The organism is Amycolatopsis ponsaeliensis (assembly GCF_030182635.1).
Taxonomy (GTDB): Bacteria; Actinomycetota; Actinomycetes; order Mycobacteriales; family Pseudonocardiaceae; genus Amycolatopsis; species Amycolatopsis ponsaeliensis.
On the sequence record NZ_JAPZLD010000017.1, the window covers coordinates 1 to 56,550 of the forward strand.

53 protein-coding genes and 1 pseudogene are annotated in these 56,550 nt (G+C 70.7%); 22 read left to right on the top strand and 32 right to left on the bottom strand.

Going from position 1 to position 56,550, the window contains the following annotated elements; genetic code table 11:
* Positions 1-357 precede the first annotated feature (357 nt).
* Complete coding sequence (locus tag QQ657_RS24755; protein WP_350310702.1) at positions 358-1,536, bottom strand: serine hydrolase domain-containing protein; 1,179 nt, start codon at positions 1,534-1,536, stop codon at positions 358-360.
* A gap of 137 nt (positions 1,537-1,673) precedes the next feature.
* Complete coding sequence (locus QQ657_RS24760) at positions 1,674-2,168, bottom strand: GNAT family N-acetyltransferase (protein WP_284744622.1); 495 nt, start codon at positions 2,166-2,168, stop codon at positions 1,674-1,676.
* Positions 2,169-2,360: 192 nt separating this feature from the next.
* Here QQ657_RS24760 and QQ657_RS24765 point away from each other — a divergent pair, with 192 nt between their 5' ends.
* Positions 2,361-5,177 (top strand): AfsR/SARP family transcriptional regulator, encoded by a 2,817-nt coding sequence (locus tag QQ657_RS24765; protein WP_350310705.1) that lies wholly within the window; start codon positions 2,361-2,363, stop codon positions 5,175-5,177.
* A 108-nt stretch (positions 5,178-5,285) separates the two neighbouring features.
* On the opposite strand, the gene QQ657_RS24770 is transcribed toward QQ657_RS24765, so the two are convergent.
* The 5 genes from QQ657_RS24770 to QQ657_RS24790 all read right to left on the bottom strand — a co-directional run bounded on the left by QQ657_RS24770 (position 5,286) and on the right by QQ657_RS24790 (position 9,829).
* Positions 5,286-5,852: an RNA polymerase sigma factor gene (locus tag QQ657_RS24770; RefSeq protein WP_284744624.1), complete on the bottom strand. Its 567-nt coding sequence runs from the start codon at positions 5,850-5,852 to the stop codon at positions 5,286-5,288.
* 345 nt (positions 5,853-6,197) lie between these two features.
* Positions 6,198-6,848: a response regulator gene (locus QQ657_RS24775; RefSeq protein ID WP_284744625.1), complete on the bottom strand. Its 651-nt coding sequence runs from the start codon at positions 6,846-6,848 to the stop codon at positions 6,198-6,200.
* The gene (locus QQ657_RS24780) at positions 6,836-8,083 is read right to left on the bottom strand and encodes a sensor histidine kinase (RefSeq protein WP_284744626.1); all 1,248 of its coding nucleotides are present in this window, start codon (positions 8,081-8,083) and stop codon (positions 6,836-6,838) included. The genes QQ657_RS24775 and QQ657_RS24780 overlap by 13 nt, the downstream gene beginning before the upstream one ends.
* A 296-nt stretch (positions 8,084-8,379) precedes the next feature.
* Entirely contained in the window at positions 8,380-9,447 is a 1,068-nt protein-coding gene (locus QQ657_RS24785; protein ID WP_284744798.1) for a class I SAM-dependent methyltransferase, read from the bottom strand.
* Positions 9,329-9,829 (bottom strand): GNAT family N-acetyltransferase, encoded by a 501-nt coding sequence (locus QQ657_RS24790; RefSeq protein WP_434056774.1) that lies wholly within the window; start codon positions 9,827-9,829, stop codon positions 9,329-9,331. The genes QQ657_RS24785 and QQ657_RS24790 overlap by 119 nt, the downstream gene beginning before the upstream one ends.
* A 341-nt stretch (positions 9,830-10,170) precedes the next feature.
* Between QQ657_RS24790 and QQ657_RS24795 the strand changes: the two genes are divergently transcribed.
* Positions 10,171-10,743: a TetR/AcrR family transcriptional regulator gene (locus QQ657_RS24795; RefSeq protein WP_284744627.1), complete on the top strand. Its 573-nt coding sequence runs from the start codon at positions 10,171-10,173 to the stop codon at positions 10,741-10,743.
* Positions 10,744-10,820: 77 nt separating this feature from the next.
* Positions 10,821-11,597, top strand: coding sequence for an SDR family NAD(P)-dependent oxidoreductase (locus QQ657_RS24800; RefSeq protein WP_284744628.1), 777 nt, complete (start codon positions 10,821-10,823; stop codon positions 11,595-11,597).
* 196 nt (positions 11,598-11,793) lie between these two features.
* On the opposite strand, the gene QQ657_RS24805 is transcribed toward QQ657_RS24800, so the two are convergent.
* From QQ657_RS24805 to QQ657_RS24835, 7 genes are all read right to left on the bottom strand, one after another.
* Positions 11,794-12,675 carry a CPBP family intramembrane glutamic endopeptidase gene (locus QQ657_RS24805; protein ID WP_284744629.1) on the bottom strand — a complete coding sequence of 294 codons (882 nt, stop codon included), beginning with the start codon at positions 12,673-12,675 and terminating at the stop codon, positions 11,794-11,796.
* A 201-nt stretch (positions 12,676-12,876) separates the two neighbouring features.
* Positions 12,877-13,356 carry a serine hydrolase domain-containing protein gene (locus tag QQ657_RS24810; protein WP_284744630.1) on the bottom strand — a complete coding sequence of 160 codons (480 nt, stop codon included), beginning with the start codon at positions 13,354-13,356 and terminating at the stop codon, positions 12,877-12,879.
* Positions 13,353-13,610, bottom strand: coding sequence for a hypothetical protein (locus tag QQ657_RS24815; RefSeq protein WP_284744631.1), 258 nt, complete (start codon positions 13,608-13,610; stop codon positions 13,353-13,355). The genes QQ657_RS24810 and QQ657_RS24815 overlap by 4 nt, the downstream gene beginning before the upstream one ends.
* A gap of 88 nt (positions 13,611-13,698) precedes the next feature.
* On the bottom strand, positions 13,699-14,196 hold the full coding sequence (locus tag QQ657_RS24820) for a GNAT family N-acetyltransferase (RefSeq protein ID WP_284744632.1): 498 nt from the start codon (positions 14,194-14,196) through the stop codon (positions 13,699-13,701).
* A gap of 50 nt (positions 14,197-14,246) precedes the next feature.
* Positions 14,247-14,993, bottom strand: coding sequence for an SAM-dependent methyltransferase (locus QQ657_RS24825; RefSeq protein ID WP_284744633.1), 747 nt, complete (start codon positions 14,991-14,993; stop codon positions 14,247-14,249).
* Between the two features lie 160 nt (positions 14,994-15,153).
* Positions 15,154-15,726 carry a transposase gene (locus QQ657_RS56745; protein ID WP_350310703.1) on the bottom strand — a complete coding sequence of 191 codons (573 nt, stop codon included), beginning with the start codon at positions 15,724-15,726 and terminating at the stop codon, positions 15,154-15,156.
* Between the two features lie 139 nt (positions 15,727-15,865).
* Complete coding sequence (locus QQ657_RS24835; RefSeq protein ID WP_284744635.1) at positions 15,866-17,302, bottom strand: FAD-dependent monooxygenase; 1,437 nt, start codon at positions 17,300-17,302, stop codon at positions 15,866-15,868.
* 57 nt (positions 17,303-17,359) lie between these two features.
* On the opposite strand from QQ657_RS24835, the gene QQ657_RS24840 reads away from it, so the two are divergent.
* From QQ657_RS24840 to QQ657_RS24850, 3 genes are all read left to right on the top strand, one after another.
* The gene (locus QQ657_RS24840; protein ID WP_284744636.1) at positions 17,360-17,980 is read left to right on the top strand and encodes a TetR/AcrR family transcriptional regulator; all 621 of its coding nucleotides are present in this window, start codon (positions 17,360-17,362) and stop codon (positions 17,978-17,980) included.
* Between the two features lie 68 nt (positions 17,981-18,048).
* On the top strand, positions 18,049-18,378 hold the full coding sequence (locus tag QQ657_RS24845) for a SulP family inorganic anion transporter (protein WP_284744799.1): 330 nt from the start codon (positions 18,049-18,051) through the stop codon (positions 18,376-18,378).
* Positions 18,379-18,915: 537 nt separating this feature from the next.
* Positions 18,916-19,746, top strand: coding sequence for a Shedu anti-phage system protein SduA domain-containing protein (locus QQ657_RS24850; RefSeq protein WP_284744637.1), 831 nt, complete (start codon positions 18,916-18,918; stop codon positions 19,744-19,746).
* A gap of 128 nt (positions 19,747-19,874) precedes the next feature.
* Here the strand turns inward: QQ657_RS24850 and QQ657_RS24855 are convergent, their stop codons facing one another.
* The 3 genes from QQ657_RS24855 to QQ657_RS24865 are packed head-to-tail and all read right to left on the bottom strand — an operon-like array spanning position 19,875 to position 23,571.
* Positions 19,875-22,094: a xanthine dehydrogenase family protein molybdopterin-binding subunit gene (locus QQ657_RS24855; protein WP_284744638.1), complete on the bottom strand. Its 2,220-nt coding sequence runs from the start codon at positions 22,092-22,094 to the stop codon at positions 19,875-19,877.
* Positions 22,091-23,086, bottom strand: coding sequence for an FAD binding domain-containing protein (locus tag QQ657_RS24860; RefSeq protein WP_284744639.1), 996 nt, complete (start codon positions 23,084-23,086; stop codon positions 22,091-22,093). The genes QQ657_RS24855 and QQ657_RS24860 overlap by 4 nt, the downstream gene beginning before the upstream one ends.
* Positions 23,083-23,571: a 2Fe-2S iron-sulfur cluster-binding protein gene (locus tag QQ657_RS24865; protein WP_284744640.1), complete on the bottom strand. Its 489-nt coding sequence runs from the start codon at positions 23,569-23,571 to the stop codon at positions 23,083-23,085. The genes QQ657_RS24860 and QQ657_RS24865 overlap by 4 nt, the downstream gene beginning before the upstream one ends.
* A 103-nt stretch (positions 23,572-23,674) precedes the next feature.
* Between QQ657_RS24865 and QQ657_RS24870 the strand changes: the two genes are divergently transcribed.
* On the top strand, positions 23,675-24,319 hold the full coding sequence (locus QQ657_RS24870; RefSeq protein WP_284744641.1) for a TetR/AcrR family transcriptional regulator: 645 nt from the start codon (positions 23,675-23,677) through the stop codon (positions 24,317-24,319).
* 282 nt (positions 24,320-24,601) lie between these two features.
* On the opposite strand, the gene QQ657_RS24875 is transcribed toward QQ657_RS24870, so the two are convergent.
* Positions 24,602-25,237 carry a TetR/AcrR family transcriptional regulator gene (locus QQ657_RS24875; protein WP_284744642.1) on the bottom strand — a complete coding sequence of 212 codons (636 nt, stop codon included), beginning with the start codon at positions 25,235-25,237 and terminating at the stop codon, positions 24,602-24,604.
* 85 nt (positions 25,238-25,322) lie between these two features.
* Here QQ657_RS24875 and QQ657_RS24880 point away from each other — a divergent pair, with 85 nt between their 5' ends.
* On the top strand, positions 25,323-25,742 hold the full coding sequence (locus QQ657_RS24880; RefSeq protein WP_284744643.1) for a nuclear transport factor 2 family protein: 420 nt from the start codon (positions 25,323-25,325) through the stop codon (positions 25,740-25,742).
* Between the two features lie 15 nt (positions 25,743-25,757).
* On the opposite strand, the gene QQ657_RS24885 is transcribed toward QQ657_RS24880, so the two are convergent.
* The 8 genes and pseudogenes from QQ657_RS24885 to QQ657_RS24920 all read right to left on the bottom strand — a co-directional run bounded on the left by QQ657_RS24885 (position 25,758) and on the right by QQ657_RS24920 (position 36,799).
* On the bottom strand, positions 25,758-26,657 hold the full coding sequence (locus QQ657_RS24885; RefSeq protein WP_284744644.1) for a GNAT family N-acetyltransferase: 900 nt from the start codon (positions 26,655-26,657) through the stop codon (positions 25,758-25,760).
* 154 nt (positions 26,658-26,811) lie between these two features.
* Positions 26,812-27,528 (bottom strand): annotated as a pseudogene (locus tag QQ657_RS24890) (ABC transporter ATP-binding protein); the annotation flags it as partial.
* Complete coding sequence (locus QQ657_RS24895; RefSeq protein ID WP_284744645.1) at positions 27,525-29,459, bottom strand: dipeptide/oligopeptide/nickel ABC transporter permease/ATP-binding protein; 1,935 nt, start codon at positions 29,457-29,459, stop codon at positions 27,525-27,527. The pseudogene QQ657_RS24890 and the gene QQ657_RS24895, both read right to left, overlap by 4 nt.
* Positions 29,460-29,463: 4 nt before the next feature.
* Positions 29,464-30,459 (bottom strand): ABC transporter permease, encoded by a 996-nt coding sequence (locus QQ657_RS24900; RefSeq protein WP_284744646.1) that lies wholly within the window; start codon positions 30,457-30,459, stop codon positions 29,464-29,466.
* 14 nt (positions 30,460-30,473) lie between these two features.
* The gene (locus QQ657_RS24905; RefSeq protein WP_284744647.1) at positions 30,474-32,066 is read right to left on the bottom strand and encodes an ABC transporter substrate-binding protein; all 1,593 of its coding nucleotides are present in this window, start codon (positions 32,064-32,066) and stop codon (positions 30,474-30,476) included.
* Positions 32,067-32,101: 35 nt separating this feature from the next.
* On the bottom strand, positions 32,102-33,490 hold the full coding sequence (locus tag QQ657_RS24910; RefSeq protein ID WP_284744648.1) for a serine hydrolase domain-containing protein: 1,389 nt from the start codon (positions 33,488-33,490) through the stop codon (positions 32,102-32,104).
* A 228-nt stretch (positions 33,491-33,718) separates the two neighbouring features.
* Positions 33,719-35,554: an RICIN domain-containing protein gene (locus QQ657_RS24915; RefSeq protein WP_284744649.1), complete on the bottom strand. Its 1,836-nt coding sequence runs from the start codon at positions 35,552-35,554 to the stop codon at positions 33,719-33,721.
* A 234-nt stretch (positions 35,555-35,788) separates the two neighbouring features.
* Positions 35,789-36,799 (bottom strand): LacI family DNA-binding transcriptional regulator, encoded by a 1,011-nt coding sequence (locus QQ657_RS24920; protein ID WP_284744650.1) that lies wholly within the window; start codon positions 36,797-36,799, stop codon positions 35,789-35,791.
* 158 nt (positions 36,800-36,957) lie between these two features.
* On the opposite strand from QQ657_RS24920, the gene QQ657_RS24925 reads away from it, so the two are divergent.
* From QQ657_RS24925 to QQ657_RS24940, 4 genes are read left to right on the top strand one after another with little or no spacing between them, the layout of a single operon-like run.
* Positions 36,958-38,190, top strand: coding sequence for a sugar ABC transporter substrate-binding protein (locus QQ657_RS24925; RefSeq protein WP_284744651.1), 1,233 nt, complete (start codon positions 36,958-36,960; stop codon positions 38,188-38,190).
* Between the two features lie 6 nt (positions 38,191-38,196).
* Entirely contained in the window at positions 38,197-39,090 is an 894-nt protein-coding gene (locus QQ657_RS24930; RefSeq protein ID WP_284744652.1) for a carbohydrate ABC transporter permease, read from the top strand.
* A complete protein-coding gene (locus QQ657_RS24935; protein ID WP_284744653.1) occupies positions 39,087-39,899 on the top strand; it encodes a carbohydrate ABC transporter permease in 813 nt (270 codons plus the stop codon). Before QQ657_RS24930 ends, QQ657_RS24935 begins: the two co-directional genes overlap by 4 nt.
* A 13-nt stretch (positions 39,900-39,912) precedes the next feature.
* Positions 39,913-41,598 (top strand): amylo-alpha-1,6-glucosidase, encoded by a 1,686-nt coding sequence (locus tag QQ657_RS24940; RefSeq protein WP_284744654.1) that lies wholly within the window; start codon positions 39,913-39,915, stop codon positions 41,596-41,598.
* Positions 41,599-41,694: 96 nt separating this feature from the next.
* On the opposite strand, the gene QQ657_RS24945 is transcribed toward QQ657_RS24940, so the two are convergent.
* Positions 41,695-42,051 (bottom strand): MerR family transcriptional regulator, encoded by a 357-nt coding sequence (locus QQ657_RS24945; RefSeq protein WP_284744655.1) that lies wholly within the window; start codon positions 42,049-42,051, stop codon positions 41,695-41,697.
* 695 nt (positions 42,052-42,746) lie between these two features.
* Here QQ657_RS24945 and QQ657_RS24950 point away from each other — a divergent pair.
* Both QQ657_RS24950 and QQ657_RS24955 read left to right on the top strand, forming a co-directional pair.
* Positions 42,747-43,007, top strand: coding sequence for a hypothetical protein (locus tag QQ657_RS24950; protein ID WP_284744656.1), 261 nt, complete (start codon positions 42,747-42,749; stop codon positions 43,005-43,007).
* A gap of 67 nt (positions 43,008-43,074) precedes the next feature.
* Positions 43,075-43,629 (top strand): hypothetical protein, encoded by a 555-nt coding sequence (locus QQ657_RS24955; protein ID WP_284744657.1) that lies wholly within the window; start codon positions 43,075-43,077, stop codon positions 43,627-43,629.
* A 32-nt stretch (positions 43,630-43,661) separates the two neighbouring features.
* Here the strand turns inward: QQ657_RS24955 and QQ657_RS24960 are convergent, their stop codons facing one another.
* Positions 43,662-44,459, bottom strand: coding sequence for a substrate-binding domain-containing protein (locus QQ657_RS24960; protein WP_284744658.1), 798 nt, complete (start codon positions 44,457-44,459; stop codon positions 43,662-43,664).
* 687 nt (positions 44,460-45,146) lie between these two features.
* On the opposite strand from QQ657_RS24960, the gene QQ657_RS24965 reads away from it, so the two are divergent.
* The 5 genes from QQ657_RS24965 to QQ657_RS24985 all read left to right on the top strand — a co-directional run bounded on the left by QQ657_RS24965 (position 45,147) and on the right by QQ657_RS24985 (position 48,873).
* Complete coding sequence (locus QQ657_RS24965) at positions 45,147-46,199, top strand: C40 family peptidase (RefSeq protein ID WP_284744659.1); 1,053 nt, start codon at positions 45,147-45,149, stop codon at positions 46,197-46,199.
* 200 nt (positions 46,200-46,399) lie between these two features.
* Complete coding sequence (locus tag QQ657_RS24970) at positions 46,400-46,789, top strand: hypothetical protein (RefSeq protein WP_284744660.1); 390 nt, start codon at positions 46,400-46,402, stop codon at positions 46,787-46,789.
* A 63-nt stretch (positions 46,790-46,852) separates the two neighbouring features.
* Entirely contained in the window at positions 46,853-47,458 is a 606-nt protein-coding gene (locus QQ657_RS24975) for a DUF305 domain-containing protein (RefSeq protein ID WP_284744661.1), read from the top strand.
* A 117-nt stretch (positions 47,459-47,575) separates the two neighbouring features.
* Positions 47,576-47,938 (top strand): BlaI/MecI/CopY family transcriptional regulator, encoded by a 363-nt coding sequence (locus QQ657_RS24980; RefSeq protein WP_284744662.1) that lies wholly within the window; start codon positions 47,576-47,578, stop codon positions 47,936-47,938.
* Positions 47,935-48,873, top strand: a complete 939-nt coding sequence (locus QQ657_RS24985; RefSeq protein ID WP_284744663.1) for a M56 family metallopeptidase — start codon at positions 47,935-47,937, stop codon at positions 48,871-48,873. The genes QQ657_RS24980 and QQ657_RS24985 overlap by 4 nt, the downstream gene beginning before the upstream one ends.
* 144 nt (positions 48,874-49,017) lie before the next feature.
* On the opposite strand, the gene QQ657_RS24990 is transcribed toward QQ657_RS24985, so the two are convergent.
* The 3 genes from QQ657_RS24990 to QQ657_RS25000 are packed head-to-tail and all read right to left on the bottom strand — an operon-like array spanning position 49,018 to position 51,798.
* Complete coding sequence (locus tag QQ657_RS24990) at positions 49,018-49,947, bottom strand: SDR family NAD(P)-dependent oxidoreductase (protein WP_284744664.1); 930 nt, start codon at positions 49,945-49,947, stop codon at positions 49,018-49,020.
* Positions 49,948-49,957: 10 nt separating this feature from the next.
* Entirely contained in the window at positions 49,958-50,434 is a 477-nt protein-coding gene (locus QQ657_RS24995; protein ID WP_284744665.1) for a TspO/MBR family protein, read from the bottom strand.
* The gene (locus QQ657_RS25000) at positions 50,431-51,798 is read right to left on the bottom strand and encodes a TIGR01777 family oxidoreductase (protein ID WP_284744666.1); all 1,368 of its coding nucleotides are present in this window, start codon (positions 51,796-51,798) and stop codon (positions 50,431-50,433) included. Before QQ657_RS25000 ends, QQ657_RS24995 begins: the two co-directional genes overlap by 4 nt.
* A gap of 172 nt (positions 51,799-51,970) precedes the next feature.
* Between QQ657_RS25000 and qcrB the strand changes: the two genes are divergently transcribed.
* Positions 51,971-53,539, top strand: a complete 1,569-nt coding sequence (gene qcrB / locus QQ657_RS25005) for a cytochrome bc1 complex cytochrome b subunit (RefSeq protein WP_350310704.1) — start codon at positions 51,971-51,973, stop codon at positions 53,537-53,539.
* 31 nt (positions 53,540-53,570) lie between these two features.
* Here the strand turns inward: qcrB and QQ657_RS25010 are convergent, their stop codons facing one another.
* Complete coding sequence (locus QQ657_RS25010; protein ID WP_284744667.1) at positions 53,571-54,443, bottom strand: MerR family transcriptional regulator; 873 nt, start codon at positions 54,441-54,443, stop codon at positions 53,571-53,573.
* 225 nt (positions 54,444-54,668) lie between these two features.
* Here QQ657_RS25010 and QQ657_RS25015 point away from each other — a divergent pair, with 225 nt between their 5' ends.
* Positions 54,669-55,175, top strand: coding sequence for a SigE family RNA polymerase sigma factor (locus tag QQ657_RS25015; protein WP_284744668.1), 507 nt, complete (start codon positions 54,669-54,671; stop codon positions 55,173-55,175).
* Positions 55,172-56,407: a hypothetical protein gene (locus QQ657_RS25020; protein WP_284744669.1), complete on the top strand. Its 1,236-nt coding sequence runs from the start codon at positions 55,172-55,174 to the stop codon at positions 56,405-56,407. The genes QQ657_RS25015 and QQ657_RS25020 overlap by 4 nt, the downstream gene beginning before the upstream one ends.
* The last annotated feature ends 143 nt before the right edge of the window (positions 56,408-56,550 follow it).

Consider the following 56,550-nt stretch of genomic DNA (forward strand, 5'->3'; position numbering starts at 1 on the left):
TGAGCCACACCCGACAGCGTGGTGGGCAGCCGATGAGAGAGCCACCCGTCGAACACCTCGACCGAGCCTGGCCCGGCATCGGTCGTACCGCCATTCAACAAGTAGCCGATGAGCGGACGTCGGCGCGGCGCGGCCGGGCTGCGGGTGACCAGGCTGGGCGTAGCCGTGCTGGGGACTCACGAAACCCGGCTGCGCGGCCGCCGGATAGCTGGCAGGTCCCGGATACGGTGCGAGGCCGCATCGCCGCCCGCCTCGACGAACTCGTCGAAACCGGCCGCCGTGGTGGCTGCCCGGCGTCTTGGGCCCGGTGGCGGTAGCCCAGCGCTCGGCGTGCCGCGTCGCGAAGGCCGTGCGCCGTCAGCGGATCGCCGCCTGGATGCCGGCGGCGCTCGCCCGGGCGCCGGGGACGTTCGGCGTGCAGAACTCCGTCACCATCGCCAGGAGCCGCCCCGAGGCCGCGTCCTGCGAAGCTGTCACGTCCGGGCTGGACCCGACCGTGATCCGGCGGGTGCCGGTCTCGTCGCTCATGCTCCACGTGTTGTACCCGGGCACGTCCCCGGCGTGCCCCCAGACATCGGGAGCGCCGGGACCGCAGGGCCCCACCAGGGAGATCCGCATCAGCCCCAGCCCGTAGCCGATCCGCCCGTCCGTGTCCGGCCACGGGACCGTGGTCTTCATCTGCGCAAGCAGGCCGGCCAGCAGCAGCTCGCCGCCGAGCAGCGCGTGGAAGAAGCGGTTCAGGTCGGTCGCGCTCGAAATGATGTCCCCGGCGCCGAAGTAGCGGCTGAGGTTGTAGGCGGTGACGTCGGTGAGCCCGTGCGGGGCCGGGTAGAGCTGCTCGTAGCCGTGCATGGCCGCGCCCGGCACCAGCGGGAAGTCCCTCGGCAGGAAGGTGTCGGCCAGGTGCAGCGGACCGGTGATCCAGTCGGCGAGCACCTGCTCGAACCGACGGCCGGTGAGCTTTTCGACCAGCAGGGCCAGCACGTTGTAGCCGGTGTTGGAGTACGACCAGCCCGTGCCCGGCGGGAACAGCAGCGGCTGCACGGTGCTGTCGTGGATCGCCTCGACCTCGTCGAAGTGCACGAAGCGTTCGGTGTCCAGCTCCGGCAGGGTCGTCCAGGTGTACTGCGGGGCCAGGTCCCGGGGCAGGCCGCTGGTGTGCTGCAGCAGCTGGCGGACGGTGATCGGCTCCGGGTAGGGCAGCAGGCCGGGCAGGTACTCCGAGATCGGCTCGTCCAGCCCCAGTCGGCCCTTCGCGGCGAGCTTCAGCACGAGGGTCGCCGTGAACGTCTTGGACACGCTGCCGATGCGGAACCGACCGCCGATGTCCGGCTTCGCCCCGGTGGTGATGTCACCGGATCCGGCCCGCCCCCGCCAGCGGCCGGCCGGATCGGCCGCGACCGCGATGATCCCCACGTTCCCGGCCTGCACGGCCGCGTCCAGCGCGGCCTGACGTGGATCGGTTCCCGCGCCGGCGGTACCGGTTCCGGCGAGCAGAAGCACGGCGCAAGCAGCGGATACGATCGATCGGCGCATGGTTCCCCCCGGGGCTGCGGTCCGCCAGACGGTAGCGCAGTCCGGCCGATGCCGTAAGGGAATCCGTTCTGCGGATTCGTCTTTTCCTTGCGCGGTATGGGGTTCTCACGCCGCCGCAACTGTCCGGCGGGCGGCCGTCAGATGGGCGGCAGCGCGAGCCAGTCCTGCCAGGTGATGTCGTGACCCAGAAAGCGGGGCCGGCGGAAGGGCCAGTCGGCTGCGATCCACTGCGGCACCAGCGCGTCGAGCGCATGCTCCACTTCGCTGCCGACGAGGTCGTCCACCACCCACCACGCCACCTCGCCATCGGAACCGGTGCGCTCGGGCGGGTCGATGTATACGCAGCCGAGGATCGCGGTCTCCTCTTCGTCCAGCAGCGCGTAGTTGAACGACTGATGCGCGGCTATCTCCTTCTCGTGCCGCAACAGGTCGAGGCGGTCCTCCTCGAACGTCATCGTCTCCTGGGGCCAAGACCAGGCCGGACCGAAGATTCCCCACAATCGCTCCCGGGAGCCCATCACAGCGGGGTAATCGAGAGCGGTGTCCGCCTCCCGGATCGGTCGCAGGTGAAGCCCGGTGTCGAGCACGGGCGTGGAGACGGGGTGGACGAAATCGCCGGGCAGCCAACTCATAGCTGCCGACGCTACACACCTGTTCCGACTCCGCTTTCGATCCGAGCTCCGACGGTGCCGCGGTCCTGCGCTCAATCTGTCCTGTTCGTCTTGCAGCCGGCCTGCAGTCAGGTTGACCGGGGGTTGTATGCTCGGTAAGTGCTGCTCTGTCGGGTGTTGGGGCCGACGGAGGTGGAAGTCGGCGGCGCCGGCGTGGATCTTGGTGGGCCGCTCCCTCGGCGGCTGTTCACCGCTCTGGTGATGGCCGAAGGGGAACCGGTTTCCGACGGGCGGCTGGCTGAAGCCGTGTGGGGTCCAGCCCCGCCGTCTCGGGCGGCGGCTGCGCTGCAGGTGTATGTTTCCCGGCTCCGCGGGGCGTTGGGCAGCGGTGGGCGGGATCTGCTGGAGCGCACCGGATCGGGATATCGGTTGCGAGTGCCGCCGGGGGCCGTCGACGCGGATCGTTTCGTGCGGCAGGTCGAGCGGGGGCGGCAGTTGCTCGCCGAGGACAACGCCGCACCGGCGCTGCACGCGTTCACCGAGGCGTTGACCTGGTGGCATGGTGAGCCGTATGCGGATCTGCTGGCTGGTCCCGATGTGCTGGCCGCCCGCAGCCGGCTGGTCGAGTTGCGCGAGGTGGCGATCGAGGAGCGGCTGGCCGCGCGACTGTCGACGGGGGACGCACCGGGTGCGGTGGCCGAGTCGGACGCGGCGGTGCAGGCCGCGCCGTACCGCGAGCGACGGTGGGCGCTGCTCATCCTCGGGCTGTACCGCTGTGGCCGGCAGGGCGACGCGCTCGCCGCGCTGCGTCGCGTGCGTGCGCTGCTCGCCGACGAGCTCGGCGTCGACCCCGGGCCGGAGCTGCAGCGGCTGGAGCGGCTCGTGCTGGCCCAGGACCTTCGGCTGCTGCTGCCTGAAACGCCCTCGACAGCCCCGCCCGCACCGGCCGGCGGCATGGCCGCGGCGCGGTGCTTCGGGCGGCCGCTGTCCTCCTTCTTCGGCCGCGACCGTGAGCTGACCACCGTGGCCCGGCTGCTGGCCGAGCAGCGGCTGGTCACCCTTGTGGGCCCGGCCGGGGTGGGTAAGACCCGGCTGGTCGTCGAGTACGCCACCAGCCTGCCCGACGCCGACGGTCCGTGGCTGGTCCGGTTGGCCGACGTCGGCCAACCCGAGGTGATCGTCCACGCGATCGCCACCGCCGTCGGCCTGGCGCAGGTGGCCGGTGAGCCTCGGCATGCCCTGCGCGATGCGCTCGCCGGTCGGGCCGGGCTGCTCGTGCTGGACAACTGCGAACACCTCGTCGACGCCACCGCCGAGCTCACCATCGAGCTGCTCGCCACCTGCCCCATGCTGCGGGTCTTGGCCACGAGCCGGGAACCGCTGGGTATCGACGGCGAGGCCACCGTCACGGTGAACCCACTACCGCTGCGATCCGGCGACGGCGCGGATGGCTCGGCGATGACGCTGCTGCTGGACCGGATCAGGGCGGTGCGTCCCGGCTGGACACCGTCGGATGAGGAACGGGCACAGGCTCGACAGGTATGCGCGGCGTTGGACGGCCTGCCCTTGGCCATCGAACTGGCCGCCGCCCGCGCGCGGCTGCTCGGGCTCGGGGAAATCGCCGAGCACCTGCACGACCGGTTCGCCCTGCTCGGACCGGTCGCCCGCGGCTCGCTGGCCCCGCACGCCACGCTGCAGGCGGCGATCGCCTGGAGCGCCGAGTTGCTCTCCGACGACGACCGGGGCCTGCTGCTTCGGCTCTGGCCGTTCGAGGGCGGATTCCCGCTGGAGGCGGCCGAAGCGGTTCGCCCGGTGGGCTCGGCCGGCACGTCGGCGTTGGAGTCGTTGTCGTCGTTGGTCACCCGGTCGGTGGTCAGCGCGGACACCACCGTGGCACCCACCCGCTACCGGCTGCTGGAGACCATTCGGGCCTACTGCCAGGCCATCGACCCCGATCCGGGCGACACCCTGAAGGCGCACGCGATCTGGGTGCGCGACCTGGCCGCCCAGTGCACGGCGGACGTCCGCGGACAACGACACGGCGGTCGGGCCTTGCAGATTCTCGACCGGGAGCTACCGAACCTGCGCGCGGGCATCGCGCACGACTTGGCCCACCAGCCGGAACACGCCCTGCGCACCGTCGGCCTGCTCGACTGGTTCTGGCTGCGGGGCGGCCACTCGGCCGAGGGCCGCCGGCTCATCGACACCGCCCTGCGCGCCGCACCCCACGCAGCACACGCCAACCGCGCCCGCGCCTACCTGGCCCGCGTGATCAGCGCGGCCCTCTTCGCCGACGAGGCCGAGGTGCGGCGGATGTTCGAGGAGGCCCGTGTCGCGATCGGCGAGCCGACCGACGACGAACACCGTGCGCTGTACGCGAGCCTGCAGTACTACCGCGCTATGTTCTGGCAGACCACCGGCCAAGTCCAGGCCTCACACGACGCCGCCGACGAGGCTGTCACCATCGGCACCCAGCTGGGGCTGGACTGGATCCGAATCGCCGGGCTCAGGACCCGCCACGCCGCGCTCATCCAGCTTGGACACGTCGCCGCCGGCGAAGCCGGACTCATCGACACCATCGAGCAGGCCCAGCAAACCGGACAGCTCTGGTCAGCCGGCTGGTCGGAGCTCGCACTCGCCCTGTCCTACCTCGACCGGGCAACCGCGCATGCCGACCCGAGCAGCCTTGCGGCCCGCGGCATCGACGCGCTGTGCCGCGCCCTGGCACGGTTTCTCCATCAAGAGGACAGCGTCTTCACTCTCGCCGTGCTCTATACCGGTGTCCATGCCCTGGTCCTCGCGGGCCGCCCGCACGACGCGGGACAGCTGCGCGCCGCCGTACACCACCACGCCATCCGGCTGGGCTTTCGACCCGACCTGTTGCGGCGCTTCAGCTCTCCCGACAGCGACCACATGGTCGACACCGCACTCAGCCCCGACGACCGCGACGCCGCTGCCGCCGAAGGGGCCGACCTGAGCTGGCTCGACATGATCACCCTGCTCACCTCAGCGCGAACAGTCACCGGCTGAGCACATCCACCGTTTCCCGTCCACGCGCCTCGGACTGGCCGGCACCAGGCTGCGTGTTTCAGGCGCGAGGCCGACGTTGATCGCTGTCAGGTCACGTTTCCGGAAGACCTATGCAGCGGCTGTAGTGAGAAGCGCGGTGATGGCGGGGTTGCGGCGCAGGCGGCCCAGGCAGCGTTGCCGGGTTGGTCCGATGGCGCCGACGGGGATGCGAAGCGTCGTGCTGATCCGGGTGTAAGGGGTGGGCGGGTCGCAGAAGAGCATCGACAGCAGCTGCCGATCCCGGTCCGGCAGCGTCGCGATGGCGTCCTGCAGTGCGGTTCGCCGCTCCAGTTGCAGAAGCCGTGCGTCAGGCTGTGGTTGGGTGTCGGCGATGTCCCCTTCGTCGTGGCAGGTCTGACGAGTGTGGTGGCGCAGCAGGGCGAGGCATTCCCGCTGGGTGGTGACGGACAGCCAGCCGGGCAGTGCGGCGGGCGTGCGCAGGTCGGCCAGGTGGGTCACCAGTCGCAGCCAGACCACGCCGGCCACGTCGTCGGTATCCGCGGCGGCCAAGCGGTAGCGGCGGCATACCGACCGCACCAGCGGGGTGTAGCGCCGCACGATTTCCTGCCAACTGGATGGGTTGCCGCGCACCGCGTCGTGCACCAGACGGTCCACGAGATCGTCGTTGTTCGACATGGTGTCTCCATCAGTGAGGATTCGGCCGCCTTTACGACCGGCATCGGTGTCCGCCTTTCTAAGCGGTCCAGCCTGCAGGCCGCCTGCAACGCACATGCAGGAGCGGCGCCAGGTGGAGTCGCTGCCCGCCAACGCCCGGGTTCCTGCCCTACGACGAGTTGTCGCCGAAGACCGACGTCTACCTGAGGACGCGGTGAGGCTGGCGACGGCTCGGCAGGACTCAGCCGCCGCTCGGACGGTCGAGAAGCCACCGGCACGCCAGTCCGACGACGGCTGCCAGCACACCGGCGGTGATGGGCCACCACGTCTGGAGTGGCTGCTGGTGGATGATCACGGATGGGAAGGTCAGGCCCGGGACGCTCCGAGGAACCGCAGCACGGCCAGGACGCGGCGGTGGTCCGCGTCGACCACGGGCAGGTCAAGCTTGGCGAAGATGTTGTTGATGTGCTTCGCCACGGCGCTCTCGCTGACCACCAACGCCTGCGCGATGCCGGCATTGGAGCGCCCCTCGGCCATCAGGCCGAGCACCTCCCGTTCGCGGCGGGTCAGCCGCGCGAACGGGTCGCTGTCGCGCCGCAGCAGCAACTGGGCGACGACCTGCGGGTCCAGGGCCGTGCCCCCGTCCGCCACACGCCGGACCGCCGCCACGAAGTCGGCGACATCGGCAACCCGCTGCTTGAGCAGGTAGCCCACACCGCTGGTGTTCGCGGACAGCAGGTCAGCCGCGTACCGCTCCTCCACGTACTGCGAAAGCAGCACCACCGGCGTCCCCGGCCAGCGCCGACGGATCTCCATCGCCGCCCGCACCCCCTCGTCGGTGAAGCCGGGCGGCATCCGGACGTCGATCAAGGCGAGTTCGGGCCGGTGCTCCGCCACCGCCGCCAACAGCCCCTCCGCGTCGCCGGCTTCCGCGGCAACCTGGAACCCGCCCATCTCCAGCACCTTGATCAGGCCGACCCGCAACAACACCGAATCCTCGGCGATCACCGCGCGCACGGCAGCTCCGCGGTGATGGTGGTGGGCCCGCCAACGGGGCTGCTGACGTGGAAGGCCCCGTCGAGGGAGCCGACCCGCTTGGCCAGCCCGGTCAGCCCCGTGCCGGCGGCGGCGTCGGCACCGCCCAGCCCGTCGTCGGTAACACGCACCCGCAGCACCTCGCCGACCTGACGGACTAGCACCTCCGCACGCATCGCGTTGGCGTGCTTCGTCGCATTGGTCAGCGCCTCAGAGATCACGAAGTACGCGACTGACTCCACGTTGGGCGCCACCCGCTCCTCCAGATCGACCCGCAGCCGCACCGGCACGGGCGTGCGGGCAGCCAGCCCGGACAACGCCGCGTCCAGACCTCGGTCTTCGAGCACGGCCGGGTGCAGCCCCCGCACCAGGTCATCGAGTTCGGCGATCGCCTCCTTCGCCTCCAGGTGCGCTCTCGCGATCACCTCGCGGGCATCACTCGACAGGTCCGGGCGGGTGGCAATGGCCAGACCCAGGTTGACCGCGAGGGACACCAACCGCTGCTGGGTGCCATCGTGCAGGTCGCGCTCGATCCGGCGGCGCTCCGCGTCGACGGCCTCGATCAAGTCGGTCCGGCTCACGGCCAGCTGATCGACCCGCTCCTGCAGCCGCTGCGCCCGGCTGGGCCCGAGCAGGCCCAACGCCAGCCGCGCCTCGGCCTGGGCTACTGCCCGCGCGGTCCAGGGCAGGGCGCACAGGAAGAGGAGCCCAGCCGCGGTGTAAGCCGGCAGCTGGGTCAGGTAGCCGAACCAGTCCTGGCGGATTCCGGCCGGCAGCGCCCATGACCAGGCGTAGGCGGTGACGCCCGCCAGGCACGCCGCTGCCACCGCGAGCACCAGCAGCTCCAGCAGCGCGAGCAGCGGGCCCGGCAGGAGGTGGTAGCCGATCTTGCGCCAAGGCCGCGCCGCCGCGAGCCACCGGGCGGTCGAGGCCCACGTCCATTGTTCCGGCGCGGTGGGGGTGAGCCGGGGGAGGTCCACACCGATGAGCACCCGGTAGCGAGCCCGCTGAACGGCCGTCAGCACCGGGGTGCAGAGCAGGACCAGGGCGGCCGACACGGAAACCGCAAGGAGCCAGTCCCCCGTCCTGGCGGTAGTCGTCGCCGCCCAGGCCCACACGGGCACCAGCGCCAGGTGCGGCAGCACACCAGCGGCAAGAAAGCCGGTGTCCCGCCGCGCCCGGAGGACCGTGCGTCTCAGTCCGGCTGGAATCGTCATGGCACGACGCTAGGGCACCGCAGGAGGACGGTGCCATGAAGCCTGCACCCGATCTCATGGTGAACCTAGGTTCCGCTGAACTGCGGTCAGCACCGGGGACGCGCCGGCGATCGTCGCCGACCTCGGCAGGATCACGGCTGCAATCGACTCGGTCGGCTGATGTCCTGTCATGCGGCAAAGAGCGCGCATCCCGGCGAGCCGTGCACCTGACACCGCTTGGCTGCGGGCTTCGACTCCACGACACGGCCCGATCCTGCTCGGCCGGATCCGGCAGATCGTGGCGAGAAAGGGGCGGGCTATGCCGCATCCCGGCGGGCCACCACCCGATACGCGTTGGACCACCCCCGCCGCCGGCCGAACGGTGCGCTGATCCGGTCCACCACCGAGGCCAGGACGAACAACGGCACGCACACGATGAACGTGGCCTTGCGCAGGATCCGCCGCCACCGCGTCGGTGGGGCGTCCCGCCACGGAAGATCCTCTCCGGCGATGGTCAGGGCGTTGACCGCCATGAGCGAGGCGGCCAGCACGTCGATCGCGGAATGCGGCTCGGCACGTTGCTCGGCGACCACCGTGAATCCGCGGCCCGCCAGCTCCGCACGGAGGTTGCCGATCGGCATCAGGTTCAGATGCTGGGGTTGCAGCCAGGGCATCCACCACCGGCCGAGCATCTTCGCCCAGCGACATTCCGGATCGGGCAGCTCGATCGCCAGCAGCCCGCCAGGCCGCAACACCGCCATCGCGGCCGCCAGCTCTCGCTTGGGTTCCGCGGTGTGTTCGAGGTAGTGGTACATGCTGACCACGTCGTAGTGCCCGGCGAGATCCTCGGCCAGGTCCACGAACAAACCCCGATAGCCGGTACGGATCCAGCCCTGCCGACGCGCCAGCTCCACCCCGTCGCCGAGATCGAGACCGTCGAACTTGACACCGGGCAGCACCGCGGCGGCTTCCTTGCAGAAATGCCCGTGTCCCATGCCGACGTCGAGCCACTCACCCGATGCGCCGACGTCCCGGACCAGCTCGGCCCGGGACCGATAACCCGCCCGGTTGCCTTCGAACATCCCGGTCATGTTCTTTTCGCCGAGCCCGTCGTAGCAGTCCCGGTAGTAGAACTCGAGCCCGGACGGGTTCAGCCGGGGGTTCTGGAAGACGTGCCCGCAGTCCCGGCATTCGTCGAGCACGAACCGGCCCGGCTTGTGCTGCAACAAGTCGGTCGTGCGCACCCGGGCACGAAGTGCGTCGGAGTCACACCACGGACAGCTGGTGCGGCGAGGCTCGAAGAACCGATCCACGCCGCCGTCCAGGTCCTTCAGGTAGGCCGGGCGGCGTGAGGCGACCGGATCGGCTGGTGCGTCGTCCTCGATCATGGAGGCGGAGCCTAATGCGCGGACCACCCGGAAGTGCACCGTCGAACGGACGAAGTTGCGTGCCGGCCTCGCTAGTTCCGTCTCGCCCCATCGGCCGGCGATGATCAAGTACCGTCCGTCGCGGTCGCCGTCTTCCGGTATCGGCGAGGCCCGCAGGGACCGACCTGGAAGGCGCGGCGGCACCGCGTCGGGACCGAGGGCGCGACCACCGGCGGACCGAGCCGGCCACACCTCGACCGAGATTCCGTCGGCGGATCAACCGCGGAGCGAGCCCGGCTTCGGTGAATCCGAGCTTCTCCAGCACGCGGCGGGAGGCAGTGTTCCACTCCCACACCGTGGCCCACAAACGTCCGTACCCGGCCAACCTGGCCCAGTCCACAACAGCCAGCGCGGCCTCGGTCGCGTAGCCACGCCCCCAACGTCCGGCGCAGCAGCTCGAACGCCAGCTCCGTTTCTCCCTCGAATCCCCGCCCGCGGTCGATCAGCCCGCAGCAGCCGATGACGTCGCCGGCGGCCTTCCGCTCGACCGCCGGCAACCCGACCGACGACGACCGGCGGCGCAAATCGTCTGCTCGAGCTCGGCAACGGTGGGATGCCCAGCAGCATCGATCCGCCTCTGCTGCGGCACTCGCGGATCACGTTCAGCCCACAGCTCGCGGTGCACGGTGACGCCGGTCACTCCCCTTGACTCCCTACCAACTAGAAGGTAGAAATTGTCGCGTGACCACGACAGCGGATCGGATCCTGGACAGCGCTCAGACGCTGGTGCAGGTTCGGGGGTACAACGGCTTCTCCTACGCCGACATCAGTGCCGAGCTGTCCATCACGAAGCCGAGCATCCACCACCACTTCCCCACCAAAGCCGCACTGGCCGAGGCGCTGATCGCGCGCTATCGGGAACGGTTCGCCGTGGCGCGAAAGGAAGTCGACGACGACGCGGCGGGCGCGCGGCAGCGCCTGGTCGGTTACGCCGGGTTGTACGCCGAGACCTTTGCCCAAGGCGGCCGCATCTGCCTCTGCGGCGTCTTCGCCGTGGACGCGGAGAGCCTGCCCGTTCCGGTACGGCAGGCGACGGACGCGTTCTTCGCCGATCAGCGGCAATGGGTGGCCGGTGTGCTGGCCGAGGCGGGCCTGCCCGCCGCCCGGACCGGCGCGGCGGCCGAGGCTTACCTGGCCTCCCTGGAAGGAGCACTGCTCCTGGCCCGCGCTCACGGGCAGCCGGACGGCGCCGCCGGACAGGATCGGGATGTCGTCCGCTCGGTGGCGGCGACCTTGGTCGACGCCCTGCTCTGAAAACGCACCACCGCGACGCCTTTTTGCATGACCGCTCAACCTTCCAACTAGTAGGTAGTCAGATGAGGAGAACCACCATGGGACAGGACTTCACCGGTCGCAAGCTCGTCGTAGTCGGCGGCAGCAGCGGCATGGGCCGTCAGATCGCCGAGGACGTCGTCAGCCGCGGCGGCAGCGCGGTCGTCATCGGTTCCCGCCCCGAGCGGGTCGAGAAGACCGTGGCCGACCTGGCCACCCGCGGACAGGCGTGGGGCATCACCGCCGACCTGCGCGATCCCGCCGAGGTCACGCGGGTACGCGAGGAACTGGCCGGCCAGCACGCTGACACGACGTTGCTGGTCAACGCGGCAGGCGTGTTCAAGCCGCTGCCGTTCCTCGAACACACCCCCGCCGACTACGACGCCTACCTGGACCTGAACAAGGCCACCTTCCTGATCACCCAGACCGTGGCGCAGAACATGGTGAACAGCGGCCGCGGCGGCGCCATCGTCAACATCGGCAGCATGTGGGCGAAGCAGGCCATCGCCGCGACCCCGTCATCGGCGTACTCGATGGCCAAGGCCGGCCTGCACGCCCTGACCCAGCACCTCGCCCTGGAGCTGGCCGCCCACAAGATCCGGGTCAACGCCATCTCCCCGGCCGTGGTGGCCACCCCCATCTACGAGGGCTTCATCCCACCGGCCGAGGTCGACACCGTTCTGGCGGGATTCAACGACTTCCACCCGATCGGCCGGATCGGCACCACCGAGGACGTCTCCGCCGTGGCCACCTTCCTCCTCTCCGACCAGGCCGGCTGGGTCACCGGCGCGATCTGGGACGTCGACGGCGGCGTCACGGCAGGCCGAAACCAGTAACCACCGAGGCGCTGCCAGGCCTGTACGGGTTTCACGGTTCGGAGCCCGTACAGGCCCTCGCCCCGGAGCGTCCGCTGATGACGCTCCGGGAGCCGGCGGGCGGTACGCCGGCGGGATGACGCTGGAAGTCCGGCACTGCCCGGGAGGGCAAGTTCGGTGTGGGCGCACTGCCTGGCGGTGCACGTACTGCGACCTGTCACGTGCGCGGTCGGGGGCGGATCTGACCAGTGCGGGCAGCCCGGCGCAGCAGCAGGACGGTGGGCACGAGGCAGACCAGCAGGGCGACCAGGCTGGCCTCCGGGCCGAAAGTGCCACCGGTGAGCGCTGACGGGCCGGACAACATCGTGTGCAGCAGCCCGTCGGGCACGTCGTTCGAGCCGGACACCGCGATGCCGAAGACACCCGCGTGGGTGAAGTTCCAGGCGAAGTGCAAACCGATCGGAAACCACAGCGACCGGGTCGCGGTGTAGGCCGCGGCCAGCATGGTGCCACCGGTGAGCCCGATCGCCAGCGCCCCCCACCACGTCGCGTTGACGTTGACCAAGTGCGTCGCCCCGAACAGCAATGAGGACACCGCCAGGGAGATCACGGTGCCCGCCCGCTCCTCCAGGATACGGAACAGCACCCCGCGGAACAGCACCTCCTCCATGACCGCGACGCTGGACATCATTCCGGCCAGCCCCAGGAATCCGGCGAACGAACCCCACGACAGACCGCCGACCCCACCGAACACCAGGATTACCAGCAGCATCGCGCAGAACAACCCGAACCCGAGCCCTGCGCCCTTCCACAATCCCGGCCACCGGTTCTCCGCCACCAGATCCGGTACACCGTCCCGCACTTCGACGAACCTGGACAACCGGCGGTAGCAAACCAGTCCCGCCACGGCCAACCCGATCCCGACCGGAAAAGCGAGCAGCGGAACGGGCGCGACGAGGTTGTCGATCCCGACCACCGCCAGCATCACCGCGAACAGCGACACGAACAGGACCGGAAACCTGAACCTGCGCAAACGGTTCCGCCCCGTGGACAGCTCGACCGGTGACCGGTTGTCGTCCAGATTATTGGTCTGCTCCATGACTCCGACTCTCTGCCGCGACCGAGACTTTCCCTTGCTCGGAAAAGGCTAGGCAGCTCGCTGACCCGTGCCATCCCGCTGCAGCGGACACCCGCGGTAGCTCTCACGAGGGACAGCTCCTCGTGACGACCCGGCGGAGGGACGACTGTGGTGATCGCGGGATCGGCGTCAATGGCAAGCCGGCCTGGCACGTCCCGCCGGCTACCGGTCACCTGCCGGCTCGAGGTTGCGTTGCGCGGCCAGCGCGTCGATCATCGGTTTCCAGGCGAGGGCCTCGGCACGGCCGACCGGCCGGTCGAGCGCCGCGAGGCCGGCCTGGTGGGTCAGCAGCCAGCGGACCGGGATGTCCTGCTTGCCTGCGGCGGCGAACTCCGGCCAGTACGTCGCCACTGGGGCGTCCAGGTCGAGTTGGCCCCGTTGGACGAGCAGCAGGGCGCACGCGGCTGTCGCGGCTTTGGTCGTGGAGTAGACGACCTGCAAGGTGTCTCGCTCCCACGGCCGGCCGGTCGCCGGGTCGGCGATCCCGCCCCACAGGTCGACCACCGGGTGTCCGTGCCGGTAGACCGTGACGGCCGCACCCACGTCGGCGCCGTCGGCGAAGTTGGCTTCGAACGCTTCGGCGACGGCTTCGTAGCCGGGGTCGACGTGGCCGTGGATGCCGGGCAAAGAGAGCTCCTTCACGAGGGCAGTTCGACGGAACGCAGGCAGAGCACGGCGAGTTCGCGGGTGTAGCCGTCGACATCGAGGTCGGGTGTGCCCAGCAACCGCAGCAACGCCCCGGCCAGCAGGTCCCGCAGGATGATGGCCACGGTGCGTGGGGCGAAGTCGGGCCGGCAACTGTTCGATGCTGTGTCGTAGAAGGCGATGCTGCCCTCGACATACGCCCGCAGCGTGTCCGCATCGGAGGCGGCCTGGCCGGCGTGGGGACGCACCACGTCCCCGCCCGCGGCCTAGACCTCGGCGATGGTGTCGATCGCGGCCTCGACGATCTGCTTGCGCCGGGCTGCTTCCGTAAACGTCAGGTCATCCGACCTGCGTTTTGGTTTGCCGGTCGAGGACCTTGGCCATGACGACGTTGGTCTCGATGTAGCCGAGCTTCCGATAAAGCGACCGGGCGACCGAGTTGTTGCCGAACACCTGGAGCCGCACGGCTTTCAGACCGACGGAGCGGACCTCGTGCTCCATCGCCCGCATGAGCGCTTCACCATGCCCCTGGCCACGCAGGTCCGTCTCGACCTTGATGTCGTAGAGGTAGGCGACCCGGTCGGCGCCGTGGGTGCGTTCGGCGAACCAGATCATGCCGATCTCCTGGCCGCCATTGCGCGCGGTGTAGAGGTGGTGGCCGGGTGTGGCCACGCCCTCGGGCAAGAGCTCGGCGTACTCGTCGATGGCGCGCTGTCGCGCCCCCTCGGCCGGCCAGCTCTTCGCCGAAACATGGGCCTCGGCATAGGCCAGTACCGCGTCGCGGTGATATGCCGCGTATTCCTCGCTGGTCATCGGATCGAGCCGGACCTCTGCCATGGCCACCCTTCTTCTCGCGCTGCGGGGCGCGTACAACTCGGCCGCTGGTGTCAGCGGTTCATCAAAGCGAAGACGCCCCAGCCGAGGTATTCGCGTTGGTACCGGGCGTGGCGTACCGGAGCGGCGGTCAGTTCCGCGCGCATCTGCCCGGCCAGCTCGTCGTCGGGATGTGCGTCCAGCCAGCGGCGGGTGTTGAGCCATTGAGCCGCGACGTAGCGGTCCCAGCTGTCCTGGTCGGCCAAGACCATCTCCACGACGTCACAACCCAGCTCCCCCAACTGTTCCAGCAGTTCCGGGAGGACGCGGAAGTCGTCTTCACTGGTGGCGTGACAGCCTTCTACGGTGGCCTGGTCCGGGGGTTCCCTACGCCAGTACGGCTCGCCGATCAGCATCATGCCGCCGGGGCGCAGGCTGCGTCGGAGCAGGTCCACGGTGCCGGCAACGCCACCTCCGATCCAGCTCGCACCGACGCACGACCCGATATCGACCGGGTCGCCGGCAACGTGGTTCGACGCGTCACCATGGGTGAAAGTGACCTGCCCGGCGACCTCCAGCTCGATCGCTCGAGCCCGGGCCGCGGCCAGGAACACGGTGCTGATGTCGACGCCGGCCCCGGTGATGCCGTGATCGCGGGCCCAGGTGCACAGCAGCTCGCCCGAGCCACAGGCCAGGTCGAGCACCCGAGTGCCGGGTGGCGGGTTCAGCGCCTCGCCCAGGCCGGCCAGTTTCCGGCTGGTGAACGGGTTGTGGATGCGGTGGCCGCTCTCGCGGATGGTGAAGCTACGGGGTAGATCCACTTCGGGGATTCCTTACGTCCAAAGGGTAGTCCACAGTGCTCGGCGCTGGGTCGGCCGTCGACGGCCGGGCTACCCGGACATTCATGAAATGCACCTCTTCGGACGGAAGGCCACACGGTTCCACGGAAGGCTAGGCGGGTCGCACGTGCCGGTCCACCGGTTATCGCGTCGACCCCGAACGCGCTCTCATGGCGCCGCTTTGGGTCAAGGTGCAGCGGTGAGTGCATGTGCAGCGTCCGGTTGATCCTCCGGTTGCCGGCACGGGACAGGCGGTGCCGTTCCAGGAGGCGAATCGATCACGGTTGCCGAACCGGTGGACGTCGCCGACGTCGGCAAGCAGCCGCGCCAGACGGCCCCGGTGCCGTGCAAGTCGAGCAGCGTGCAGCCGCGGGCAGTCACCAGCTCGCGGAGATCCTTGCCGGCGGCCTTGGTCTTCTTGTCGATGGTCTCCAGCTCGGTGATCAGCTCGACCGCCAGGCGGCGTCGGGTCTTGCCCACGATGTCGCGTGGTTTGATCGTCGCCACGAGCGCACGTGCCTGCGCCGGCAACTTCGCCGGTACGACCTTCCACCGCCCATACCCGCTCGGCGAACCAACGCCCAGCCAGCAGCATTTCCGCACAGCCGACCTGGTCCGTGCCGAACTTCCCGACGGTGAGCATGTCACCGCGTTCGTCGATCACCTCGATCGTGGCCGACCGTTCATGCGGATCCATCCCGATGATCACCGGCATGCAGCCCTATACCCGGCATGGTCTCGGGCACAGGATCGCGGCAGACGCTGAATTCCGGTGAAACAGCACTTGAGCTCGACCCCGCGGCGCGGACTACGCGGGAGGCATCCTCACTTCGGCCGCCGCGACCGGACGCACCTCACGCCTCGCCGGGAAACCGGACGCCGACGTCGTCCAGTGCCGCTGCGATCCGCCCGTCGTCCGCTTCATCCGCGGCCCACCAGACGTGCCCGTCCGGGCGGATCAGCACCGCCGCCGCGGTGGTCCACGAAAGCGGCGCCGTGACGACGTCGAATCCCCGCTTCGCCGCGGCCGCCGTAGCCGCCGGGATCGGCGCGGTCGAGGCCACGAGGAGGACAGGCCGGGCGTGACGCAACGGCGGGACGGGCACTCGCTTGCCGACCAGCGGGTGGTCGCCGGCCGCGTAGGCGACGTCCAGTGCTGACAGCTTTCGCGCCAGGGCCAGCGACAGCTCGGGCACCTCGGCGATCAATCGGCTCAGCACCGCGCGCAGGGCCAGCCCGTCCGGGGTGGTGGCGGTGATCAGCGCCGACTGGCCCAGGGTGTGCTCGACGAGCTGCTCCCCGACCGGGTGACGTTCGCCGTGATAGGCGTCCAGCAACGCCGGGTCCGCGTCACCCCGGGCGACCGCCGCCAGGCGCCAGCCCAGGTTCATCGCGTCCTGCACGCCGACGTTGAGCCCGACGCCCCCGGCCGGCAGGTGCCGGTGCGCCGCGTCGCCGGCGAGCAGCACCCGGCCGTGGCGGTACCGCTCGGCGAGCTTCGCCGCGTCGCCGAACCGGGTGAGCCAGCTGGGGTCGTGCATCCCGAAGTCGCTCCCGGCGACGCGGATCGTGGCCTCGCGCAGGGCCTCCAGGGTCAGCGGACCGGGCTGGTGGCCGGTCCGCTTGTCCACCCCGGAGATCCGGTACCGGCCGTCGCGCAGGGGCACCGACAGCATCGCGCCGTGCTCGTTGTGGGCGCTGCGCACCGGCTCCGACGTCACCCGAACCTCGCCGAGGTAGCTGTAGAACGTCGCTTCGGTGCCCTCGAACGCGATCCCGGCCGAGGTGCGCACCACGCTGCCGACGCCGTCGGCCCCGACGACGTAGCGCGCGAAGCGGGTGTAAGGACCGTCCGGTCCGGACACCTCCAGCCGGACGCCGTGCTCGTCCTGCGTCACGTCCGTGACGCGGTGGCCGCGCAGGATCCGCGCCCCGGCCGCGAGCGCGTGCTCTTCGAGCAGCTCCTCGGTGCGACGCTGGGGAATGGCGAGCATGAACGGGTAGGGCGTGTCGAGCACACCGAGATCGATCGGGGTCTGCAGCATGCCGAAGTGCCACCGCGGCATGGGCACGCCCTCGGCCAGGAACCGCTCGGCGAGCCCGCGCATCGCCAGCACCTCGAGGGTGCGCGGGTGCACGCCCAGCGCCTTGGAGTGCGGGCTGCGCTCGTCCGCCCGCTCCAGGACGACGGCGGGGACGCCGCTCAGGCCCAGTTCCGCCGCGGTCCACAAGCCCACCGGGCCCGCTCCGACGACCACGACGTCGCCGGGACCAGGTTCAGTTGGCTGCATGCTCTCCATATTCATAGTAACAATCATACTCTCAATATAGGGAGGTAGCATCGACCCATGGCTGTACGTGACTACCGGTCATCGGTGCGGGAACGGCACGCCCAGGACACCCGCCGGACGATCCTCGATGCGGCCGCCACGCTGTTCGCCGAGCGGGGGTACGCCCGCACGAGCGTCGCGGCCGTCGCGGAGGCCGCCGGCGTGGCGGTGAACACCGTCTACACCAGCGTGGGCGGCAAACCGGCCCTGGTGACCGCCCTGACCGAGGACGGCGCCCGGGACGAGGAAGCCGTGGAAGCGGCGCGAGCGGTCACCGGGTGCGCGGACGTGCGCGCGGTGGTGCGACTGGTGGCCGAGGGCACGGGCTCCGTGCAACGCCGCCGGCAGCGCATCTTGGCGATCCTCCTGGACAACCGCACCGCCGACCGGGACGTCGCCGCGGCGGCCGACCTGGCGGTGCGCGCCACCCGGGCGCGGCTCGACATCGCCGCTGGACGCCTCGTCGAGATCGGCGGGTTGCGCGCCGGCCTGGACCGGGCGCGGATCGGGCAGATCCTGTGGTTCTACTTCGGGTTCGAGTCGTGGCGCACGATGTGGGGCTTCGGGTGGAGCCTGGAGCAGGCGGCCGGCTGGCTGGCCGAACAGGCGGAATCGGCGCTCCTGGACGCGCGGGCGTGACGGCACGACCGGTCCGGAGTCAGCCTCACTCCCGGCGAACGCCCGGCGTCGGATCCGGCTGAGGCGCGCTGGACCGATTCTGGTCGGCTGCCCGAAGTTCCTCATCGAGGCCGGCCCGAACCAGCAGCAGGGCGAGGCTCGGCCAGGGACTCGCCTCGATCGCCTGCGGCCTCGTCGGCGGCATGCCCGCCACGGGCGCGATCGCCCGCACCGCGGTCAACGTCCGCTCCGGCGCCCACACCCGCCTCTCGGCCATCACCCACGCCCTCGCCATCTTCGCGGTGATCTACGCCGCCACCTGGACGCGCCTGCCCGCCCCCGTCGTGCAGGTGCGCTGCCTTCCCGCCCATGGCCTCGGCGTGCCGGCACAGCCGCGGGAGGAACCGCTCGGCACGTGAGGTGACGATGTGCGCTTCGGCGCCGCCGGTTGTTCGTTCCGCGTCCGCAAGGCCGAAACTGATCGCCGAGTTCCGGCCCCCACGCACCCGCCTCGGCCGCCACCTGGTCGGGGCGACCGCGGGCCCGTCATGCGGGACAACCCGATCGATCGCCTCGCACCGATGGCCCGCGAGGCAGACGCCGTCGCCGTTGCGCCCCGAATTCATCGAGGTTTCGGACGGCTGATGGCTGGTGCGAGTTCGTGATCGATCACCGGGATTTCCGGCGGCTCGGCCAGCCCAGGTGAAGTCGCACTTCTCATCCTGCCGCCGAAAGACCCGTCCCTCGTCTCAGACCCTCACCGGCTCACGCAAGATCGTCGTAACAATGCCGATTCCCGGCGCGACTCGCCCCGCGTGACCTCCTCCGCCAGTGAACCGGATTCCGCGGAAGAACTCCGGAACCGGATCGAACACTCCGCGCCGAATGGATACCGACACGTCGAAACCGCCGTTGTCCACCGAAGCCCGGAGGTCCACAAAACCGCGACGATCTGGTTGACCCTCGAACCGGACGGCAGCGAAAAACTTATTCTCATAGTCGATTCCTGGACACCGCGGCCGGACGGTTCCGGTTTCGACCTGCGTCCCGGGGCCAGCCAATGGGCGTGCGAGAACGACGCCATCGGCGAGCTCCACCGGTTCCTGGCGGCGCGGTTCGGGACGCCCGAGCCGCGAGCCGAGCAGGACGCTCCGCTGGCGGAGGTGATCCGGAAGGTCCAATCGGGCGAAGCCGACGCGGGTCAGCTGGCCCAGCTGGCGGAAGCCTTGGCGGACGCCCCGAACGCGGCCGCGGTGCTGGCCGAACACGGGGCCCTCCAGGTGCTGCTCGACGGCATCCAGACCGCGAAGCAGCGGGACGTCATCGCCACGCTGGCCGAGGTCGTCCGGAATCCGGACGCCAAGGAGAACGAATTCCAGCGGATTCTCGACGAGAGCTGGTGGATGTTCGGCGGCAAGTACATCGAGAAAGCGAAACGACGGTCGCTGACCGTCCTGACCCAGCTGGACGTCCCGCTCATCCGGGCCGACGGCGCGCTGCACGTCGTCGAGCTGAAACGGGCCTGCATCCCGGATCTCGTCGTGAAGCACCGCGAGTTCTTCGTCGTCGGCCCCGAAGTGAACAAGGCGGTCGGCCAGACCCTCAACTACCTCCGCGAATTCGACGAGCAGCGTGACGTCATCAAGAACCGGCTGGGCATCGAATGCCGGCGCGCGTTCGCCACCGTCGTCGTCGGCCACCCCGAGCACGTACCGGACGCCGCGGCGCGCGCCCAGGTCGCGGACACGCTCCGGACCTACAACGCGCACTCTCGCGCGTCGAGGTGATCACCTACGCCGACCTCATCCAGGGCGCCCGGAAGGCCCTCGAGCTGGCGCCGTCCGAACCTGCCTGAAGAAGATCCTCCGGACGGGCGAACCGGCAGGCGCCGGACCTCGCCTCCGGCGACCGGGTCTCACCACAGCTTGTCGAGGGTGATGGGCAGGTCGTAGACGCGCTTGCCGGTCGCGTGGTGGACCGCGTTCGCGATTGCTCCGGCGACGCCGGTGATGCCCACCTCGCCGACGCCGATCAGGCCGAGCGGCATGGTCGGATCCGGGTCGTCGAGGTAGCTGACGTCGATCGGCGGGATGTCGGCGTGCACCGGGACGTGGTACTCGGCGAGGCTCGGGTTCATGATCCGCCCCGTGCGCGGATCGACCAGCGTCTCCTCGGCCAGTGCCATGCCGATGCCCATCACGATCCCGCCGCGCAGCTGGCTCGACGCCGTCTTCGCGTTGATCACCCGGCCGACGTCGAACACGCCGACCCAGCGCGAAACCCGCACCTCGCCGGTGTCCGGGTCGACGCGGACCTCGCAGAACTGGGCCCCGCACGCGGCCTTCATCCAGCGCCGCTGGTTGCGGACGAACTTCGACATGAACTTCAGCTGCCCGGCCAGTCTGCCGAGTCGGGTGTCGGAGCCGATGGCGGCTTCGACCGACGGCACACCGGCCTCGGCCAGGATCTCGGTCGGGCTCGCCCCGGCCGAGCCCGACCGCTTCGCCAGGGAAGCCAGCTCCCGCTTCAGCTTCTCGCAAGCGGCCAGGAGGCTGTTGGCGATGCTGGCCGTCTGCATGGACCCGCCGGCGCCCGGGCTCATCGGCAGCGCGGAGTCGCCGTACTCGACGCGCACCGCCTCGAACGGCACGCCCAGCGCGTCCGCGGCGATCTGCGCCTGCGCCGTCGCGCCGCCCATGCCCATCTCCTGGAAGCCACACCGCACCAGGACCGTGCCGTCGACCGAGAGCCGGACCGTCACGTTGGCGGCGAACTGCCAGGACGGGTGGTACGCCGACGCGACGCCCATCCCGACCAGCCACCGCCCGTCGCGCATCGACCCCGGTTCCGGCGTCCGGTCGGCCCAGCCGAACCGTTCGGCGCCGCGGGCGTAGGCCTCGCGCAGCATCCGATGCGCGAACTTCTTGCCGTCGATGGGGTTCGTCGCCGGTTCGTTGCGCATCCGCAGGTCGATCGGGTCGACACCGAGCTGGTAGGCGAGCTCGTCGACCGACGCTTCCAGTGCGTAGCTCCCGATCGACTCGCCGGGCGCGCGCATCGAGGTGTTCGGGATCAGGTCCAGTTCGACGAGGTTCTGCCGGACCAGGATGTTCTCGGCGTCGTAAAGGTGCTTCGACTGCGACGTCACCTGCTCGGGCCCGCCACCGACCCGGCCGGTGCGCGTCACGCTCGTGTGGATGAGCGCGGTCAGCCTGCCGTCGGTCCCGGCGCCGAGTGCGACTCGCTGGGTGGACGGCGTGCGCCCGCCGACCGTGCGGTAGACGCCTTCCCGGGTCAGCATCAGCCGGACCGGGCGGCCGGTCGCGCGGGCCGCCAGCGCGGCGAGGATCGTGCCGGGCCAGATCATGCCCTTGCCGCCGAAGCCGCCGCCGACGAACGGGGCGAGCACCCGCACGTTCGCGACCGGGACGCCGAACCGCAGCGCGAGGTGCGTGCGGACCCAGTCGATGCTCTGCGTGCCGTCGTGAATGGTCAGGCGGTCGCCCGCCCAGACCGCGGTGGTCGCGTGCGGCTCGATCGCGTTGTGGTGGTGCGTCGGGGTGGTGAACCGCCGGTCCAGCGTCACCGGCGCCGCGGCGAGCGCGGCTTCGGCGTCACCCTTCTTCGCGGTGCCGGACATGAGCAGGTTGCTCTTCTGCGGCTGCGCGTGCTTCTCCTCGGCCGCGAAGTCCACAGTGGACGGCAGTGTTTCGTAGGCCACGGTGACCAGCCCGGCGGCTTCCCGAGCGGTGTCCAGGGTGTCGGCGACGACGACCGCGACCGGTTGGCCGTCCCAGTGCACCTCGTCGGTGTTGAGGTAGTTGACGGAAGTGCCGGAAACCAGGGTGGCGAGGTTAAGCGGGCTCACCTTCGGGGCCGGTTTCAGCGCCGGGGCGTTCAGGTGGGTCAGCACCGCGACGACGCCGGGGACGGCGGCCGCGGCCTCGGTCCCGATCGCGGTGATCCGGCCGCGGCTGACCGTCGAGTGCACCAGCGCCGCGTGCGCGAGGTCGGGGTGGGGGTACTCGGCCGAGAAGCGGGCGGCGCCGGTCGTCTTGGCCTTGCCGTCGACCCGGTCGATCGGCTTGCCGACGATCGCGCCGCCGGTCTCGGTTGCAGGCAGGGTCCGGGTCATGCCGCGCTCCCGTCGGTGAGCAGCCGGTGCAGCGTCGCCACGATCGTGCGCTGCGCGAGGTCGATCTTGAAGGCGTTGTCCGGTTGTCCCACCGCGGGCGCGAGCTCGGCGGCGGCCGCCCGGCGGAAGGACTCTTCGGTCGCCGGTGCGCCGAGCAGGATCCGCTCGGCTTCGCGGGCTCGCCACGGCTTCGCGGAGACGCCGCCGAGCGCCAGGCGGACGGCGGTCACGACGCCGTCTTCGGTCTCCATCGCGGCCGCGACCGAAACCAGGGCGAAGGCGTAGGACGCGCGGTCGCGCACCTTGCGGTAGCGGGAGTGCGCGGCCACCGGCAGGGCCGGCAGCTCGACCGCGGTGATCAGCTCGTCCGCGGCCAGTGCGGTTTCGACCTGCGGGGTGCTGCCCGGCAGCCGGTGGAACTCGGTGAGCGGGATGCGACGGATGCCGCGCGTGCTCTCCACTTCCACGATCGCGTCGAGCGCGGCCAGCGCGACGCACATGTCCGAAGGGTGGGTGGCGATGCAGTGGTCGCTGACGCCGAGGATCCCGGCGTTGCGGGCGAACCCGCCGATCGCGGCGCACCCGCTGCCGGGCGCACGCTTGTTGCAGGCGGCAGCACCGTCGTAGAAGTACAGGCAGCGGGTGCGCTGCAGCAGGTTGCCGCCGACGGTCGCCATGTTGCGCAGCTGCGCCGAGGCGCCGTTGAGGATCGCCTGGGCCAGCACCGGGTACCGGGTCCGGACCAGCGGGTGTGCGGCCAGCTCGCTGTTGCTGACCAGCGCACCGATCCGGAGGCCGCCGCCGGGCAGCTCCGTGATCCCGGTCAGCGGCAGCCGGGAGATGTCGACGACCACGTCGGGTCGTTCGATGTCCTCCCGCATCAGGTCGACGAGGTTCGTCCCGCCACCGAGGAACTTCGCGTTCGGCTCGGTGGCGATCGCCCGCACCGCCGCCTCGACGTCGGGCGCGCTCAGATAGGTGAACGACCTCATCTCACGACCTCCTGGATGGCGTCGACGATCCCGTTGTAGGCACCGCAGCGGCACAGGTTGCCGCTCATCCGCTCCCGGATCTCCGCGGCGGACAGTGCGCCGCCGGAGGTGGCCAGGTGCTCGGTGACCGCGCTCGGCACGCCGTCCTTGTGCTCGGCGAGCATCCCGATCGCCGAGCAGATCTGGCCCGAAGTGCAGTAGCCGCACTGGAAGCCGTCGTTGCGGACGAAGGCTTCCTGCAGCGGGTCGTCGACGCCCTCGATGGTGGTGATCTCGCGACCGGTGTACTGCACGGCCAGCGCGAGGCAGGAGTTGATCCGCTTCCCGTCGGCGAGCACCGTGCACGCGCCGCAGGCGCCCTGGTCGCAGCCCTTCTTCGTGCCGGTCAGGCCCAGCCGCTCGCGCAGCGCGTCGAGCAGGCTGACCTGTGGTGGGAGATCGAGCACTTCGTCGACCCCGTTGACCCGCAACCGCACCTCGACCACGTGGATCCCCTTCGCTCGTGCCGGTGCCCGTCAAATTAACAGAACGTCGTTCTCTTAACAAGAGAACGTTGTTCCGTTAAGTGGACCGTATGATGGCTGAGATATGTCTCAGTCGGCGTTCTTGCGGGCCAGGCGGCCGGAGCAGAAGGAGCAGCGGCGCACGGCCATCCTCACGGCGGCCCGCGAGCTGGCTCTCGAGTCCGGCGTGCGCAACGTCAGCCTGGGCAGCGTGGCGACGGCCGTCGGGCTGGCCAAGTCCAACGTCGTCCGCTACTTCGGCACCCGCGAGGAGATCTACCTCGAGCTGGCCACCGGCTGCTGGCGCGAGTGGGCGGACGAGGTCGTCCGCCGGCTCACCGCCGGGGAGGACGTCGTCGACGTGCTGGCCGAGACGCTCGCCGAGCGGAGCCTGTTCTGCGACCTGCTCGGCCACGCCGCGACGTCACTCGAGCACAACGTCTCGGTACCGGCGGCCCGCGACTTCAAGCGCGCGGTGCTGGGCGTCATCGGCGAACTCAGCGTGGCGGTCGCCCGGGCGCGCCCCGACCTGACCGAGGGCGAGGGATTCGAGCTGGTCGCGGCGGCGAGCGGGCTCGCGGGCATGCTCTACCCGGCCGCCAACCCGCCACCGACGCTCCTCGAGGTCTACGCCCAGAACCCCGACCTGGCCGCGGCCTGCGTCCCCTTCCTCCCGACGATGAAGCGCGCCCTCGCCGCCTTGGCCGCGGGGCTGCCGGCCCTGCGCTGACGGCTTCGCCGACGTAGAGGGCGCCTCAAGCAGGGCTCTGAGCCCGGTCGACGGGTCAGGACGACGTCGAAGCCCTGGGAAATCGGGGTGCTGACCGCGAAAAAGGCGCCGCGCCCGGGGATGACGTCGGTGGACTTGCGCCGCGGCCGGTTACGTTCGGCGCGGGCCGGATGCGCAGCACGCCGGGTCCACGTGACCGAGGGAGTTCCGGCAAACCGGCGCTGTCCGGCCGAAGTGGACGGAGCGGCGCCAGTGTGCTCGGTGTCGCTTCGCCGTGGGAACCTACCGGGGCTTCACCGATGCAGGCAGGCGAGCGGAGCGCCCGGCCTCCGGACCCCCTTCGGCTTCGGTCGGCGGGGACGTGGCCAGACTTTGGAAGCACGGGCGCAGCAGGTCGATGATCTGCTCGGGCGAGGCGTCCGCGAGGTGCGTGAGCCGCAGCAGGTAGCGCTCGGCGATCACGCCGTGGACGATCGCGCTGAGCAGGCTCGCGCGCAGGTCGGCGTCGGGCGTCGGGATCGCCTCGGTGAGCTGGTTGAGTTGAGGTTCCCCGGCGGCCCGGTAACGATCGGCGGCGTCGGCGTTCGTGAGCATCGAGCGCAGCACCGCCAGGGACGCCGTCGGCTCGTCGGCCAGGCGCCTGCCCAGTGACGTGAGCAGCGCCTCGGCCACCTCGTCCGGCGTACCGCCGGGCAACTCGTCGGCGGGCACCTCCGCGGCGCGGGCGAAGAGCAGGTCCTTGCTGCCGAAGTAGTGCATGACCAGGCCGGCGTCGACACCGGCGGCCGACGCCACGGCCCGGATCGTGGTCCGGTCGTAGCCGAGCTCGGCGAAGATCTGCCGGGCCGCGGTGAGAATGCGCTCCTCGCTCCGGCGGCGCTGCTCGGCCCGGGTGGGGCGGGCACTCGATTCGGTCACGTGCTCATTCTACGGCCGTTGACCGGCGGCCCATTTCGTTCTACGTTTGTTCAATCAACAAGCGTTCAACAAAAGGCAGGGAGCCGTGGCCGCCACGTCACGCGAAGTCGTCGAGCAGGTCCTGCGCGCGGGCCGCGAGATGGACACCGAAACATTCGTGAGCCTGATCGCTCCGAACGGCCACATCGAGTGGCCGTTCCGGCCGGCAGGCGTCCCGGACCGCCTGGAGGGCCGCGAAAAGATCCGCGAGTTCCTGACGGCCCAGGCCGGCAAACTCGTCAAGTTCGAGGAGTACCGCAACACGGTGATCCACGAGACCGTCGACCCCGAGGTGGTGATCGTCGAGTACGACGCCCACGGCACCGTCGTCCCGACCGGCGCGCCCTTCCACCAGACCATCATCGCCGTACTCCGGATCAGGGACGGCCTGGTCGTCTCCTACCGCGACTACCTCAACCCACTGGTACTGGCCGAAACCCTGGCGAGCGCCGGCAACGCCCGGTAGGGCCTGCTCGAGCCCTCAGGGACCCGGCGGACCTGCTCTCCGCACGACGTACCAGCCGGCTCGATCGAAGCCGTCGATCCGGCCACCGCCGCGGACCAAGCCGGTGAGCGCCTCCCGGACGGCACCCCGCCACCGCCGTGCCATCACCGGGTCGGTCACGCGAAGACGCTCGATGTCGTGAGGCACGGCGACGAGAGAGGTCGCGCCGTCGAGCCGGCCCGGAACGGGGCTGCCGTCGTCGGCGACGCTCAATGCCGGCACGGCGCCCGCCGTGCCCCCGTCCTCGACGACGGCGTCGCCATCCGCGCGGTCGCGGAGCCGCCAGCTCACCAAGAGCCGGTCAGTGTCCTCGTCCCCGTTGATGGCGTCGGACATCGGGCCGTAGAAGTTCGGGAGGTATTCGACCGGGCGCGCCCCGAGCTTCGCCAGGTTGAAGTACGCGTTGCGGGCGACCAGCGGGTCGAAGGTCCAGGCGATCTCCGAGACGCCGCGCAGCAGCGCCCACGCCCGCTGGTGCAGCTTGAGGGCGAAGCCGATGCTGCGGCCGGTGGCCGCGGCGGCGACGCCGGCGATGTGGCTGTGCAGCGCGTCGCTCGCCGGAGCGTGGAAGAAGCCCACGCAGGCACCGACCAGGCAGTCGCCGTCGAAAGCGCCGGCGACGTAGTTTCCCGCTTTGCCGAAGGCCCGCAGGAGCTCGACGGTCATCGGCGGATTCGCGGAGCGTCCCCAGATCGCGGCCAACAGCCCGACCGCGCGGTTCAGCTCGTCGATGCCGGTGAGTTCGCGCACCGAGACGCCGGCCGCGCGGGCCGCGGCTTCCGCTGCCCGCACCGCGTGCCGCAGCACCGGATCCACGGCCGGTGCGCTGATGTCGGTCACGCCGTTCTTGCTCCTCGGTTCCTCGGAAGTCGTCATCGCCTGAAGATCGGGCTCTGCGGCACGGCGACCTCACCGGGCGGCCGCCCGGGGCCGTCCGCGGGCCGCGGACTCGGGGCCGGACCGGCCGGGCGAGCCACGACGGCCCGGTTTTCGATGCGGAGGCGGCAGCTCATGAGCCACCCCGCCGGCCGGGGACGGCGGCGAGCAGCTCGCGGGTGTAGTCGTGGTCGGGCTCGGTGAGCACCCGCGTCACCGGCCCTTCTTCGACGATCCGGCCCCGGCGCATGACCGCGACGTGCGAGGCGACGTAGCGGACGACCGCGAGGTTGTGGGAGATGAACAGCATCGACAGGCCGAGTTCGCGCTGGAGCTCGCGGACGAGGTTGAGCACGGCTCCCTGGACCGAGACGTCCAGGGCGGAGGTGATCTCGTCGGCGATGATCACGCTCGGGCGCGCGGCGAGCGCCCGGGCGAGGGCGACGCGTTGCCGCTGCCCGCCGGAGAGCCGCGACGGAACGGACCCCGCGCAGCCCGGGTCCAGGTGCACCAGTTCGACCAGCCGCCGGACCTCGGCTCGCCGGTCGGCGCGCGAACCGCCCGGGGGGATCGCCTCGGCCACGCTGTCCCCCACCGTCATCCGGGGATCGAGCGAGGAATAGGGATCCTGGAAGACCATCTGCAGCGGACGACGGCGCCCGCGGGCCGGGACCGCCGCGCCGCCCAGGGTGATCCGGCCACCGGCCAGCGGAGCCAGGCCGACGGCAGCCCTGGCGAGCGTGGACTTCCCGGAGCCGGACTCGCCGACGAGCCCGACCACCGCGCCGTCCGGCACGGTCAGGCTGACCCCGTCGACGGCCGTGGTCCGGCCATAGTGGACGGAGACGTCGTCGAAACGCAGTTCACTCACGGCGACTCCACCAGTTCGTCGGTGCTCCGGTCGATCGGCAGCGGCTCGCCGCCGTGCCAGCACGCCACCCGGTGGTTCCGGGACGCGGCCGGATCGGCCACCAGCGGCGGGTCCTCCGCCCGGCAGCGGGCGTCGGCGAGCGGGCACCGCGGTGCGTACGCGCACCCGGGCGGCACGTCGGCCGGACCGACCGGGCGGCCCGGGATGGTCGCGAGCGGCCGGTCCGGATCCGTGGCCATGTCGGGCACCGCCGCGAGCAGTGCCCGGGTGTAGGGGTGGCGGGCGGCGGCGAGGCCGGCGGCCGGCAGGTCTTCGACGATCCGCCCGGCGTACATCACCAGGACCCGGTCGCAGACCTCGCTCACCACCGTGACGTCGTGGCTGATCAGCATCAGGGCGACGTCGTCCGCCGCGCGGATCGCGGCGAGCAGGTCGAGCACCTGCTGCTGCACGGTGACGTCGAGGGCGGTGGTCGGTTCGTCGGCGACGATCAGCGCCGGCGTGCCCATCAGCCCCATGCCGATCATCGCCCGCTGCCGCATCCCGCCGGAGAACTCGTGGGGGTACTGCCGCACCCGCGTGTCCGCGTCCGGGATGCGGACCGCCGTCAACCGGTCCACCGCGCGGGCCACCGCCTCGCGGCGGGTCATCCCCTGGTGGTGGGTGGCCACCTCGGCCAGCTGGCCCCCGATCCGGCGGGTGGGGTTGAACGCGGTCATCGGGTCCTGGAAGACCATGGCCAGCTGCGTGCCCAGCATCCGCCGCCGGACCGCGGTGTCCGCCGCCAGCAGGTCGGTCCCGAGCAGTTCGAGCCGGCCGGCGTCGACCCGGCCGTGGTCGGCGACCAGCCGCGTGATCGCCAGCGCGGTCATGGACTTGCCGGAGCCCGACTCCCCCACGATGCCGACCGCTTCACCGCGCCGGACCTGGAAGGACACCCCGCGGACCGGCCGCACGGGCCCGTCCGGGCCGGGAAAGGTGACCTCGAGGTCGCGGACGTCGAGGACCACCTCGGACGACCGGTCGAGGACCTCCTCGGCGTGGCCGGCGGGCTCCGGCCGGCGCACCGATCCGAGGCGGGTGGCCACCCCGGCACGCAGGCCGACGCCGACGGGGACGCCGAGTCCCTTGGCGACCGATTCGCCGAAGAGGTTGAACGCCAGGCCCGCGAGCAGCACGGCCATCCCCGGGGCGAACGCGGCGGCCCCGTTGACGTAGATGGCGCCGACGCCGTCGTAGAGCAGCCGGCCCCAGTCGTAGGCGGGTGACTGGACGCCGAGGCCGATGAAGGACAGCCCCGCGAAGGAGAGCAGCGCGCCGCCGGCACCGATGGTGGCGTTGACGACCAGCGGTTCGGCGATGTTGGGCAGCACGTGGCGGAACAGGATGCGGAACCGGCCGATCCCCACGATCCGGGCGGCCGCGACGTAGTCCCGCGCCGCGACCCCGGCCACCAGCGTCTGGGTGAAGCGCGCGAACGCCGGTGCGCCGGCGAGCCCGATGGCCAGCACCGCACCGGTGGCGCCGGCCCCGAACACGACCGCGAAGAACAGCGCCAGCAGCAGGCCCGGGAAGGCGACGGCGATGTTGACCGCTGCCGACACCAGCCGGCCGGTGCGCCGGCCGAGCAAGAACGGGGCGGCCCCGAACAGCAGCCCGGCGACCACCGCGAGCACGATGGCGAGGAGGGCGAGCACGATCGACAGCCGGGCCGCGACGAGGGTCCGCAGGAGGATGTCCCGGCCGAGGTTGTCCGTCCCGGCCCAGTGCCCGGCCGACGGCAGGGCCAGGAGATTGTCGGTGTCGACCGCTTCGGCACCGGCTCCCCACAGGACCGGTCCGAGCGCGGCCAAGGCGAGAACCACGACCACGAGCACGGTCGCGGTGAGACCCAGCGGGGTGCGGACGACCCGCATCCAGCGTTCTGCCATCTCCTCAGTCCTCCCGGATCGTCGAGCGCGGGTCGAGCAGGGCGAGGGCGACGTCGACGACGATGTTGGTCAGCAGCACACCGGCGCCGTAGACCAGGACGATCGCCTGCACCACCGGGTAGTCCTTGGTGAGGATGGACTGCACGATCGTGCTGCCGAGGCCCGGCCAGGCGAAGACGTTCTCCACCAGGACGGTGCCGGCGACCATCGCGCTCAGCAGGAGCCCGCCCAGTGTCAGCGCCGCGGTGACGGCGTTCGGCAGCGCGTGGCCGAGGTAGATCGTCCGGGCCGGCAGCCGCTTGGCCCGGGCGGTGCGGACGAAGTCCGCCTCGAGCACGCCGACCATTTCGACGCGCACGATGCGGGCGAGGATCGCCGCGGGCCCGATCGCCAGCGAGACGACGGGCAGTACGTACGCCGACGCGGAGTCGTTGCCGGCGACCGGAAGCCACCCGAGCCGGATCCCGAAGAAGTAGACCAGCCCCACCCCGATCAGGAAGTCCGGCACGGTCGCCACGACGATGCTGGTCGTGGTGAAGGCGAGCTCGGTGCGTCGCCCGTGGCCACGCCGGGTCAGCACGCCCATGGCGACCCCCAGCGGGATCGCCACGACCACGGCGGCCAGGAACGCGAACACGGCCAGCAGCAGCGTCGCTGGCAGCCGCTGGGACACGACGTCGACGACCGGCAGCTGTGAGGACAGCGAAGTGCCGAGATCGCCGGTGAACAGGCCCTTCAGGTAGTGGAGGTACTGGGTGGTGATCGGGTCGTCCAGCCCCAGTGCGTGCCGGCGGGCCTCGACCAGGGCCACCGGCGCGGTGGGGCCGAGCGCGCCGCGGACCGGGTCGCCGGGGATCAGGTGGATCATCGCGAAGGAGGCGGTCACCAGGACCCAGAGGGAGACCAGCAGCCGTCCCAGGCGCCGGAGGCCGAACCGCACCCACGGGCGGGTCCGGGCCGGGGCCGCGAGCGGGCTCGGGGCGGTCGCACTCACCGACATGTCTGCCGCCCCCGCTACTTCGCCAGCATGCGGATGCTCGTCGGGACCAGCTGCCCGGGGGTCTGGAACTCGGCCGCCTTGCCGAACATGCGCACGACCTTCCCGGCGAACGGCACGAGCGACGCCTTGGCGATGAGACCGGACTCGGCGGCGAGCCAGTCGCGGCAGCCGGCCACGCCCTGGGTCGCCATCGCCGACTTCACCGCCTTGTCGTAGTCCGGGTCGGCGATCGCGGCGAAGTTGGTCCCCTGCGGAGCCGCCGGCCCGGAGAGGAACGGCACGAGCTGGTCCGGGGTGCTGACGTTGACCGAGACCCAGCTGACGTCCCAGTCCCCCGCGCCGAACAGGGTGCTGGTCAACGTGGTTTCGTCCTCGCTGCGCGCGGTGGCCTCGACCCCGATCGCCTTCCACTGCTGCACCGCGAGCTCCGCCGCGGCGTCACCGCCGCTGCCGTTGTTGTTCTGGTAGAGGAAAGTCAGTGCCAAGGGCTTGCCGCCCTTGGTGCGCTTGCCGTCACCCCCGGCCGTCCAGCCCGCCTGGTCGAGCAGAGCGGCGGCGGCTTGGGGGTTCGAGGCGGGCAGCGCGTGGGAGACCGAGTCGCCGCGACACGCGACCGGCTCGTTCGCGGCCAAGGTGGTCGCCGCGGTGCCCTGGCTCGACGTGAGCACCTTCTGCAGCCGGCCGAGGTCGAGCGCCTGGGTCAGGGCCATCCGGACCTTCGGGTCGGCGGTGACCCGGCCGGCGGCGTGGTTGTACCACTGCTCTCCCACGAGCGCCGGGGTCTTGGCGGAAAACAGGCCCGCCTTCTCGAGCCGGTCCGCGTCGGGCCCGGCGATCTGGGCGGCGTTCAGGCCACCGGAAAGCAGCAGGTTCGCCGCGGTCGTCTCGTTCTGGATCACCTTGACCACGACCGTTTTCGGCAGTCCCTTGGTCGCGGTCGTCGCGCCGTCGGGCCCCCACGTGTAGCCGTCGCGCATCGAGTACGTGTAGTGGTCGCCCGGCGCGGCCTCGATCAGCTTGTAGGGGCCGGTGCCGGCGGTGCCCGTCTGCAGCGCGGCACGCTTGGCCAGGCCGCCCGGGCAGACGATCGGCAGCCCGGCCAGTCCATTGAGGACGAACGGGGCCGGCTGGGCCAGGGTGATCGTGACCGTTCCGGCCGCGTTGTCGCCGACCGACTTGGCGCCCGCCGGGAAGAAGGTGCCCAGGAAGGGGCTTTTGTTGGCCGGGTCGGCGACGAAGCCGAGGTTGTCGGCGACGTCCTTGGCGGTGAGCTTGGTTCCGTCGGCGCAGGTGATGCCCGGGGCCAGGGTCAGCGAGACCGTGGTGCCGCGGACCTCCCAGCTCTTCGCCAGCCCGGAACGGACTTCGCCGGTCTCGCCGTTGACGCTGAGCAGCGCGTCGTACGCGAACTGCGTGACGGTGTACAACGAGCTGCCCGCGCCCAGCTGCGGATCGAGGTTGCCCGGGTCCGAGGAGAGCGCGAAGGTGAAGGTACCGCCATCGACGACAGCGGCCTTCCCGCTGCCGTTCGAGGCTCCCCCGCAGCCGGCGAGCGCGGCGGCGAGCCCGAGACACAGGCCGTAGACGCCTACGGTGGTCAGCTTCATGATGGTTCCGTTCCGTGCGTTGTCGAGGCGGGTGCTCAGGCGCCGGCGCGGCGGACAGCGCGGCCGAGGTGCAGGTAGAGCGCGTGCCCGGTGCCGTCGTCGCCCAAGAACGCGTGCGGCATGTGCATGCCACGATCGGCTTCGACCGGGATCAGCATGTCGTCGCGGTAGTGGACGAGCTCGCTCCGCTCGACCTGCCCGCCCATCTCCACGAAGACGCCCTTGGGGATCTGCTCGATCCAGATCCGGTGGTCGTCGTCCTGGCTGACGGTGAGGTCGAAGACATCGGCCGAGTAGGTGCCGACGTACCGCTCGGCGTCGATCCGCCGCGGTTCCGCGGGCGGCGTGGGAAGGGCGGGCAGGCCGAAGTCCGTGAGCTCGCCGAGGACGTGCCCCATGACGTCGCGGTAGAGCGAGAACGCGTCGCCGCCGTTGGTCAGCAGCGCGACCGCCAGCCCGGCCTCGGGCACCATCCGCAGGAAGGCGCCCTGCCCGATGGTGCTGCCGTCGTGGCCGATGATCGTCCCGGCCGGCGTGTCGAACCGTTCGAAGCCGAGCCCCCACGACGTTCCCATGAGGCCGAGCTCGGGCAGGCCGACCTCCCGGGCGTGCATCCGGGCGGCGGTCCCCGCGGCCAGTACCCGGGTGCCGTCGGCCGCGACGCCGTCCTCGAGGTGCATCCGCGCGAAGGCCACCAGATCCCGCGGTCGCATCGCGAGCATCGAACCCGCCGGCGCGTTCGACCGCGCCATCGCCCACACCGGAGCCGGCACGTAGCCGCCACCCGGCTCCGGCTGGACGTGCCCCATCGCGGCCCGGAACATGATCGCCTCGTAGGGGCCGGTGGCCGTGTGGGTCAGTCCCAGCGGCGTGATCAGGTGCTCGCGCAGGCAGACGTCGTACGGTTTCCCGCGCAGCACCTCGACGAGCCGCCCGAGGACGCAGTAGCCGGCGTTGTTGTAGGAGAACTGCTCACCGGGCGGGAACAGCTGCGGCGTCCCCGCGAGCGTCGCGACGTACTTCTCGAGGCAGTCGTCGCCCACCCCGGTGTCGGTGAAGATGTCCCCTTCGAACCCGGCGGTGTGGTTGAGCAGCTGCCGCACGGTGATCTGCCCGGCCGCCACCTCGTCGGCGATGCGGAACTCCGGCAGGTAGGTGCGGACCGGCTTTTCGAGGTCCACCTGGCCTTCGTCGGCCAGCTGCAGCACCAGGGTGCTGGTCCACAGCTTGGTGATGGACCCGATCTGGAAGACCGAGTCAGGGGTGGCGGTCACACCGGTCGCCTTGTTGAGCAGGCCGGCGGCACCGTCGATCACCTGGCCGCCCCGCATGACGGCCCACGCCGCGCCCGGCACGTCGTTCTCTTCGAGCAGCGACGGAAGCCGCTCGTCAAGCCAGGATCGGATCTCGTCCAGGTTGCTCATGCGCGATGATGCTAGGAACGATGAGAGCTGACGTGTTCGTCGCCGACGACAACTCGGCGGCGGGAAATTGGTCGTGCACAACCACTGGGCGACGCCAGGTGAGGACGGTGCCGTGGCCGGCGGGCAGGTGACGCTGGGCTCGGTCCGGCCCCGGTCGTTCAGGGAGTGGTCGGTGTCGTGAAGCCGGGCGCCGGCGGGCGCCCGGTCGGGGTCACCGTCTCCGGTCCGTCACCGGCCCCATATCCGCCAGGTCTGGTTGAGCGGGCTGCCCTGCGTGGCCGGGTTGCACGTCCATTGGTGGATCACCGCACCCGCGGCGGCAGACACCGCGTTCACGTCGACGCACTTCCCGCTGTGGCGGGCCACCAGCTGGTAGTCGTGGGAATCGTTGCCGGCGTAGGTCACCTTCCGCAGGGTGAACTGCTGGTTCGCGGCTCCGCCGAGGCAGGTCCACTGCTGCACGGCGGCGCCGTCCGCCGTGGAACCGCCGTTGACGTCCAGGCACTTGCCGGTCTGCTGGTTGACCAAGGTGAACGTCCCGGCCACCCCGGAGACCGGACGGAAGTTCCAGAGCTGCTGGTCGCCGCCTTCGCAGGGGTACTGCTGCTGCCGGTTGCCGTCGGCCGTGTTCAGGTTGGTGTTGTCCAGGCACTGCTGGGAATGCTGGGCGACCGCGACGGACTGGAAACCGGCGTCCGACGGCGGTAGCAGGGTGATCGTGAAGGAGTCGTCGATGGCGGTGTGCGGCAACGTGACCGTCGCCGCGTTGCCCGACAGGCTCACGACCGAGTTCTGTACCGTGATCGGCCCCTGGACCGCACCCCCGCCGTTGTAGGGGATGCGCTGGACGAGTACGCGCACCTGGTTGTTCTGGACGAGACCGCTCGTGGTGTCCAGCCGGCTCAGGTTCACCGCGACGTTGCCGGTCGTGCCACCCCCGCCGACGAGGATCTTCGCTACCCCGCTGGCTTTCGTGGCGAACGCGTCGTAGGCCGGGCTGGGTGCCGTCGAGACGATCTGGCCGGTCTGGGACCCGTAGAAGCGGTAGACCCACCATTCGCCCTTCGGCAGGTGCCGGCCGGCCGAGTCGCGGACGAGCAGGTTGGCGAGGTCGTTGTGCAGGTTCCCGGTGGTCGCCCAGTTCGCGCGCAGGCCGTCGGCACCGGCCCGCTCCAGGCGCGCGATGTACCAGGAGCCGTCGCCCGGGTTCTGTTCGTTCGAGGCGCCGTACTCGTTGATCTGGTACGGCCTCGGGTGCGGGATGCCGCGCGGGTCGAGCGTGGCGTTCGCCGCCGCGACGTTGGCCACGGGATCACCGGGCAGGGAGTGCCAGCTGACGATGTCGGGGACGACGTTGTTCGCACGGACGAAGTCGAGGTACTGGTTCCACCAGGTGTTCGTGGTCGACGGAACCCCGGCGAAGCTGGGGCCGACGATCAGCTGATCCGGGAAGGCCGCCCGGACGCGCTGGTACGTGCGCCGCCACAGCTCGAAGTACTGCGACTGCGGCCGGTTCCAGAAGATCCCCAGGTTCGGTTCGTTCCAGAGATCCCACTCGACGGGCGCTCCCGTCGCCCGGACGTCGGTGATCAGCCGCGTGAGGAAGCTGTCGTAGTCGCTCCAGTCGCCGTTGTCGCCGGGGAAACGGGAGATCGGGTAGCCGTCGGCGCCCCAGAGGTCGTGGACGAGCAGGACGAACTGGCCGCCGAGGGACCGGGTGCGAAGCAGCTGGGCGCGGGTCGCGTTCCACCGTCGGTCGTACCGGCCCGACACCCAGCCACCCGGGCTGTCGAGCTGCGCGCCCCCGGCACGCATGTACCGGAACCGCACGTCGCGGTAGAAGTGGTCGGCGGGTCCCGAGGCGTCTTCGGTCATCCCGTAGATCCAGCCCGAAGCCCGGTAGCTCGGCGCGCCACCCGCGACGGAGAAGTCGACGCCGATCGATTCGTCGGCGGCGTGAGCCGGGGTGGTGGCCGCGGTCAAAGAGGCGGCGACGAAGGCACCCGCGGTGAGGAGGGTGGCGAGGCGGCGACGCGGTCGCCGGGCCGTGCGCACAGTGTCCACTTGCGACTCCTTGGACGTGGGGACGTCCCGGGCTCAAGCGGAGAGGTGGCCGGCGGCGACGCGGGAAAGCTCGGTGGAGCGGCCGCCGTGGGCGGCGGTGCGGAAGTTCGCCGTTGAACCATCGACACTCCGAACGGACCGGGCGGGAAAGATTCGAACCGGTTCGATGCGACGACGAGAGTACGCCGGAGAGACCCATGCAATCAAGAGAGAGTTTGTCGAACCGGTTCCGCGCTACCGGCGCGCGGCGCCCGTGCTCGAACGCAGGGAGATCGCGGGCTCGAGCAGAGCGTGCCGCGGCGTGGCCGACGCGTCCCCGATCTGCTCCAGCAGCAGCGCGACGGCGAGCCGGGCCATTTCCCCGGCCGGCACGTCCGCCGCCGTGAGTGGCGGGTGGAAGTCCTCCGCCAGCCGGTCGGCGAGCACGCCGGTGACCGAGAAGTCCCGCGGCACGTCCAGCCCCGCGTGCAGCAGCGCCCGCTGCACGCCGGGGAGCGCGGCCTCGTTGATGGTCACCACGGCGGTCACCTCGGGCCAGTCGGCCCGGATCCGCTCGAAGCACGTCCGGCCGGCGGCGGGCTCGTCGGCGCAGCACACGTGGTGCGCGGTGAGGCCGCGTTCCCCGGCCGCCTCACGAAATCCGGCCGCCGCCCGCAGGGCGGGGCCGTAACCCGCGGCGACGAGCTCGTCGGAGCGGTTGACGAGGACGACGTCCCGGTGCCCGAGGTCGGCCAGGTGGTGGACGCACCGGCTGATCAGCCCCGCGTAGTCGACGTCCACCCACCACAACGCGCCGGGGTGCTCGGTGTGCCCGATGGTGACGAACGGCAGCCCGGCCTGGCCGAGCCGCTCGACCCGCGGATCTTCCAGGAGGATCTCCATCAGGATGACCCCGTCGACCCGGCGGCCGGTGACGATCCGGTCGAAGGAGCGGCTGTGGTCTCCCCCGCCCGGCGAGAGCAGCACGTCGTGGTCGTGCACCGCCGCCACCTCCACCACGCTGGCCACGAAGCCCAGCTGGGCGTCGGTCAGCCGGGCGCTCGCCGGCGGGATCACCAGGCCGAAGGTGCGGGTGCGGCCTTCGGCGAGGGCGCGGGCGCTGGCGTTGGGCCGGTAGCCGAGCTCGGCGATCACGTCGTTGATCCGCCGCACGGTCGCGGCGGAGACCGGCCGCTTCCCGCTGAGCGCGTACGACACCGTGCTGCGCGACACCCCGGCGCGCCGGGCGATCTCCCCGATGTTCATCCGCACCTCTCCGTTCCGCATGGGAACCGGTTCGACCGATCCGTCGACGATCGTAACGCGTACTTGCGCGGTCAGTGTGTGAAGGCTACGTTGACGTCGCCTTCTGGCATCGAACCGGTTCGATGTAGTCGTCACCGCAGCCGCAGGAAGGGACCACCATGCACCTCTCCCGCCGTTTCCCCGCCGCCCTGGCCGCGCTCGGCTTGGCCGCGTCCCTGACCGCGTGCTCGCCGTCGTCCGACGCCGGGGGCTCCGGCGATCCCGGCCCGTTCTCCCTGTGGGACCCGTACCCGCAGTTCGACGCGAGCTCGGAGTGGGCGAAGGTGATCGGCAAGTGCGGCGCGGAAGCGGGCGTGCAGATCCAGCGCCAGTCCTACGACACCACCGACCTGACCAACAAGGTCCTGCTCGCCGCCCAGCAGCGCACCGCCCCCAACGTGCTGGTCCTGGACAACCCGGTGGTGAGCACGCTCGCCGAAGGCGGGGTGCTGAAGGCGAACCAGGACGTCGGGCTGGACGCCGGCCAGGCGTCCCCGAACCTCCTGGGCGCCGGGCAGGCCGGCGGCCGGACCTACGGCGTGCCGATCGGGGCGAACACGCTCGCGCTCTACTACAACAAGGCCGTGCTCACCGCGGCCGGCGTCGACCCCGCAGCGATCAAGGACTGGGCCTCCCTCGACGCCGCGTTGGCCAAGGTGAAGGCGACGGGCAAGAAGGGGATCACGTTCTCCGCGATCGGCACCGAGGAGGGCACGTTCCAGTTCCTGCCCTGGTTCTGGGGCGCCGGAGCGGCACTGACCGACCTCGGCACCCCCGCCGCCACCGCCGCGCTCGAGGTGTGGAAGTCGTGGCTGGACAAGGGATATGTCCCCAACTCGGTGGTGAACAACACGCAGACCACGAGCTGGCAGGAGTTCGCCACCGGGGAGTACGCGTTCGCCGAGAACGGCACCTGGCAGCTGCAGAACGCGAAGAAGGCCGGCTTCGAGTACGGCGTCGTCCCGATCCCCGCCCGGGCCGGGGGAACCGCGCCGGCGCCCACCGGCGGTGAGTTCGTCACCGTCACCGCCCAGGACGACAAGGACAAGGAAGCCAAAGCCGCTCGCATCGCCGCATGCCTGACCAACCCCGACAAGGTGCTCGCGACCGACACCGCCCTGACCTACGTCTCCGCCATTCCCTCGGTTCAGCAGCAGCAGGTCGCCCAGGCGCCGGAACTGGCCGTCTGGGTGGACGCGGTGAAGAACGCCAAGAGCCGCACCGGGGACGGCCTCGGCACCCGGTACCCGCGGATCTCCCAGCCCCTGTGGGGCGCCGTCCAGGCCGCGCTGACCGGGGCGAAGACGCCGCAAGCCGCGCTCGCGGACGCGCAGGCCGCGGCGGCGAAGTAGGTGCCGATGCGCTCGCGAGAGGTCCGCAGGCAGGTCGTCGGCTGGGCGTTCCTCGTGCCGCTGGTGGCCTACCTGGTGGTGTGCTACGCCTACCCGCTGCTCACCAACGTCGATCTGAGCATTCGCGGTTACACGATCCGCACCTTCGTCCACGGCGGGGCGCCACTGGTCGGGTTCGCCAACTACGCCACGGTCTTCGGCGACCCGCTGTTCCGGACCGCGTTGGTCAACACCTTGGTCTTCACCGTGGCGTCGCTGGCGTTCCAGTATGCGATCGGCTTGGCGATGGCGGTGTTCTTCGCCCGCGGCTTCCGGCTGTCGGCGACCCTGCGGGCCCTCTTCCTGGTGCCGTGGCTCTTGCCGCTCATCGTGTCGGCGTCGACGTGGGCCTGGCTGCTCAACAGCGAGTCCGGCCTGGTGAACGCCGGGCTGGAGCTGCTCGGGGCAGGCCCGGTCAACTGGCTGACTTCGCCGTCCTGGTCGCTCGTGTCGGTCATCGCCGCCAACATCTGGATCGGGATCCCGTTCAACCTCGTCGTGCTCTACAGCGGGCTGCAGAACATCCCCCGCGACGTCTACGACGCGGCGGCGCTGGACGGGGCGACCGGCTGGCAGGCCTTCCGGCACGTCACCTTTCCCCTGCTGCGCCCGGTTTCGGCCATCACCCTGCTGCTCGGCCTCGTCTACACGCTGAAGGTGTTCGACCTCATCTGGATCATGACCAAGGGCGGGCCGAGCGGCTCGTCGAGCACCCTGGCCACCTGGTCCTACGAACTCGGGTTCGGCAGCCTGCTCCCCCGGTTCGGCCCCAGCGCTGCCGTGGGCAACGTGCTCATCCTCCTCGCACTGGCCGCCGGTCTGCTGTACATCCGGTTGCAGCGCAGGCAGGAGCCCGCATGAAGCGGCCGGCCTGGCGGACCGCGGTCGGCCTGGTGCTGACCGGGCTGATGCTGTTCCCGGTCTACTGGATGATCAACGTCTCGCTCACGCCCGCGCGCGACATGCGCAAGTCGCCGCCCGACCTGTTCCCGGCTTCCCCGACCACCGAGGGGTACGAGCGGGTCCTGCGCGAACAACTGCCGTACTTCGGCACGAGCCTGCTCATCGCGCTGGGCACGGTGGTGCTCACCCTGGTGCTGGCCGCGCCCGCGGCGTATTCGCTGGCCAAGCTCCGGCCCCGCGGCCGCGGGCCGCTCGGGTTCATCCTGCTCGTCGCGCAGATGATCCCCGGCATCATCATGGCTCTGGGGTTCTACGGCATCTACGTCGGCCTCGGCATCACCAACTCCGTCTGGGGCCTGATCTTCGCCGACTCGACCATCGCCGTGCCGTTCGCGGTGCTGATCCTCACCTCGTTCATGGCGGTCGTCCCGGAAGAACTGCTGCAGGCGGCCCGGATCGACGGTGCCGGGCCCTGGCGGTCGTTCGTCTCCGTCGTGCTTCCGGCCAGCCGCAACGGGCTGGTCACCGCGGCACTGTTCTCGTTCCTGTGGGCCTGGTCGGACTTCGTCTTCGCGGCCACTTTGGACGCCGGGGGCCGGCTGCAGCCGCTCACCCTCGGCATCTACCGCTACATCGGCAACAACAACCAGGAGTGGAACTCGATCATGGCCACCGCCGTGGTGGCGTCGATCCCCGCGACCGTGCTCCTCGTCCTCGCCCAGCGCTTCGTCGCCGCGGGCATCACCACCGGCGCCGTCAAAGACTGAAAGGAAGTCCACTGTGGCCCCCGAGTTCTCGGTGCGGGAGATCCCCTTCAGCCGGTTCGGCGCCTGGTTCGGCCTCTCGCCCGTCGTGGGCCTCGCGACCTACAGCGACGACGTTCACCTGGTGTCCCACCGCAACGGGATGCACCCGGTCCTGTCGATCGTGCCCGTCGCCGGTGGCGTCCGGGTCGCCGCTTCGATCACCGCGGAGCCGGCGAAGCTCACGTGGAGCGCCGGTGCCGGGCAGATCACCGCGGCGTTCGGGTCGCCGAGCACACTGCACATCGCGGGACACGGGCTGGGAGTGCGGATCAGCGCCACCGAGCCGGAATTGACCCCCTTCACCGGCACGTACCTCTACCCCGACCCGGCCGGGGGCACCGTGTTCACCTCCTACGAGACCGGGCACCGGTTCCGCGTCACCGTCCTTTCCGGACAGGAGCGCCGATCGGGCGAACAGCAGCTCGGGACGGCCGAACGGCTGGTCGCCGCCGGCGAAGACGGCGGCCCCTGGGAGCTGGTGATCGAGGAGATCGCCGCATCGCCGCCGCCTGCGACCGGGCTGGGCCTCTCCGAAGCGGTCACCGCCTCGGCGGAGGACTTCGCCCGGTTCGCCGACGCCGTGGCGCCGTGGCGCGACGAGCGGACTCCGGCCGCCGAGCTGGCCTGCTACGTGATCTGGTCGGCCACGGTCCGGCCCGCCGGGTTCATCACCCGCCCGGCGGTGCTGATGTCGAAGCACTGGATGGACAAGGTGTGGAGCTGGGACCACTGCTTCACCGCGTTGGCGCTGGCCTCCGGTGCCCCGGAGCTCGCCTGGGACCAGTTCCAGGTGGTGTTCGACCACCAGGACGACCAGGGGGCGCTGCCGGACTCCATCACCCATTCCGAGACGCTCCACAACTTCGTCAAACCACCCATCCACGGGTGGGCCCTGGGCCGGCTTCGGGAACGCTTCGGCGGCGAAGTGCCCGACGCCGAGCGGACGTACCGGCAGCTTTCGGCGTGGACCAGGTTCTGGCTCGACCACCGGCGGCCGCCCGCCCACCCGCTGCCCTACTACGAACACGGCAACGACAGCGGCTGGGACAACGCCACGGTGTTCCGCGAAGAACGCCTCGTCCAGTCGGCCGATCTCGCCGCTTTCCTGGTCTTGCAGCTGAAGGAGCTGGCCCGGCTCGCCGCCGAACTGGGCGACCCGGCGCAGTCGTGGGACCAGCAGGCCGACGACCTGCTGGCGGCGATGCTGGCCCAGCTGTGGGACGGCACCCGGTTCGTCAGCCGCGGGGTGGTCAGCGGAACGCTCCGCGCCGGATCCAGCCTGCTCGAGCTCATGCCGGTCGTGCTGGGTGAGCACCTGCCGCCCGACGTCTTCGAGCGGCTGTGCGACGGCATCGCCCGGCACCTGACGGCAGTGGGGCCGGCCACGGAACTGCCCGCCTCGCCGTACTACGAAGCGGACGGGTACTGGCGAGGCCCGGTCTGGGCGCCTGCCACGGTCCTGATCGAGGACGGTCTCCGCCGCGGCGGAGCGCACGACCTCGCCGAACAGGTGAGCACCCGGTTCCGGACGACCTGCGAGAAGTCGGGTTTCGCCGAGAACTTCGACGCCTTGACCGGAGAGGGATTGCGCGACCGCGCCTACACCTGGACGGCGGCTGCCTACCTGCTTCTCGCCGAAGACGCCGAAGGCCGTCGCTGACCGCCGCCCCTCACCGGCGGCTGAAGGTCCAGGGCCGACCGCGTACCGCGGCGCCGCAGGAAAACCCGATCGATGCACGACGTCGAGGTGACGGCGCTACTCCCCTCGATCGGCCGTGCTGCCTTCGGCATCGCGCAGAGAGCGGTTGTGCTCCTGGGCTTCGTGCAGCTGGTCTTCGAGGGTGACGATGCGGCAGGCAGCGTCGACGGGGGTGCCCTGGTCGACCAGTTCCCGCGCCCGGGCAGCCAGGCGCAGCTGGTGCCGGGAGTAGCGACGGTGCCCGCCGACGGAACGTTGCGGCGTGATCAGCCCGGCCTCGCCCAGACTGCGCAAGAAGCCTTGGGTGGCGCCGAGCATGTCGGCGGCCCGGCCCATGGTGTAAGCGGGGTAGTGCTCGTCGTCGAACTTGTCGGCCGCGCTGGGCGTGGCCGGCCCTTCTTGGTCAGGAATCACTCGGCCTCCACATCACAAAGGACCCCGGGTGCCACTGCGGCACCCGGGGTCCTCAAAGGGTTGGGTTGTTCCACCATTGTCAACCGGCGCGACCGCCGGCTTCCTGCACCCGCGTCCGGCGGAAAGCCGGATCGTGCGGGGATCGCTTACTCGTGACCGAGCACCACCTCCGAACTCGATGGGACTGCGGCACCCGCGCGGCAAAGCCCAACCGCTGCGGGCGATCCAATGATGCTGCCCTTCCCTTCCTTCCGATAATTTCCACTCACTGGATACTGCACCTGCACTTGCCGGTACTGCACTTGCTGCGACCGCCACGGCCGGAACCCTTCTCCTGATCGGTCCCAGCACGCTGACGCCGCTGGTCACTGCCCGGAGCCCCGTTCACTGATCGGCTCCGGCCACCTGACCGGTCCTGCAACTGCACTTCACGAACCACTACTGATCTTCACGGGCGCGTGTTCCGCCCGCGTCCTGCTCCTGGTCACCAGCCGAAACCTTGTTCCTTGATCGGCTCCGCGCTGCCTGACCACTTGTCTCACCTCGCGGGTAGTTACGTCATCTCCCGCGCCTGCTTGACGTTGTCTCTCTCGGTACGAGGAGAAGATTACACACACCGGCCATTGAATGTCTACCCCGGCCGACATAGATTTTCCTTCGGCCGGTCAGCTGGAGGGCGAGAGGGGCGCACGACCATGAGTGACGAGGTCACCGTCGATCCGCTCGGTGAGCGGTACGGCCTGGCAGGCGTCAGTGACCTGGACGAGTACGCCGAGGCCCTGACCCGGTTGCTGGAACGAGGACGGCGAGAACGGTGCGCCGCGGTGCTGTCGGAAGCCGAGGCCTACGCCGCGGCGGAGCTGCTCGGGCAGTTCGCGCAACTCGATCCGCCGGCCGCGCTGAACCGGCTGGCCGCATCCCTGGCCGGCCGCCTCTACAGCCGCCTCGGCGCCTGACCCGGCCGAAAGGACAGCGCCGCCGAAGACACAGGGATCCGAGCGTCCACACGACCAGGAGGTGGCGATGCCGGCCGAGCCGACCAGCGAAGAACCCGAATACCGGCGCGGAGACATCGAAGGAACCGGCGGGTCGGCCGCCACGGAATTCCGCGCATTCACTCGGCAGATCGCAGCCAGTTCCGCGGAGAGCGTCGTCGCCGAGGCCCGAGGTATGAGTCTGCTCATCGCGCAGGACTCCGCCGCCCGGCGGCTCTCGGCGGCCCAGGCCGCCTTCTGGGCCGCCGACCGAACCGGTGACCGTTGCCGCCGCGAAGCGGCGTACGGAGCTATGAGAGCAGCCCGGGCCGACTTCACCCGCATCACGAATGCGGCGATCGAGGAAATGCGAGGCATCACCGAAGCCGAACACACCCGGCTGGACGAACTGGTCGCGCAACTTCTCTGCGCCCGGACGGGGGCGCTCGGCGGCGGTCACGGGGGCGTCGCACGACACCCCCGCCACACCGTTTTGCCGCTGCCGGACGGCAGCGTTCCGGCCAGTCGCGATGCCGCGAGCCGGACCGCGCCGAGTCGGCACCGACCAGAGTTCGAGGAGAACGCAGCCGAACAGGCGCGGTGAACTCCCGCTCGAGCCGGCGAACAGCCGGCTATTCAGCGCTTGGAGCTCTCTCGGATGACGAGCTTCGCGGGTATGGTGTGCCGCCAGGGCAGTTCGAGTGTTCCCCGAATTCCCTCGAGCACCTCGATCGCGAGGTTTCCCAGGCCGCGGTGGTCCTGCCTGACCGTTGTCAAAGACGCTGAGTAGTATTCGGCGTCCGGGAGGTCGCCGAATCCCGCCAACCGGACGTCTCTCGGTACTCGCAGACCCGCTTCGACCAGGGCACGCAAAACCCCCAACGCCATGTTGTCATTGGCCACGAAGATGGCGTCAAGACCCGATTCGCGTGCCAGCACCTGGCCGAGAACATAGCCGGACCGCACTGTCCAATCTCCACGCAGAACCGGAGCGGCCGGTGCCCGGTGACGTTCGAGTGCGCCGCGCCACCCGCCTTCGCGTTCCCGCGCCTCGAACGAGGCTTCGGGCCCGGCGATGTGCCAGACGTTGGCGGCGCCGTCTTCGAGCAGGTGCTCGGTGACCCGGCTTGCTGCCGCCCGGTCGTCCGTCGCGACCACGGGAACCACCTCACAGTCGGCTCCGCCGACGACGACCACGGGCACCTTGTCCGCCACCCGCGCGTAGTCGAACCGATCGGTGCACGAGGCAGCGATGACCGCCACCGCGTCGATGCTCGTCCGCCGCGCAAGGCCGAGCAACGTGGCCGCGGCGGAGCCATCGGCGCCGAACGTCGATCGAACGGTCGAATATCCGAAACTTCCGGCCGCCGTCCTCACCGCGTGGGCCACCAGCGCGACTTCTCCACAGAAGCCTCGGGGCTCCACAATGGCCATCGTCCGGACCGGAGTCCGATCGAGACTGTTCCGCGGATCTTTCGACTCGGACAGGGGTCCCCCAAGCCAGGACTGGAGAGGCAAGCCGCCGAAGGCGCGAGCCCGGTTGGTGAACAGTGTTTACTCGCCGCGAAGGTAGTGCGCCGCCGACCTCGAGGTCAATATCGGCTGTTCGGCCGCCACCCGAACGGCACACGGGGATGCTCCGCTGCCGAGAACCACCTCGCCCTCGGTGAGAGCACGTCCGCTCGACGTGGCCGAGGTGCCGAGTCCGCTCGCGGTCGGCGCAAACGACTCTCCCGGCGGTACCGCAGGACCGTCTCGACTTCCGCTGTCGGCGAGATCTTGGTTACTATCGAGGTTAGTAGCTCCACGTGCACCCGGCTCGACACACCGTGAGCAGCGCGATTTTTCTTGCGGGGTTTGACCAGCTCGCGCGCTGCCATCGATTTTTCTTCCCTCGAAAGGTGGACGACAGCCCGATCCGTTCGTAATCTGGCCGAGATCTCGCGGCGAATGCCGCCAAACCGACGGCGACGCGGGATCGCTGCCGGGATGCCGGACCACCAACGCGCGGGTCGCCTGTTGCGATGCGGCGCGCCCTGGTTCCGGCGAAGGCGAAGACGACTCCCCGATCCTCTTCTTCCCCCTCTCGGCGGCCCTACGGCAAAGGAGAGCTTCGCGACCGTGCAGTCGCATCCGATCAGGCGCGTGGTGTCAGGTGTTCTCGCCGCGACTTCGGTGATCACCCTCGTCACCGTCGGCCTCCCCTCGGCCACCGCCGCCCCCGTCCCCGTGCTCCAAGCCCCGCCCACCGGCTCCGACGCTCTCACCAAGTACCGCGAACTGGCCGAGCAGGCGGAAAAACTCAACGAAGACCTCCTCAAGGCCCAGAGTGATCTGGACGCCAAGCAGGGTGAGCTCGACAAGGCCACCAACGATGTCGATGCCGCGAAAGACCAGGGCGTCAAGGCCACCGAGAACCAGAAGAAGTACCAGGCCGAGGTCGACAAGTTCGCCGGCGCGTCGTTCACCAGCGGCGTCCAGCTCAACAAGTTGTCCGCGCTGCTGGCCGGGACGTCCACACAGGACTTCCTGGACCGATCGTCGGCGCTGGAAGTCATCGCGACCCAGAAGAACGGCGCGATGGACAACCTCAGCAGCGCCGTCCAGCAGGCCACCGACGCCACCAACAAGGCTTCGGACGCCGCGAAGCGCGCGCAGGACGCGCGTGACGCCGCCGCGAAGCTGACTGAGGACATCAAGGCCAAGCAGAAGACGCTCAACGACCAGATCGAGCAGGTCAAGGCCGCCGACAAGACGCTGAGCGCCGCCGACAAGGCGGCCCAGCGCGACACCGGCGGCGAGGCTCCGAACGTCAAGGCACCGACCGCGGCGGCCCAGACGGCGGTCAACGCGGCGCTGAGCAAGCTCGGCAGCCCGTATGTCTGGGGCGCCACCGGGCCCAGCTCGTTCGACTGCTCGGGGCTGATGCTCTGGGCGTACGCGAAGGCCGGCATCACACTACCCCGCAACTCCGCGGCCCAGGCCCAGTTCGGCACCTCGGTGCCGCGCGACCAGTTGCAGCCCGGGGATCTCGTGGCCTACTACTCGCCGGTGTCCCACATCGGCATGTACATCGGCGACGGCAAGATGGTGCACGCGCCGACCAGCGGCGACGTCGTCAAGATCTCGCCGCTGCAAAGCCAGTACGCCGGCGCGACCAGGCCCACCGCCTGACCACGGCCGTGGGGGGGGGGGGGGGGGGGGGGGGGGGGGGGGGGGGCCCCCCCCCCCCCCCCCGCCGCCCCCCCCCCGCACAGGGCCCGGGTCAAGGCTCCTGGCCGCCTTAGTACTAACTTGAGTAGTATCAAGTCGGTGACGTGGGTGCCGCGGAGCACACCGCGTGGCCACGGACACGGACTGGGTACGGTGGAGACATGGCGGAGCGCGCCAGCCGAGCACAGCAGGTCATCCTGCTGTGCCTGCTCGCGTTGTGCGTGGCCGCCATGCATCACGTGCCGGCGTCCTCCGGAGGCCCGGACCCCACGACGACTTCCGTCACAGCCGAAAGCACCGGCATGGCGGACATGGACTCCGGTGAGCCTCACGCGCCCGCTCCCGATGGCGCACACGGCATGCTCCATCTGTGCCTCGCCGTCCTGACGGCGATCGGCGCACTCCTGCTGGCCTGGGTTCTGCTCGTGCGACGGCCGGGAACCGGAATCCTCGTCGGCGAAAAGAGCTCGCGAGGTTCTCCCGTTCCCGAGCGGCCGCCAGACAGACGCGGACGTACCGTACTGAATTCTCTTTGTGTGTTGCGGGTGTGATCGGCCGGGTTCCCCCGGCCTCGGCAGTACCACCACACCCCCATCCTCAGAGAAGGTTTTGTCATGCGGAAAACACTGTTCTTCGGCGCGCTCGCCATCACGTCTGCCGTCGTCCTCGGCGCGTGCAGCAGCAACGACTCACCGTCCGGTACGCAGTCGAACTCGTCGGTCCCGGCCCCGGCACCGGTTTCCGGGCAGCAGGGTGAGCACAACACCGACGACCTCACGTTCGCGCAGCAGATGATCCCGCACCACAGCCAGGCGCTGGACATGGCGAAGCTGGTTCCCTCGCGCAGCACCAACCCGAAGGTCATCGACCTCGCCGGCCGGATCGAGAAGGCCCAGGACCCCGAGATCAAGCAGATGCAGGGCTGGCTGACCACCTGGGCCGCGGGGATGACTCACGAGTCGATGCCCGGCATGAGCGGCGATTCCATGCCCGGCATGATGTCCGCCGGCGACCTGACGAAGCTCGGAGCCGCCAAGGGCGCCGAGTTCGACAAGATGTGGCTGGACATGATGATCGAGCACCACCAGGGCGCGGTCGACATGGCCAAGACCGAGCTGGGCAAGGGCAGCAACGCCGGTGCGAAGGCGCTCGCCCAGAAGATCATCGACGCCCAGCAGGCGGAGATCACCGAGATGCAGGGTCTGCTGCAGCAGAGCTGATCCCGGTCGGGTATGTGTACTACGTGACGTAGTACACATACCCGCCGCGGCTCACCCGCCGGTCGAAGGGCGATGGCCGACCCGCGTGCGGGCAGTACCCTGACCGGCGGAGGTCTCATGCGGCAGTTCGGCGAACTCGAAGCGGCGATCATGGACGTGCTCTGGAACGCGGCGGAACCCATGCGGGTCCGTGACGTGCTCGACGAGCTGAACCAGGAGCGCGATCTGGCCTACACCACGGTGATGACGGTGCTGACCAACCTGCACCGCAAGGGGTGGGTGGATCGCGAGATGGAAGATCGAGCGTATCGCTACCGCACGGTGACCACCCGCGAGGAAGCCACCGCGCAGACTCTGCGCGACCTCCTCGACTCCGCCGACGACCGCGAATCCGTCCTCTTGCACTTCGTCAGCTCGGCTTCGGAAGAAGAGTCCGACATCCTCCGCCGGGCGCTGCGGCGGAAGGCGCGTAAACGATGATCCCGGCCGCGGCACTGCTCGTCGGTGCCGGGGTGATCGGCTGGTGGTCACCCTGGGCGCTGAGCCGGCTCGCCGCCACCGGCACCGGCCCGGGCACCGTCATCGCGTGGTGGCTGCTCGCCGCCGTCGGTGTCGTCGCCGGGGTGATCACCGGCGTACTCCTGCTGGTGCTGCCCGGTCACGGCCCGGCCGGCGCCGTGATGCGGGTGCTCCACGACTGCTGGTCGACGGTCGGGCACCGCGGGCTCCCCCAGCTCGACCCGATCGCCGGGGCCGGCTCGGCCGCGGTGGTCGCCGTCGCCGCCGTCCGCCTCGCCCGGCATTCCCTCTCCCGCCGGCGCCACCGCACCGTCCTGCACCGCCGCCACCTCACCGCCTTGCGGTTGTCCGGGGGCCGCGACCAGCCCCCGCTCCCGACGCTGTGGCTGCCCGAGGACCAGCCGATCGCCTACAGCATGGGCGGGCGCCACCCGCTCGTGGTCGCCAGCACCGGGCTCGCGGACCGGCTCACGGAACCGGAGCTGCGCGCGGTGCTGGAGCACGAACGCGCCCACATCCGCGGCCACCACCACCTGCTCACCGGCTGGGCGGAGGTCCTCGGCCGCACGCTCCGCTTCATCCCCCTCATGCGTGAACTCCCCGCCGCGATGCGGCTGCTGGTCGAGCTGGCCGCCGACCGGACGGCCGCCGCCCGCTGCGGCGCCGCGCCGCTGCGCTCCGCACTGCTGCGAGTGCGCTCAGGCGACGGCCCCCGGCGCGCGCTCGCGATGGCCGGCGGCGACACCGCGATCCGCTTGGACCACCTCGACATCACCGCCGAGCCGCGGTTCACGGCCGGCGTCAAAGCCGTGACCGGCGGCATCGCGGCGCTGCTCGCGCCCGCCGCGGTGGCGGTCGCGCTGGTCGTGGGCACCAGCCTCATCGTGTGCCCGTGACTCGGAACGGGGCGCAGCAACAGGTGCAGACGGCCCGCCGTGAGGCTCGCGCGGGACGGCGCCGGCCGGGTGCCCGGCGCGCTGCTCAACCACTGGCTGCAGCTCGCCCTGATCACGCCGGTGTTTCTGCCCTGGATCGACTGCTCACCGGCCGATGGCGTCCAGGCAATACCGCAGCAAAGTCTCCACCTCGGCCGCCGTCGCGTGGGTGTGCGGGAGCAGGTGCCGGGGGCGTTCGCGCCGGTCGTGCCAGAACCGGCCTGCCGGCGGGGCATGCTGGGTCGCGGCGAGCCACACGGCGGTGTCGGCACCCTCCTCGGGCGTGCGCAGCAGCGGCCCGACGAGCCGCCGGAACGCCGGCAACGACGTGGCCAGCCCGGGAGTGTCGGCCCAGCCGGGGTGCAGGCTGTGCACGGCGATACCGTCCGCGCGCCAGCGCTCGGCGAGCAGCGGGGTGAGCTCGACCTGCATGCGCTTGGTGCGCGCGTAAGCGGTCGCACCCCGGTAGCGGCCGGCGCGGTACTCCGGGTCGTCGACGGCGAGGGACTGCGTGTACATCCCGCCGGAGGACATCAGGATCACCCGCGCGTCCGCGGACGCGCGCAACGCGGGGCGGAGCAGTTCGGTCAGCAGCAACGGCCCGAGCACGTGCGTGGCCAGCGTGATCTCATGCCCGTCCACGCTTTCGCCGCGCTCGGGCGGCAGCACGCCGGCGTTGTGCACGACGACGTCCACGCGGGGTTCCCGGGCGGCGAGCTCGCGCACCGACGCGAAGTCGGCCACATCGCAGCGGGCTGTCCGGACCTTCGCCTCCGGCACCGCCGCGCGGACGCGGGCGAGCGCGTCTTCACCGCGCCCGAGGTCGCGCACGACCAAGACGACCTCGGCGCCCAGCCGGGCCAGTCCCACCGCGACGGCTTCGCCGAGGCCCGAGCTCGCCCCGGTCACCAGGGCGACCCGGCCACGCAGCGCGTCCGGCGCCGGGTCCGCGGCCGGCCAGGTCCGCCGGCGCAGCAGGTAGCCCGCGCGCGAGTAGCCGAGCACCACGGAACGGTCGAGGAGGGTGTCGATCACGTCAGTCCGATCAGTTGAGCACGACGATCGCGGCGTTGAGCGACGTCGCGAAGAGGGTCCACGCAAGGTACGGCAGCTGCAGCGCCGCGGCGGCCGGCGAGCGGCGGCGGAACACCAGCGCCGTCCCGGCGATCACCAGATCCAGGGCCACGATCTCCACCAGAGCCACGGTGTAGGCGCCGGCGGCGAAGAACAACGGCGTCCAAGCGGCGTTGAGCACGAGGCCGGCCGCGTACCAGGCGAACTCGCGCCGCGTGCCACCCGCGCGCCAGAACAGCCAGCCGGACACGGCGATCAGCAGGTAGAGCACTGTCCACACCGGACCGAACAGCCACCCGGGCGGCGCCCACGGCGGCTGGTTCAGCCCTTCGTAGACGGCTCGCGACTGCGTGGCGGCGAGACTGCCGACCGCCGCGACCACCGCCACCACGGCGACGAAGCCGGCCAGCACGACGGGCGCGGGAGCGGAACGGTGCACGGTCGTCATACCGGTTCTCCTACAGTCGTGCGGGCGGCCGGGGTGGTGGCCCGGCCGAGCAGGTGGGCGAGCGCGTCGTCGAGCCGCGGGTGCCGGAACACGTGCCCGGCCTCGACCAGCCGTTGCGGTCGCACCCGCTGGTCGGCGAAGGCCAGTTCACGGGAGCCGTCGCGGCCGAGAACCAGCTCCGGACCGAACCGCGGCACCTTCAGCACCGCCGGTCGCGCGAGGACCCGGGCCAGCACCCGCGTGTACTCGGCGTTGCGGACGGGCTCCGGGCTCACCGCGTTGACGACGCCGTCGAGCGTGCGATCGGTGAGCGCGCGCAGGTAGATGTCGGTCAGGTCGTCGATGCCGATCCACGGCGTCCACTGCCGGCCCGGGCCGAGCGGCCCGCCGAGCCCGGCGGCGAACAGCGGATACTGCAGCCGCAGCAGGCCACCGCGGGGGCTGAGGACCAGTCCGGTGCGCACCCGGACCACGCGGATCCCGGCCTCGGCCGCGGGCTCGGTCGCCGCCTCCCAAGCGTCGACGACGTCGGCCAGGAACCCGTCGCCGCGGGCCGCGTCCTCGCCGAGCACTTCGTCTCCGCGCTCCGGCCCGTAGTAGCCGACCGCCGACGCCGAAACGAAGACACCGGGGCCGTCGGGCGTGCGGGCGGCCAGCTCGGCAAGCGCGCGGGTCGGGCCGAGCCGGCTGTCGCACACCGCGCGCCGATGGCGCTCGCCGAACCGTCCCGCCACCGAAGCCCCGGCCAGGTGCACCACCGCGTCGACCCCGGTGAGCAGCTTCTCGTCGGGATCCTCCGGCCGCCACGTCCGTTCGTCGGGGGTGCGGGCTTCGCGGCGGACCAGGCGGATCACGCGGTGGCCGCCGGTGGTCAGCAGCGCGCTCAGCGCCGAGCCCACGAGGCCGCTCGCGCCGGTCACGGCGACGGTCAGCGGCTCGTGCCAGTACCGCCGCTGCGCGGCGAGGTCGTCGGCCAGCTGCCGGTGGCGGTAGGCGAACATCGACCGCAGGAACGCCTCCGGCAGTGGCGTCTCGACGTGGTCGGTGACGACCGTGCGGTCCGGTCCGTCGGCGTCGAACCGGTGGGTGTGCCGCCAGGGCAGCACCGTCCCCAGCACCGGGGTGGCGAGCCGGTCGACGAACTGGTGCGGCGGCCGGTAGCCGGCGGCCTCGTGCGCCGCGGCCCAGCGCAGTCCGCCGGGAAGGACGAGGGCAGCCGTGCCGTCCCGCAGCGAGTCGGCCTCCGCACCGACTCGCACGGGCTGCCACGGCGGGGTCAGCCGCGTGATCGCCCCGGGCAGGCCGTGCCAGGCGAACACCTCGTCCAGCGGGGCCGGCACGACACCGGAGAACTCCGCGCTCATCGACACCTCCGATGCATATTCGACTCAACTACTGACTTCACGGTAGCCAATCCTGCCGAAAATCGCCGATTCAGGACGCAATATTCGATTCATCTCCGATGCAAGCACGTGCATCGGCGAAGCATCGGTGTGACGATCGATCGGAGGCGCGAGCCGGGAGGAGCGGGTGCCGATGAGTTCACTCACCACGCCAACCAAGGGCGCGAGTGCCGTCGAAAAGGCGCTGGGCACCGCCGCGAACGACGCCGACCAGCGGTACCACGCGGCCAAGGGCCTGCGGCACCAGCTGAACAAGGTGTTCCCGACGCACTGGTCGTTCCTGCTGGGCGAGATCGCGCTCTACAGCTTCATCATCCTGCTGCTCACGGGCGTGTACCTGACGCTGTTCTTCGACCCCTCCATGCAGGAGGTCGTCTACCAGGGCAGCTTCAAGAACATGCAGGGCCTGGAGATGTCGCGGGCCTTCGCCACCACCCTCGACCTGTCCTTCGACGTGCGCGGTGGCCTGTTCATGCGGCAGCTGCACCACTGGGCGGCGTTGATTTTCGTCGCGGCGATGGCCGTGCACATGCTGCGGATCTTCTTCACCGGTGCGTTCCGGCGCCCGCGTGAGGCCAACTGGGTGATCGGTGGGCTGCTGCTGATCCTGGGCTGCTTCGAGGGTTTCTTCGGCTATTCGCTGCCCGACGACCTGCTTTCCGGTACCGGTATCCGCGCGACCCTGTCGGGGATCGTGTTGTCGGTGCCGGTCATGGGTACCTGGATCCACTGGGCGTTGTTCGGTGGGGAGTTCCCGGGCGATCAGATCATCCCGCGGTTGTACACGCTGCACATCCTGCTGCTGCCGGGCATCATGCTGGCGCTGGTCGGGGCGCATCTGGCGTTGGTGTGGTATCAGAAGCACACGCAGTTCCCGGGTGTGCGCCGCAAGGAGACCAACGTCGTCGGTGTCCGGATCATGCCGTACTTCGCGTTGAAGGGCGGGGCGTTCTTCACGCTGGTCGTCGGTGTGCTGGCGCTGATGTCGGGCCTGTTCCAGATCAACCCGGTGTGGAACTTCGGGCCCTACAACCCTTCCCAGGTCTCCGCCGGGTCCCAGCCGGACTGGTACATGGGGTGGGCCGACGGGCTGCTGCGGATCTGGCCGCCGTGGGAGCTCTACCTCGGCGACCACACCGTGCCCCCGGTGTTCTTCGCCGGCGCCATCGGGATCGCGGTGCTCGTGACGCTGCTGCTGAGTTATCCCTTCATAGAGCGGAAACTGTCCGGTGACACCGCGCACCACAACCTGCTCCAGCGCCCGCGCGACACACCGGTCCGCACCTCGATCGGCGCGATGGCGATCGCCTTCTTCCTCGTGCTCACCCTGTCCAGCTTCAACGACATCTTCGCCGTTCAGTTCACCCTGTCGTTGAACGCGACGACCTGGGCCGGCCGGATCGGGCTGCTCGTCGCCCCGCCACTGGCCTACTTCGTCACGTACCGGCTCTGCCTGGGCCTGCAACGAGCCGACCGCGAAGTCCTCGACCACGGCGTCGAAACCGGCATCATCAAACGGCTGCCGCACGGCGAGTTCATCGAGATCCACCAGCCCCTGTCCGCGGTCCCGCTCGAGTACCAGGGCGCGCCGGTGCCGAAGAAGATGAACAAGCTGGGCTCGGCCGGGCACGCCGTCCCGGGATCCCTGCTGAGCCCGGATCCGGCCGAGGAAACCCGGGCCCTGGAACGGAAGCGGCGATGACCGTCACGGCAACCCGAGGTGCGTTGACCGTTCACTTCGCGGTCGGGGGGCGGCAGCCGCCGAACCCGGCCAGGGCCGCGGTGAATGACGGCGGCAAGGGCTCGCCCACGGTCGGCAGCCCTCGCCAGCCGGGGCCGGCCGGACGCACCGGCACACCTTCGCCGTGCAAGGCACGCAGGATCCGCACGTCCGCGGACTGCGACGTCATCGACCAGACCACGACGTCGCTCGGCGCGAACCGGCCGGTGACCACGCGCAGGACGTCGAGCGGCACCAGGCCACCCAGGAACATCGCCGGGGCCCCGTCGTCGTTCAGCGCGGCGCTGAGCATCTTGACCGGCAACTCGTGGCGCTCCGCCGGGCCGCAGACGAAGACGACCGGGGAAAGACCGGCCCGGGTCGGCGCCGGTGCCTGGTAACGGTCCACCGCCCCGGACGAAGCCGCCGCCAGCGCCCATTCCGCGGCCATGGCATTGCGGTCACCACCGCGGGCCCACCGCTCCCCGATGGCGCGCAGCACCGGCGCGATGACGTCGGTCCACGTCTTCGCCACCCCCAGGCTGCCGAGCGCGTCTTCGACCAGGCCGCCCATGGTGGCCAGGTCGAGCTGCTCCGCCGCCTCGGCGAGCCGTTGCCGGCGCTGCCCGGCGGTCACCCCGGCGGCCGATCGCTCCAGCACCAGCCGGGCGGCGTCGCCCGCACTGGTTCCCTGGGCCTGCAGAGCCCGCATCCGCCGCAGCCGGTCGACGTCCTCGAGCGTGTACCGGCGCCGGCCGTTGGCTTCCCGCTCCGCGGCGCCGATCCCGTACCGCTGCTCCCAGGTGCGCAGCGTCACCTGCGACACCCCGAGCGTCCGAGCCACCTCGCTCGAGCTGAAGAACCGCGTCCCGGCGGTGTTGCTCATCCGGCCTCCTCGTGGAGGCGTATTGAATCACGAAGTGGCGGGCGAGCGGCGTCATCGGCGCCGCTCAGACGCTGATCCACCGCGACAGGCGGTCGCGGTGGATCGAGGTTGCATCGGCCGACCCCAAGCCGACCGCATCGGGAGGCTCGACAATCACCCAAAGTTACGAGCAACGCCCTCCGATCGGACGCCGTATAAGGGGTGACGAACTGAGAGGGGTGTCGGGTGCATGATCGGGACCGGGAGTTCCGGGCGTACTTCGAGGCTCGAGCGGCCGTGGTGAGGCGGACCGCTTTCCTGCTGTGCGGTGACTGGCACAGTGCCGAGGACCTGGCGCAAACCGCGCTGGCCAAGGTCTACCAGCACTGGGGGCGGCTGGACCGCAACGGGCAGGTTGACGCGTACGTGCGCAAGACGCTCGTGCGGACCCTCATCGACGAATCACGGTGGCGGAAGCGACGGCCGGAGACGGTCGTCGACGTCGTGCCCGAGGTCGCCGAGGCGGTGACGGGCCTTGAGGAGGCCATGGACGTCCGGCACGCGCTGGCAGCACTGCCGCCCCGGCAGCGGGCCGCGGTCGTGCTGCGGTACTGGGAAGACCTGCCGGTCGCGGAGACGGCGGCGGCGTTGGGGTGCAGCGAAGGGACGGTGAAGAGCCAGGTGTCCAAGGGCTTGGGAGCGTTGCGGCGAACACTGGCCGCGCGCCGGACTGTGTTGTGGGAGGGCTCGTGAGCGAGGAGGTGCGGGACATGATCGGGTCGGCGCTCGCGGACGAGCCGGCGCTCGGACTGGAGTTCGACCAGGTCGTCGCGGACGGGCGCAGGCGGCAGGCCCGGCGGCGGGTGAGCGCGCTGACGGCGACGGCGGTGGGGATCGTCTCGGTCGTCGCGGCGGCCACAGCACTGACCGGGCTGCTGGACCGCACGCCCGCCCAGCCCGGCGGCTCGGAATCCACGACACCGCCGGTGTCGGCCACCGCCGCGCCGACGGACCCGGGATGCGTGGTGCCCGCCATGTCGGGCGGATACCCCGACGCGCCCCGCGGCACCGCGAGCCCGGCGGAGCTGAGCGAATCCGGTCGGCTGACCGAGGCGTTCCGGAAGATCGCCCTGCCCCTGCCCGCCGGGGTCGAGGCGAGCCCGCTGAAGCTGTGCGTGATCCGGGACAGCTGGGGCGGCAGCTTCACGCTCACCGGTGACCGGACAGCCTTCGTCTACCTCCGGTCGCGCGGTGGGCAGCCGCCGGGCGAGTGCGTGACCCACCAGGGCACCGAGTGCTCGGTCCGGTCTCTCCCGGACGGCTCGACCGCGCGCGTCACCGTGACCTCGATGGACGCGACGTTGGTCGAGGTCGAGGTGTGGCGCGCGGACGGCACGTACGTGCGGGTGGCGGAGACCGGCGGCGACGGATCGAAGAACCGAGTGCTCGGCGACGACGCGCTGCTCGCCATCGCGACCGCGCCGCAGCTCAAGGTCGAGCTGAGCGGTCCGCCGGTGCCCGCGGCACCGTCCGACCGGCGCGCGGCCGAACTGGACACGGTGATCGCCACGGCCCTGCCCGCCGGTATGAGCGCCAAGCCGACAGCGGGCTCCGACCGCGGCTGGCGGTTCCGGGTCAGCCAGGGCGGCTACAAGGCCTACGCCAACCTCACCGACACCGAGGGCACGGGCTGGGCGCTGGTGGACCTCCAGCCACCGGCCGACGGCGCGGTCACCTGCGGCAACCAGCCGGGCTGCGAGCCGATCGACCTGGCCGGCGGGCGCAAGGGCGCGTTGACCACCACTCTGCAGCAGCCGGGAAACGTGACCGTCGTGACGCTCAACGCCAAGGCAGCGGACGGCACGATGATCACCGTCCTCACCTCCAACTCCGAGTCGGGTAACGGCCACCGATCCCGCCCCACGCCGCCGTTGTCCAAGGCGGACCTGGTGCGGATCGCCGAGCTGCCCGGCCTGCACTGGTGACCACGTCCCCGGGGGAGCCCACAGCTCCCCCGGGGACCAGGGCACTGCTCTGTCGACGGTGCCGCGGCCGGCGGCCTGGAGGCTGAGTAGTTCCGCGTCGTCGACGCCCGTCAGGAGCTGACCGCCCCGGACGGTCTGTCACC

Excerpts from the sequence above, each read along its gene's own strand:
- QQ657_RS24755 (WP_350310702.1), bottom strand. The coding sequence starts at position 1,536 with ATGCGCCGATCGATCGTATCCGCTGCTTGCGCCGTGCTTCTGCTCGCC.
- QQ657_RS24760 (WP_284744622.1), bottom strand. The coding sequence starts at position 2,168 with ATGAGTTGGCTGCCCGGCGATTTCGTCCACCCCGTCTCCACGCCCGTG.
- QQ657_RS24770 (WP_284744624.1), bottom strand. The coding sequence starts at position 5,852 with ATGTCGAACAACGACGATCTCGTGGACCGTCTGGTGCACGACGCGGTG.
- QQ657_RS24780 (WP_284744626.1), bottom strand. The coding sequence starts at position 8,083 with ATGACGATTCCAGCCGGACTGAGACGCACGGTCCTCCGGGCGCGGCGG.
- QQ657_RS24800 (WP_284744628.1), top strand. The coding sequence starts at position 10,821 with ATGGGACAGGACTTCACCGGTCGCAAGCTCGTCGTAGTCGGCGGCAGC.
- QQ657_RS24805 (WP_284744629.1), bottom strand. The coding sequence starts at position 12,675 with ATGGAGCAGACCAATAATCTGGACGACAACCGGTCACCGGTCGAGCTG.
- QQ657_RS24820 (WP_284744632.1), bottom strand. The coding sequence starts at position 14,196 with ATGGCAGAGGTCCGGCTCGATCCGATGACCAGCGAGGAATACGCGGCA.
- QQ657_RS56745 (WP_350310703.1), bottom strand. The coding sequence starts at position 15,726 with ATGCCGGTGATCATCGGGATGGATCCGCATGAACGGTCGGCCACGATC.
- QQ657_RS24835 (WP_284744635.1), bottom strand. The coding sequence starts at position 17,302 with ATGCAGCCAACTGAACCTGGTCCCGGCGACGTCGTGGTCGTCGGAGCG.
- QQ657_RS24840 (WP_284744636.1), top strand. The coding sequence starts at position 17,360 with ATGGCTGTACGTGACTACCGGTCATCGGTGCGGGAACGGCACGCCCAG.
- QQ657_RS24855 (WP_284744638.1), bottom strand. The coding sequence starts at position 22,094 with ATGACCCGGACCCTGCCTGCAACCGAGACCGGCGGCGCGATCGTCGGC.
- QQ657_RS24860 (WP_284744639.1), bottom strand. The coding sequence starts at position 23,086 with ATGAGGTCGTTCACCTATCTGAGCGCGCCCGACGTCGAGGCGGCGGTG.
- QQ657_RS24870 (WP_284744641.1), top strand. The coding sequence starts at position 23,675 with ATGTCTCAGTCGGCGTTCTTGCGGGCCAGGCGGCCGGAGCAGAAGGAG.
- QQ657_RS24885 (WP_284744644.1), bottom strand. The coding sequence starts at position 26,657 with ATGACGACTTCCGAGGAACCGAGGAGCAAGAACGGCGTGACCGACATC.
- QQ657_RS24895 (WP_284744645.1), bottom strand. The coding sequence starts at position 29,459 with ATGGCAGAACGCTGGATGCGGGTCGTCCGCACCCCGCTGGGTCTCACC.
- QQ657_RS24900 (WP_284744646.1), bottom strand. The coding sequence starts at position 30,459 with ATGTCGGTGAGTGCGACCGCCCCGAGCCCGCTCGCGGCCCCGGCCCGG.
- QQ657_RS24905 (WP_284744647.1), bottom strand. The coding sequence starts at position 32,066 with ATGAAGCTGACCACCGTAGGCGTCTACGGCCTGTGTCTCGGGCTCGCC.
- QQ657_RS24910 (WP_284744648.1), bottom strand. The coding sequence starts at position 33,490 with ATGAGCAACCTGGACGAGATCCGATCCTGGCTTGACGAGCGGCTTCCG.
- QQ657_RS24920 (WP_284744650.1), bottom strand. The coding sequence starts at position 36,799 with ATGAACATCGGGGAGATCGCCCGGCGCGCCGGGGTGTCGCGCAGCACG.
- QQ657_RS24925 (WP_284744651.1), top strand. The coding sequence starts at position 36,958 with ATGCACCTCTCCCGCCGTTTCCCCGCCGCCCTGGCCGCGCTCGGCTTG.
- QQ657_RS24930 (WP_284744652.1), top strand. The coding sequence starts at position 38,197 with ATGCGCTCGCGAGAGGTCCGCAGGCAGGTCGTCGGCTGGGCGTTCCTC.
- QQ657_RS24935 (WP_284744653.1), top strand. The coding sequence starts at position 39,087 with ATGAAGCGGCCGGCCTGGCGGACCGCGGTCGGCCTGGTGCTGACCGGG.
- QQ657_RS24950 (WP_284744656.1), top strand. The coding sequence starts at position 42,747 with ATGAGTGACGAGGTCACCGTCGATCCGCTCGGTGAGCGGTACGGCCTG.
- QQ657_RS24955 (WP_284744657.1), top strand. The coding sequence starts at position 43,075 with ATGCCGGCCGAGCCGACCAGCGAAGAACCCGAATACCGGCGCGGAGAC.
- QQ657_RS24960 (WP_284744658.1), bottom strand. The coding sequence starts at position 44,459 with ATGGCCATTGTGGAGCCCCGAGGCTTCTGTGGAGAAGTCGCGCTGGTG.
- QQ657_RS24970 (WP_284744660.1), top strand. The coding sequence starts at position 46,400 with ATGGCGGAGCGCGCCAGCCGAGCACAGCAGGTCATCCTGCTGTGCCTG.
- QQ657_RS24975 (WP_284744661.1), top strand. The coding sequence starts at position 46,853 with ATGCGGAAAACACTGTTCTTCGGCGCGCTCGCCATCACGTCTGCCGTC.
- QQ657_RS24980 (WP_284744662.1), top strand. The coding sequence starts at position 47,576 with ATGCGGCAGTTCGGCGAACTCGAAGCGGCGATCATGGACGTGCTCTGG.
- QQ657_RS24985 (WP_284744663.1), top strand. The coding sequence starts at position 47,935 with ATGATCCCGGCCGCGGCACTGCTCGTCGGTGCCGGGGTGATCGGCTGG.
- QQ657_RS24995 (WP_284744665.1), bottom strand. The coding sequence starts at position 50,434 with ATGACGACCGTGCACCGTTCCGCTCCCGCGCCCGTCGTGCTGGCCGGC.
- QQ657_RS25000 (WP_284744666.1), bottom strand. The coding sequence starts at position 51,798 with ATGAGCGCGGAGTTCTCCGGTGTCGTGCCGGCCCCGCTGGACGAGGTG.
- qcrB (WP_350310704.1), top strand. The coding sequence starts at position 51,971 with ATGAGTTCACTCACCACGCCAACCAAGGGCGCGAGTGCCGTCGAAAAG.
- QQ657_RS25010 (WP_284744667.1), bottom strand. The coding sequence starts at position 54,443 with ATGAGCAACACCGCCGGGACGCGGTTCTTCAGCTCGAGCGAGGTGGCT.